Source organism: Cytobacillus sp. Bac17, assembly GCF_024519925.1.
In the GTDB taxonomy this organism is placed as follows: Bacteria; Bacillota; Bacilli; order Bacillales; family Cytobacillaceae; genus Cytobacillus; species Cytobacillus pseudoceanisediminis.
In genome coordinates this window covers 1-56,664 of the sequence record NZ_JALJRC010000002.1, presented here as the reverse complement: position 1 = coordinate 56,664, position 56,664 = coordinate 1, and the positions used below count along the sequence as shown (strand labels likewise).

64 protein-coding genes, 1 pseudogene and 1 riboswitch (1 of these 66 only partly in view) are annotated in these 56,664 nt (G+C 40.7%); of the genes and pseudogenes, 58 read left to right on the top strand and 7 right to left on the bottom strand.

Annotation, left to right across the window (positions count from 1 at the left end; all coding sequences use genetic code 11):
* The 4 genes from NR125_RS04595 to NR125_RS04580 all read left to right on the top strand — a co-directional run.
* Window positions 1-1,151, top strand: partial view of a hypothetical protein gene (locus NR125_RS04595; protein ID WP_071157037.1) — the 3' portion only. 115 nt of this gene lie to the left of the window's left edge; 1,151 of the gene's 1,266 nt are visible here — the last part of the coding sequence; the start codon falls outside the window, past its left edge; the stop codon is at window positions 1,149-1,151.
* Window positions 1,152-1,369: 218 nt separating this feature from the next.
* Entirely contained in the window at window positions 1,370-2,269 is a 900-nt protein-coding gene (locus NR125_RS04590) for a LysM peptidoglycan-binding domain-containing protein (RefSeq protein ID WP_071157039.1), read from the top strand.
* Between the two features lie 69 nt (window positions 2,270-2,338).
* Window positions 2,339-3,151 carry a histidinol-phosphatase gene (locus NR125_RS04585; protein WP_192907750.1) on the top strand — a complete coding sequence of 271 codons (813 nt, stop codon included), beginning with the start codon at window positions 2,339-2,341 and terminating at the stop codon, window positions 3,149-3,151.
* 152 nt (window positions 3,152-3,303) lie between these two features.
* Window positions 3,304-3,475: riboswitch (FMN riboswitch) on the top strand.
* A gap of 162 nt (window positions 3,476-3,637) precedes the next feature.
* On the top strand, window positions 3,638-4,222 hold the full coding sequence (locus tag NR125_RS04580) for an ECF transporter S component (protein ID WP_009332794.1): 585 nt from the start codon (window positions 3,638-3,640) through the stop codon (window positions 4,220-4,222).
* 145 nt (window positions 4,223-4,367) lie between these two features.
* Here NR125_RS04580 and NR125_RS04575 read toward each other — a convergent pair whose 3' ends face one another.
* On the bottom strand, window positions 4,368-4,616 hold the full coding sequence (locus NR125_RS04575) for a ferredoxin (RefSeq protein WP_009332793.1): 249 nt from the start codon (window positions 4,614-4,616) through the stop codon (window positions 4,368-4,370).
* A gap of 344 nt (window positions 4,617-4,960) precedes the next feature.
* On the opposite strand from NR125_RS04575, the gene NR125_RS04570 reads away from it, so the two are divergent.
* From NR125_RS04570 to NR125_RS04550, 5 genes and pseudogenes are all read left to right on the top strand, one after another.
* Window positions 4,961-5,935, top strand: a complete 975-nt coding sequence (locus NR125_RS04570; RefSeq protein WP_256814769.1) for a YpbB family protein — start codon at window positions 4,961-4,963, stop codon at window positions 5,933-5,935.
* Window positions 5,932-7,431, top strand: a complete 1,500-nt coding sequence (locus tag NR125_RS04565) for a RecQ family ATP-dependent DNA helicase (protein WP_019380367.1) — start codon at window positions 5,932-5,934, stop codon at window positions 7,429-7,431. The genes NR125_RS04570 and NR125_RS04565 overlap by 4 nt, the downstream gene beginning before the upstream one ends.
* A 6-nt stretch (window positions 7,432-7,437) precedes the next feature.
* Window positions 7,438-8,061, top strand: a complete 624-nt coding sequence (locus tag NR125_RS04560; RefSeq protein WP_019380368.1) for a CPBP family intramembrane glutamic endopeptidase — start codon at window positions 7,438-7,440, stop codon at window positions 8,059-8,061.
* 54 nt (window positions 8,062-8,115) lie between these two features.
* Window positions 8,116-8,850, top strand: coding sequence for a LysM peptidoglycan-binding domain-containing protein (locus tag NR125_RS04555; protein WP_071157048.1), 735 nt, complete (start codon window positions 8,116-8,118; stop codon window positions 8,848-8,850).
* 92 nt (window positions 8,851-8,942) lie between these two features.
* Window positions 8,943-9,401 (top strand): annotated as a pseudogene (locus NR125_RS04550) (YpbF family protein).
* 57 nt (window positions 9,402-9,458) lie between these two features.
* Here the strand turns inward: NR125_RS04550 and NR125_RS04545 are convergent.
* The 3 genes from NR125_RS04545 to NR125_RS04535 form a co-directional block, all read right to left on the bottom strand.
* Complete coding sequence (locus tag NR125_RS04545; protein ID WP_009332784.1) at window positions 9,459-10,028, bottom strand: manganese catalase family protein; 570 nt, start codon at window positions 10,026-10,028, stop codon at window positions 9,459-9,461.
* Between the two features lie 76 nt (window positions 10,029-10,104).
* Window positions 10,105-10,365 carry a spore coat protein CotJB gene (locus tag NR125_RS04540; protein WP_009332783.1) on the bottom strand — a complete coding sequence of 87 codons (261 nt, stop codon included), beginning with the start codon at window positions 10,363-10,365 and terminating at the stop codon, window positions 10,105-10,107.
* A gap of 2 nt (window positions 10,366-10,367) precedes the next feature.
* Complete coding sequence (locus NR125_RS04535; protein WP_019380371.1) at window positions 10,368-10,592, bottom strand: spore coat associated protein CotJA; 225 nt, start codon at window positions 10,590-10,592, stop codon at window positions 10,368-10,370.
* Between the two features lie 146 nt (window positions 10,593-10,738).
* On the opposite strand from NR125_RS04535, the gene NR125_RS04530 reads away from it, so the two are divergent.
* From NR125_RS04530 to NR125_RS04500, 7 genes are all read left to right on the top strand, one after another.
* On the top strand, window positions 10,739-11,371 hold the full coding sequence (locus NR125_RS04530; protein WP_019380372.1) for a CBS domain-containing protein: 633 nt from the start codon (window positions 10,739-10,741) through the stop codon (window positions 11,369-11,371).
* A gap of 59 nt (window positions 11,372-11,430) precedes the next feature.
* The gene (locus NR125_RS04525; RefSeq protein WP_009332780.1) at window positions 11,431-11,835 is read left to right on the top strand and encodes a hypothetical protein; all 405 of its coding nucleotides are present in this window, start codon (window positions 11,431-11,433) and stop codon (window positions 11,833-11,835) included.
* A gap of 28 nt (window positions 11,836-11,863) precedes the next feature.
* Complete coding sequence (locus NR125_RS04520; RefSeq protein ID WP_009332779.1) at window positions 11,864-12,634, top strand: metallophosphoesterase; 771 nt, start codon at window positions 11,864-11,866, stop codon at window positions 12,632-12,634.
* 71 nt (window positions 12,635-12,705) lie between these two features.
* Window positions 12,706-13,611 carry a MerR family transcriptional regulator gene (locus tag NR125_RS04515; protein ID WP_009332778.1) on the top strand — a complete coding sequence of 302 codons (906 nt, stop codon included), beginning with the start codon at window positions 12,706-12,708 and terminating at the stop codon, window positions 13,609-13,611.
* Between the two features lie 123 nt (window positions 13,612-13,734).
* Window positions 13,735-14,316 carry a genetic competence negative regulator gene (locus tag NR125_RS04510; RefSeq protein ID WP_009332777.1) on the top strand — a complete coding sequence of 194 codons (582 nt, stop codon included), beginning with the start codon at window positions 13,735-13,737 and terminating at the stop codon, window positions 14,314-14,316.
* 418 nt (window positions 14,317-14,734) lie between these two features.
* Window positions 14,735-16,009, top strand: a complete 1,275-nt coding sequence (locus tag NR125_RS04505) for a Glu/Leu/Phe/Val family dehydrogenase (RefSeq protein ID WP_009332776.1) — start codon at window positions 14,735-14,737, stop codon at window positions 16,007-16,009.
* Window positions 16,010-16,414: 405 nt separating this feature from the next.
* The gene (locus NR125_RS04500; protein WP_009332775.1) at window positions 16,415-17,389 is read left to right on the top strand and encodes a YpdA family putative bacillithiol disulfide reductase; all 975 of its coding nucleotides are present in this window, start codon (window positions 16,415-16,417) and stop codon (window positions 17,387-17,389) included.
* A gap of 31 nt (window positions 17,390-17,420) precedes the next feature.
* Here the strand turns inward: NR125_RS04500 and NR125_RS04495 are convergent, their stop codons facing one another.
* The gene (locus NR125_RS04495) at window positions 17,421-18,389 is read right to left on the bottom strand and encodes an asparaginase (RefSeq protein ID WP_009332774.1); all 969 of its coding nucleotides are present in this window, start codon (window positions 18,387-18,389) and stop codon (window positions 17,421-17,423) included.
* 132 nt (window positions 18,390-18,521) lie between these two features.
* Between NR125_RS04495 and prsW the strand changes: the two genes are divergently transcribed.
* From prsW to fni, 9 genes are all read left to right on the top strand, one after another.
* On the top strand, window positions 18,522-19,211 hold the full coding sequence (gene prsW / locus NR125_RS04490; RefSeq protein ID WP_009332773.1) for a glutamic-type intramembrane protease PrsW: 690 nt from the start codon (window positions 18,522-18,524) through the stop codon (window positions 19,209-19,211).
* 125 nt (window positions 19,212-19,336) lie between these two features.
* Complete coding sequence (gene sleB / locus NR125_RS04485) at window positions 19,337-20,176, top strand: spore cortex-lytic enzyme (protein WP_009332772.1); 840 nt, start codon at window positions 19,337-19,339, stop codon at window positions 20,174-20,176.
* A gap of 14 nt (window positions 20,177-20,190) precedes the next feature.
* Entirely contained in the window at window positions 20,191-21,540 is a 1,350-nt protein-coding gene (gene ypeB / locus NR125_RS04480) for a germination protein YpeB (protein WP_009332771.1), read from the top strand.
* A gap of 147 nt (window positions 21,541-21,687) precedes the next feature.
* Window positions 21,688-22,347 (top strand): flagellar brake protein, encoded by a 660-nt coding sequence (locus NR125_RS04475; RefSeq protein WP_009332770.1) that lies wholly within the window; start codon window positions 21,688-21,690, stop codon window positions 22,345-22,347.
* A 90-nt stretch (window positions 22,348-22,437) separates the two neighbouring features.
* A complete protein-coding gene (locus tag NR125_RS04470) occupies window positions 22,438-22,620 on the top strand; it encodes a YpfB family protein (RefSeq protein ID WP_009332769.1) in 183 nt (60 codons plus the stop codon).
* Window positions 22,621-22,810: 190 nt separating this feature from the next.
* Complete coding sequence (gene cmk, locus NR125_RS04465) at window positions 22,811-23,491, top strand: (d)CMP kinase (protein WP_026041598.1); 681 nt, start codon at window positions 22,811-22,813, stop codon at window positions 23,489-23,491.
* Window positions 23,488-24,069 carry a lysophospholipid acyltransferase family protein gene (locus NR125_RS04460; protein WP_009332767.1) on the top strand — a complete coding sequence of 194 codons (582 nt, stop codon included), beginning with the start codon at window positions 23,488-23,490 and terminating at the stop codon, window positions 24,067-24,069. Before cmk ends, NR125_RS04460 begins: the two co-directional genes overlap by 4 nt.
* A gap of 357 nt (window positions 24,070-24,426) precedes the next feature.
* Window positions 24,427-25,566 carry a 30S ribosomal protein S1 gene (gene rpsA, locus NR125_RS04455; RefSeq protein WP_009332766.1) on the top strand — a complete coding sequence of 380 codons (1,140 nt, stop codon included), beginning with the start codon at window positions 24,427-24,429 and terminating at the stop codon, window positions 25,564-25,566.
* A 12-nt stretch (window positions 25,567-25,578) separates the two neighbouring features.
* On the top strand, window positions 25,579-26,640 hold the full coding sequence (fni, locus tag NR125_RS04450; protein ID WP_009332765.1) for a type 2 isopentenyl-diphosphate Delta-isomerase: 1,062 nt from the start codon (window positions 25,579-25,581) through the stop codon (window positions 26,638-26,640).
* A gap of 22 nt (window positions 26,641-26,662) precedes the next feature.
* On the opposite strand, the gene NR125_RS04445 is transcribed toward fni, so the two are convergent.
* Window positions 26,663-26,845 (bottom strand): hypothetical protein, encoded by a 183-nt coding sequence (locus NR125_RS04445; protein ID WP_019380377.1) that lies wholly within the window; start codon window positions 26,843-26,845, stop codon window positions 26,663-26,665.
* A 175-nt stretch (window positions 26,846-27,020) separates the two neighbouring features.
* Window positions 27,021-27,164, bottom strand: coding sequence for a YpzI family protein (locus NR125_RS04440; protein WP_009332764.1), 144 nt, complete (start codon window positions 27,162-27,164; stop codon window positions 27,021-27,023).
* Window positions 27,165-27,311: 147 nt separating this feature from the next.
* Between NR125_RS04440 and NR125_RS04435 the strand changes: the two genes are divergently transcribed.
* From NR125_RS04435 to NR125_RS04275, 33 genes are all read left to right on the top strand, one after another.
* Window positions 27,312-27,920 carry a YphA family membrane protein gene (locus tag NR125_RS04435; protein ID WP_009332763.1) on the top strand — a complete coding sequence of 203 codons (609 nt, stop codon included), beginning with the start codon at window positions 27,312-27,314 and terminating at the stop codon, window positions 27,918-27,920.
* On the top strand, window positions 27,917-28,804 hold the full coding sequence (locus NR125_RS04430; RefSeq protein WP_009332762.1) for a YIEGIA family protein: 888 nt from the start codon (window positions 27,917-27,919) through the stop codon (window positions 28,802-28,804). Before NR125_RS04435 ends, NR125_RS04430 begins: the two co-directional genes overlap by 4 nt.
* 3 nt (window positions 28,805-28,807) lie before the next feature.
* Complete coding sequence (locus NR125_RS04425; protein WP_009332761.1) at window positions 28,808-28,993, top strand: capping complex subunit for YIEGIA; 186 nt, start codon at window positions 28,808-28,810, stop codon at window positions 28,991-28,993.
* A gap of 237 nt (window positions 28,994-29,230) precedes the next feature.
* Complete coding sequence (gene der / locus NR125_RS04420; protein WP_009332760.1) at window positions 29,231-30,541, top strand: ribosome biogenesis GTPase Der; 1,311 nt, start codon at window positions 29,231-29,233, stop codon at window positions 30,539-30,541.
* Between the two features lie 95 nt (window positions 30,542-30,636).
* Window positions 30,637-31,698: an NAD(P)H-dependent glycerol-3-phosphate dehydrogenase gene (locus NR125_RS04415; RefSeq protein ID WP_175502164.1), complete on the top strand. Its 1,062-nt coding sequence runs from the start codon at window positions 30,637-30,639 to the stop codon at window positions 31,696-31,698.
* Window positions 31,699-31,941: 243 nt separating this feature from the next.
* On the top strand, window positions 31,942-32,145 hold the full coding sequence (locus tag NR125_RS04410) for a DUF2768 domain-containing protein (protein ID WP_009332758.1): 204 nt from the start codon (window positions 31,942-31,944) through the stop codon (window positions 32,143-32,145).
* Between the two features lie 25 nt (window positions 32,146-32,170).
* The gene (locus NR125_RS04405; protein WP_009332757.1) at window positions 32,171-32,884 is read left to right on the top strand and encodes a hypothetical protein; all 714 of its coding nucleotides are present in this window, start codon (window positions 32,171-32,173) and stop codon (window positions 32,882-32,884) included.
* Window positions 32,885-33,233: 349 nt separating this feature from the next.
* Window positions 33,234-34,712, top strand: coding sequence for a stage IV sporulation protein A (gene spoIVA / locus NR125_RS04400; protein ID WP_019380383.1), 1,479 nt, complete (start codon window positions 33,234-33,236; stop codon window positions 34,710-34,712).
* Window positions 34,713-35,150: 438 nt separating this feature from the next.
* On the top strand, window positions 35,151-35,423 hold the full coding sequence (hbs, locus tag NR125_RS04395; RefSeq protein ID WP_009332755.1) for a non-specific DNA-binding protein Hbs: 273 nt from the start codon (window positions 35,151-35,153) through the stop codon (window positions 35,421-35,423).
* Window positions 35,424-35,640: 217 nt separating this feature from the next.
* Entirely contained in the window at window positions 35,641-36,207 is a 567-nt protein-coding gene (folE, locus tag NR125_RS04390; protein ID WP_009332754.1) for a GTP cyclohydrolase I FolE, read from the top strand.
* Window positions 36,208-36,327: 120 nt separating this feature from the next.
* A complete protein-coding gene (mtrB, locus tag NR125_RS04385) occupies window positions 36,328-36,564 on the top strand; it encodes a trp RNA-binding attenuation protein MtrB (RefSeq protein ID WP_009332753.1) in 237 nt (78 codons plus the stop codon).
* Between the two features lie 279 nt (window positions 36,565-36,843).
* Window positions 36,844-37,653, top strand: coding sequence for a heptaprenyl diphosphate synthase component 1 (locus NR125_RS04380; RefSeq protein ID WP_019380385.1), 810 nt, complete (start codon window positions 36,844-36,846; stop codon window positions 37,651-37,653).
* Window positions 37,654-37,656: 3 nt separating this feature from the next.
* Window positions 37,657-38,358, top strand: a complete 702-nt coding sequence (menG, locus tag NR125_RS04375; protein WP_009332751.1) for a demethylmenaquinone methyltransferase — start codon at window positions 37,657-37,659, stop codon at window positions 38,356-38,358.
* 83 nt (window positions 38,359-38,441) lie between these two features.
* Window positions 38,442-39,404 (top strand): heptaprenyl diphosphate synthase component II, encoded by a 963-nt coding sequence (gene hepT / locus NR125_RS04370; RefSeq protein ID WP_009332750.1) that lies wholly within the window; start codon window positions 38,442-38,444, stop codon window positions 39,402-39,404.
* Between the two features lie 167 nt (window positions 39,405-39,571).
* Window positions 39,572-40,018, top strand: coding sequence for a nucleoside-diphosphate kinase (gene ndk / locus NR125_RS04365; RefSeq protein ID WP_009332749.1), 447 nt, complete (start codon window positions 39,572-39,574; stop codon window positions 40,016-40,018).
* 121 nt (window positions 40,019-40,139) lie between these two features.
* A complete protein-coding gene (locus tag NR125_RS04360; RefSeq protein ID WP_009332748.1) occupies window positions 40,140-40,913 on the top strand; it encodes a CheR family methyltransferase in 774 nt (257 codons plus the stop codon).
* A 208-nt stretch (window positions 40,914-41,121) separates the two neighbouring features.
* Window positions 41,122-42,294, top strand: a complete 1,173-nt coding sequence (aroC, locus tag NR125_RS04355; protein WP_192907746.1) for a chorismate synthase — start codon at window positions 41,122-41,124, stop codon at window positions 42,292-42,294.
* A complete protein-coding gene (aroB, locus tag NR125_RS04350) occupies window positions 42,294-43,370 on the top strand; it encodes a 3-dehydroquinate synthase (protein ID WP_192907745.1) in 1,077 nt (358 codons plus the stop codon). Before aroC ends, aroB begins: the two co-directional genes overlap by 1 nt.
* A 64-nt stretch (window positions 43,371-43,434) precedes the next feature.
* Window positions 43,435-43,809: a chorismate mutase gene (gene aroH, locus NR125_RS04345; RefSeq protein WP_009332745.1), complete on the top strand. Its 375-nt coding sequence runs from the start codon at window positions 43,435-43,437 to the stop codon at window positions 43,807-43,809.
* A gap of 86 nt (window positions 43,810-43,895) precedes the next feature.
* Complete coding sequence (gene hisC, locus NR125_RS04340) at window positions 43,896-44,996, top strand: histidinol-phosphate transaminase (RefSeq protein ID WP_192907744.1); 1,101 nt, start codon at window positions 43,896-43,898, stop codon at window positions 44,994-44,996.
* Window positions 44,997-45,086: 90 nt separating this feature from the next.
* Window positions 45,087-46,193, top strand: a complete 1,107-nt coding sequence (locus tag NR125_RS04335; RefSeq protein ID WP_256814767.1) for a prephenate dehydrogenase — start codon at window positions 45,087-45,089, stop codon at window positions 46,191-46,193.
* Window positions 46,194-46,236: 43 nt separating this feature from the next.
* On the top strand, window positions 46,237-47,532 hold the full coding sequence (gene aroA / locus NR125_RS04330) for a 3-phosphoshikimate 1-carboxyvinyltransferase (protein ID WP_009332742.1): 1,296 nt from the start codon (window positions 46,237-46,239) through the stop codon (window positions 47,530-47,532).
* Between the two features lie 200 nt (window positions 47,533-47,732).
* Complete coding sequence (locus NR125_RS04325) at window positions 47,733-48,638, top strand: hypothetical protein (RefSeq protein ID WP_019380391.1); 906 nt, start codon at window positions 47,733-47,735, stop codon at window positions 48,636-48,638.
* A gap of 19 nt (window positions 48,639-48,657) precedes the next feature.
* Entirely contained in the window at window positions 48,658-49,920 is a 1,263-nt protein-coding gene (locus NR125_RS04320) for a tetratricopeptide repeat protein (protein ID WP_192907743.1), read from the top strand.
* A gap of 88 nt (window positions 49,921-50,008) precedes the next feature.
* Complete coding sequence (locus tag NR125_RS04315; RefSeq protein ID WP_009332739.1) at window positions 50,009-50,554, top strand: ReoY family proteolytic degradation factor; 546 nt, start codon at window positions 50,009-50,011, stop codon at window positions 50,552-50,554.
* A 124-nt stretch (window positions 50,555-50,678) separates the two neighbouring features.
* Window positions 50,679-51,143 carry a YpiF family protein gene (locus NR125_RS04310; RefSeq protein ID WP_009332738.1) on the top strand — a complete coding sequence of 155 codons (465 nt, stop codon included), beginning with the start codon at window positions 50,679-50,681 and terminating at the stop codon, window positions 51,141-51,143.
* 149 nt (window positions 51,144-51,292) lie between these two features.
* Window positions 51,293-51,799, top strand: a complete 507-nt coding sequence (locus tag NR125_RS04305) for a Rieske (2Fe-2S) protein (protein WP_009332737.1) — start codon at window positions 51,293-51,295, stop codon at window positions 51,797-51,799.
* Between the two features lie 3 nt (window positions 51,800-51,802).
* Window positions 51,803-52,477 carry a menaquinol-cytochrome c reductase cytochrome b subunit gene (gene qcrB, locus NR125_RS04300; protein WP_009332736.1) on the top strand — a complete coding sequence of 225 codons (675 nt, stop codon included), beginning with the start codon at window positions 51,803-51,805 and terminating at the stop codon, window positions 52,475-52,477.
* A 43-nt stretch (window positions 52,478-52,520) separates the two neighbouring features.
* A complete protein-coding gene (locus tag NR125_RS04295; RefSeq protein WP_009332735.1) occupies window positions 52,521-53,288 on the top strand; it encodes a menaquinol-cytochrome c reductase cytochrome b/c subunit in 768 nt (255 codons plus the stop codon).
* A 123-nt stretch (window positions 53,289-53,411) separates the two neighbouring features.
* The gene (lhaT, locus tag NR125_RS04290; RefSeq protein ID WP_009332734.1) at window positions 53,412-54,008 is read left to right on the top strand and encodes a lipoprotein heptaprenylglyceryl N-acetyltransferase LhaT; all 597 of its coding nucleotides are present in this window, start codon (window positions 53,412-53,414) and stop codon (window positions 54,006-54,008) included.
* A gap of 148 nt (window positions 54,009-54,156) precedes the next feature.
* On the top strand, window positions 54,157-54,933 hold the full coding sequence (ypjB, locus tag NR125_RS04285) for a sporulation protein YpjB (RefSeq protein WP_009332733.1): 777 nt from the start codon (window positions 54,157-54,159) through the stop codon (window positions 54,931-54,933).
* A 552-nt stretch (window positions 54,934-55,485) separates the two neighbouring features.
* Window positions 55,486-56,166: a zinc metallopeptidase gene (locus NR125_RS04280; protein ID WP_009332732.1), complete on the top strand. Its 681-nt coding sequence runs from the start codon at window positions 55,486-55,488 to the stop codon at window positions 56,164-56,166.
* 124 nt (window positions 56,167-56,290) lie between these two features.
* Window positions 56,291-56,623 (top strand): transposase, encoded by a 333-nt coding sequence (locus tag NR125_RS04275; protein WP_053432801.1) that lies wholly within the window; start codon window positions 56,291-56,293, stop codon window positions 56,621-56,623.
* Window positions 56,624-56,664: the final 41 nt, after the last annotated feature.

The following is a 56,664-nucleotide window of genomic DNA, read 5'->3' as shown; positions in this document are numbered from 1 at the left end:
GAAAGCAAAAAAACAAAACATGGATCCTGCCATCTATCGCAGCGGCTGCTGCATTGCTCCTGCTTTCTATCCTCGTCCCAAACCTTATGAGCTGGCAGGAGTCTGCCGATAAGCAGGTCGAATCGAAAGCGGACCAATCAACAACCTCATCTGAACAAATAACAAGTGAAAATAACACTTTTCTGGAAGCAAAAGAGGAAGACTCTGAATTAATTGCTCAAGAGAAAGGCTCAGAAGAACAGGACCAGGCAGAGCTGTCCACTGAGCCGGAAGCGGAAGTAAATGATGAGGAGATAAGCCAGAAGACGGTTGCATCAGAATCTAGCCCTACTGCCGTTTATGAAGAAGATTTGGCAGGGAAAGAGGTACTGACTTATGCGATTCCAGATAAGGCGGCACAAAATATTGTACCCGTCAGTGTTTTAGTTGATGAAAATCCTGCCAGAACGAAATTTGAATTATTTGAAGACACGATGGGCAGGCTGACCGAGGATGAATGGGGTTTAGATGATTACTATCCTCTGAAAGCAAATTTTGCCTATGATCAGGGAAATAAAATGTTAACTGTTGATGTGCCAGCGGATCATCCATATAGTGTGTCTTCCACGACAGAATTACTTTTAGAGAAGGTCTTGTCCAATATAATGAATAATCTTGATATAGAAAAGATTAACCTCATGACTGAAGGGGAAATCGGCATTGAATTTAGCCATTACGGATATACAGAGGAATTTATCCCGGAAAATAGCAATGGTAACTTAATTTATTATTTCTTATATCCAAATGGCGCAGATTCAACACCATTCCTGGTCCCGCTAAGAGAACAGCTCAACTCTATAAAAGATGCTCTAACAGCCATGAAGCAAAACCGGACTGAAAATAATTTACAGGCATCCATACCAGAAGACTTTGATTTTGAAACAGAAGAAATACAGGATGGCAAACTCTTAATCCGTTTTAATAATGAATCAGAAATAATTGATGATGAATCAACACTTCATGCGATTGAAGCAATACTTCTGACGGCAAAAGACTTTGATTTTGACACGGTTAAATTGGAAAATGCAGATGTTGATAAAATAGGCAATTTTGACCTTACTGAAGAATTAAAGGTACCAATAGCAGCGAATAAACGAGATTTGCCAAATTAGAGAGGCGGCCCATGCGGCTGCCTTTTCTTTTTTCAGAGATAAAAATCCCTCAGGTCTGCATAAAAACTATGCTGCTGGAAGTATACTAATAACTGTGCTTTTAAGAGCTTTATTATTAATTGTTCTAAAAGAGTACAAGCTGTCATAGGGTGAAAGAGAGTGCGGTCACTGAAAGGCACTCGTACGGATATTTCAGCTGACAACATAGGAGGAAAAGAATGAAGGATTACATAAGACGTTTCTTTATCGCAGGAATAATGGCTCTTTGTGTGAGTCTGTTATTTCTGGGAGGGAAGCATTCTAAAGCTGCCGAGCCAAAAATTCCGGAACTGACAGAGCATTGGGTATGGCCTGCAGATGGTGTAATTACAGACACGTTTGGGACAAGAGAAGGACAGCATAAAGGCATTGATATAGCTGGAGATTCCGGGTCTCCAGTTTATGCTGTTGACGCAGGAATTGTGTCCAGGTCTTATTATTCCCAAACATATGGAAATGTGATATTCATTAAACATAACAATCAATCTGAAACAGTATACGCCCATCTGGATAAACGCTTTTCTGCTGAAGGAGAAAGTGTTGGGCTGGGACAGAAAATCGGACTGATGGGAAGCACGGGTGACTCCTCAGGGGTGCATCTCCATTTTGAAATACATACGCAGGCATGGACAGCTGATAAAATAAATGCAGTTGACCCTTCTGTTGCATTTGGGATGGGAGAAGTTGGACAAGCTGTAAATGCAGTGATGAAAGATGAAAATGCGCGTGAAGTTTCAGCACGGCCATCTAATTTTGAGTCAGGGAAAATAAAAAATGGTTTCGAGGAAACTTACCATATAGTTAAAACAGGGGAAACATTATGGTCCATTGCTGCACACTATAATTTGCGGGCCGGGGAAATTGCGGATTTAAATAATATTAATCCTGATCACATTTTTTCAGGTCAAAAACTATTGATAAAACCCGTGAAATCTTTAGAATACACTGTTAAACAGGGAGATACTCTATCTTCTATAGCAAAAATGCATGATACAACGGCAGAAACAATCAAAAAATTAAATAATGCTGATTCAGATACAATAAAAATTGGACAAATTCTAATCATTCGCAAAAAATAGAATAGAAATGATTGCACCGCTTTACTCCCTTAAAGTATAATGGGTAAAAAAACTGGGGGAGTTTGAGAAATGCTTACAGACTATCATAATCATCTCGAAAATGGCACGTTGAGCCTCGATTATTTAATAAAATTCACAGATGCTGCAGCCCGGAAAGGCATTGAATCTTTTGGAATCTCAGAGCATGCATATCATTTCTATCAGACAGCAGACATCCTGCAGAATTCATGGGTAAACGAAAGGCGCTTTTATGATATGAAAGACTATGTGAATGTTTTTCATGAAGCGTGGAGCAATGACATAGATGTGAAGATGTCAATTGAAATGGACTACACGCCAGGCAAACACCGTGAAATGGCGAAGTTTATCAATAGTTATTCTTTTGACTATGTTATTGGATCCATTCATTGGGTTGGAGATTTCGGCATAGACCTGGCTGAATTTAGGAAAGAATGGGATAAAAGGGATTTATATGATGTATATCGTAAGTACTTTGATCAGGTGGTCACTCTGGCTCAGTCAAATTTATTTGATATTGTTGGCCATTTAGACCTCGTGAAAATTTTTAAATATGTTCCCCAGGACGAAGAATTCCTGCTGGAGCAATATGATCGTGCAGCCAATGCGCTGGCAGAATCCAAGACATGTGTTGAAATCAGCACGGCTGGTCTGCGAAAACCAGTGGGGGAACTATACCCGGACAAACGGCTTCTTCAGAAATGCTATGATAAAAATATCCCGATTGTTCTTTCGTCTGATGCACACTTTCCTGAACATGTAGGTGCAGATTTTGAAAAAGCAATTGATCTTGCAAGAGAAGTGGGGTATCAGTCCATCATGACATTCTCAAAAGGAGAAAGAAAGGAAATTCCGCTTGGATAATATAAAGGATGGCATATTGCCGTCTTTTTTTGTTATATCGATAAAAATCTGTAAGGCTCTAGGTTAGAGAGATTCTCTATATCTGTCAGGTAAACATATCCCTTCACAGAATAACTTTTTTTCAGTATAATTAATTTGTATAAATAAATACGGTCTATCTTCGGGGCAGGGTGAAATTCCCGACCGGCGGTGATGGGTCATTCTTGACTCTAAGCCCGCGAGCCTGAAAGCAGAGTTTTTGAAGAGAAACCTTTGCGGTTAATTTGGGCAGGATTTGGTGCGATTCCAAAGCCGACAGTACAGTCTGGATGGGAGAAGATGGAGGTTCTGCAGACGTTCAAAAAATGCAGGTTTTGAACGTTATTAAGCGTGCCTTTGCAACTCTCCCTCAAGTTATATTAGCTTGAGGGTTATTTATTGCGAAGACATTTGCTTAGCTGAACCTTTCTTCTTTAGGAGAGATAGTCCTTAAAAGGAGAGAGGAACATGAAAAAACTTAATATCAAAACCATGGTTGCCATCGGAATGCTGAGCAGCATTTCTTACGTATTAATGCTTCTCAATTTTCCAATCCCGCCGTTTCCGCAATTTCTGATGATTGACTTCAGTGATATTCCTGCATTAATCGCTGCGTTAATTTTTGGGCCGGCAGCAGGGATTTTGGTGGAACTTATTAAGAATATTCTTGACTACTTCATGACAGGGAGTGCAACAGGAGTACCTGTTGGGCATATTGCAAACTTTGCCGCAGGCATTTTGTTCGTCCTGCCGACTTACTATATGTACAGCAAGCTGAAAACAAAAAAGGGCATGACGTTTGGACTTGTTATCGGCACAATGGTTATGGCTGTCATAATGAGTGTGCTTAATTACCTTGTAATACTGCCGGCATATACTTTCTTCCTTAACTTCCCTGCAATGTCAGCACCTGAAATGAGAACTATGATTGTGACAGGGATTTTGCCATTCAATATTATAAAAGGTTTAATCATTTCATTTGTTTTCATGCTTATTTTTACACGCATGAGAACTTGGGTGGAGAAGCAGGCTGTTATAAAAAGCGCAGCTTAATAATATATAAGTTTAAAGCAGCGGCAAATGTGCCGCTGCTTTTTCTATTCACTCCATTTAATCTTGTTAAATGTTAACATAAAAAACTCCCTTTCATGATGAAAGGGAGCAGCAGCTTAACAAAGGGTAAAGTATGGTTGAAGGATTATTCGTATTTAAGCGGATCGCCATCAAAAGCATCATCAGCTACTTTAATTGAATCGGTTGGGCAGCCTTCAAATGCATCCATCATATCATCAACTAATACATCAGGAATTTCAACGATACCCTGGTTATCATCAAGGGTAACGAAAGCGATGCCTTCATCATCATAATCATAAATGTCCGGTGCAGCTGCGCCGCAAGCTCCACATGCAATGCATGTTTCTTTGTCAACAATTGTATACTTTGCCATGAAAAAAACCTCCCAAGATTTAAACAATTAATCGTCCATCAAGATGATGGTAACACATTCCTCACATCTATTGTAAAACTGAATGTTCAACTTTTCAATAGAAAATGTATTGAGAATGCTTATCACACAAGGGTTTAGGCATAATTTACCCTGTGAATAAATAATTAAAACGGCCTGCCGATTTCTTTCATGATAAAATGGAAGAAGGGCAACAAGCTTCTTAAAACAAGAAAAAAATCTTTGGCCGTAAGGTGAAAAAAATGGAAAGATCTTATTTAAAAACTATAATAATGTACTGTATTAAAGAATTACAGGGACAAAGAACTATATATTCTATTTTACATTTGCTCAATGGAAAAAAATCTTCCCAAACCATTCAGGATGCTCATTTATTTCAGCTAACCCCGCTTTTTAGAACATTTGGAAGTTTAAGCCGGGATGTTCTGGATCAACTTGCACAAGAAATTGTAAGCAAAAGCTGGATGACTCCAACTGATGAAAAGCATTACATTTTGACTTCAGATGGTAAGGAAGAGCTGGAAAGGTCTCTTTTAGAATGTCCAATACCGTCTTCATTAAACGGATGGCTGTATCATAGTGCAGGTGACCTGTTTTGGGAGAGGATTACTCTTTTAATCCAGGTTATATCACATTTAAATAATAACAATGTAAAATACCTTCCTATTCAAAGAAAAAGAGATGTTCACGAATGGCTGAAATACTTTTTGAGAACATCTGGATTCGCCCGCAATGAAGTAGGAAGTGTGCTAAACAGGGAACTTTGCCAGTGCCTTGAAAGACTAAGTGATATTAATCCTGCTGTACTGACATTGAGGCTGACAGGCTATAACCGTATTGGCCTCACTGCTGTTCAGACTTCAGAACAGCTGGGAATCAGTCATGATTATTATCACCATCAGTTCCTTGGAGCCATTCATCATATCCTTGCAAGCGTAAGAGAAAATCCTGACGAATATCCGCTTATCGATAAATTAGTGAGCGGGACAGGAAATGAAGTTCAGCTAACGTTGTCTGCTCAAAAAACATATACACTGCTAAAACAGGGACTGGATTTGGATGTGATCGCAAAAACAAGAAACTTGAAAAAAAGCACAATTGAGGATCATGTTGTGGAGGTAGCGTTAAATGACAGCGGTTTTAATATCACAAGTTATGTTTCAGAAAAGAAGCAGAAATTGATTCTTCAAGCAGCGAACAGTGCTGATTCATTGCAATTAAAGCAAATACGTCAAATGGTGCCGGAATCCGATTATTTTGAAATCAGATTAGTCATGGCAAAGCTTGGAGAGGGACAATGAGATTAGAAGCGCTATTACAGAGCAAATTTGGATTTTCTGCCTTTAGACCTGGACAAAAGGAGATCATTGAATCTGTGCTTTCAGGGAGAAATACTGTTGCCATGCTGCCTACAGGTACAGGTAAATCCCTATGTTATCAGCTGCCGGGATATATGATTGAAGGTCAGGTGATTATTATATCTCCTTTGCTGTCCCTTATGCAGGATCAGGCTGAACACCTTATGATGAATGGGGAAAAAAAGGTGATTGCATTCAATTCCTTTTTAACCCGCGGAGAAAAAAAACAGGCATTGATTCATCTGAATCAATATAAGTTTATCTTTATTTCACCCGAAATGCTTTATTATGAGTCAGTACTATCACAGTTGAAGAAATTGCGCATTGCTTTATTTGTTGTGGATGAAGCTCATTGTATTTCCCAATGGGGGTATGATTTCAGACCCGATTATTTAAAGCTGGGGGAAGTCAGGAAAATTATAGGGAACCCGGTTACTCTGGCATTAACAGCTACAGCTACCGCTGAAGTTAAAGCAGATATAAAAAAGTCACTTGGCATACTGGACTGCAGCGAATTTATATACTCCGTTGACCGTCCTAATATTGCATTATCTGTAGAAAGGTTAGAGAATTTCCGTGAAAAAACAGAGAGACTTGTGGAGCTTGCTGAAATCCTTCAGGGCCCTGGAATTATTTATTTTTCCAGCAAAAAAATGGCGGAACAGTCAGCTGAGCTGCTTAGGGACAAAGGAGCCAAAAGAGTGATGGCTTACCATGGGGGAATGGACCAGGAAAGCCGTATCCTTGTGCAGCAGCAGTTTATTCATGGGCAGCTCGATCTTATTTGTGCTACAAGCGCCTTTGGCATGGGGATTAATAAAGATAATATCAGGTATGTAATACACTTTCATATGCCTCTTCAGATTGAATCCTATTTGCAGGAAATTGGCCGGGCAGGGAGAGATGGAAATCAAAGTATAGCCATTATGCTCTATGCACCGGGTGATGAGCAGCTTCCCATACAGCTTGCAGAAAGTGAATTGCCTGACAAAGCACAAATTGATTGGATTAAGGAATGGATAGAAGAAAACCCAAATGCGATCCAGAATATTGGTCCTTTTGAAGAGCAAATTAAGCAGCGTTCCGGTTTGACCGATGTTCAGTGGCGAATTTTTAATGATTTTTTTGAAAAGAAAAGCAAATCTGGACTCGATTACAGAAGGATTCTGCAGGAGATGAAGGAGTATTATGAAGGCAGAATCAAACTGAAAAGGGATAGCATTGAGGAAGTATATAAGTGGATCTACAAGAAGACATGCCGGAGAGAGAGTATACTTTCCTGCTTTGATGAGGAAAAAAATGCCTCAGTCCCATCCTGCTGCGATATTTGCGGTTTGCAATTGGAAAATTTCTTAAGGAATACAAATTCAGATAATCAGGAAAGCCCGCTGTATGATTGGAAAAATCATCTGGAATACCTCCTGATTCCAAGTGAGTGAACCAAAATGAGGAAAAGATACGCGGACATTATTAAGGAATTGACTGACAAGGAACTATTATTCCATCTTTATCTTACTCAGGTGCTTATTTTATCCATTTCTTTGATACTAAGTATTATATTGTTTAATAGTTTTGGGGAGTTCCAAGCTCTTTTTGAATTCAATGATATAAACATTTTTGTAATTGGAGCGGCGGCAGGAGCTGCAGTTGTCCTGATTGATATCGTGTTGATGAAGGTTCTCCCTGAAGTGCTGTATGATGATGGAGGATTAAATGAGAAAATCTTTCAGAATCGCAGTTTTATCCATATTGCTTTTATTGCGGCTGTGGTGGCGTTTAGTGAAGAACTTCTATTCAGGGGAGTCATTCAGACCCATTTCGGCCTTGCTATTTCCAGTCTTATTTTTGCGCTTGTTCATTATCGATATCTTTTTAATTGGTTTTTGTTTGTAAATATTATTACATTAAGCTTTTTAATAGGTTATATTTATCATATAACCAATAATTTGCTTGTTACGATTGTTATGCATTTTCTGATTGACTTTCTTCTTGGTATTCTTATTCGAAAACGTTACCTGAAAAAAACTATAAGGAAAGCTGAAGAGGACAATTCAATTAACGATCATTAACAGCAGCACACAAAATATACTTCTTATGATTTTTATTACAGGAAGGGATGAAACATGAATAAAGAAGACCCTTATAGAGATCAAGCTGAAAGACTCCGTAAGAAGATTGACCGAAAACAGGAAGCGGAATATAGCGGGCAAAAATCCGCTTTGCCGCCACGGAGCCGTGTTCACCAGGAAAAAAGGAAAAAGAGTAAATGGAAGGTTAAATACCCAGTTATTCGCCTGCTTGCTTTATTTTTTATCCTTTTGCCCATCACCATTTTCAGTATATATCAATATGTAAGTAGTGATAAAAGCATTAATGCCGGGTTAAATGCAGAAAATGAAGAAACCGGTTCTGAAACGGTCGTTTTTGCCACAAATGATGAAGGGGAAGGGACAACCATAGAAGTAAGAGAAGAGCCGGAATCCCAGGAACCTGAGAAACCTGAAAAAGCTGAGGGCGTTCAAGTAAAAGAAGATGCCAAAGTCCAGCAGGAAAAAGAGGCCTCTCAAACGACTGATAAAGAAGATAAAGGATCTGAATCCAATTCCAAAAAGCAAGCCCAGCAAACAGCACCTGAAAGTACAGACTCTTCCAAAACTGCCGGGAAACAGGAACAGGAAGAATTAAAAACGGAAGGCAAAGTTGTTTACCATACGGTCAAACCAAAGGAAACAATTTTTAGAATTGCCATGACCTATTATAAATCCCAGTCGGGAATTGAAAAAATAAAGCAAGCCAACAATTTGCCGTCGAATGAAATACAAACGGGCCAGGTATTAAAGATTCCGCTTGAGCAATAGAAGGAGCGGAAACAGGTAAGGCAGCGGCCTCTCTTTCTTAGTCATATAATAATGGACAGGCTCATACATTATTGAGAAAGGGAGGGAGAGTATTGGAATCGCCAATTAGAATGCTTGACGAACGTACAGATCAGGCTACCAGAAAAATGCTTGAGAAAGTGGTAGAGAGAAAGCAAAAATTTGATCGATTCAAGTCCTGGCATTTACTTGCCATGTGGGCAACTGTTTTTATTTCTTTTTTATTCTTTTTATATATTTATAAAAGTGTTATGCAGCCTTACTCTTACTCGTTTGCTTCCATGTTTTCGGCTTTTGTCAATCAGTCAGCTAATTTCTATTTGCTCGTTTTTTCTGTTGGCCTATATGGGCTTATGAACCTTCTGAGGGAAAAAAGAGAAAAAGCAGAAAAAGAATATCATGCTCTAAGGTGTGAAATAATAGATAAGAGCAAAGACCTTTGGAAAAAAGAAGATAAATGAAAAAACCGCCATACTGTTTTCGAAATGATGAAAAAAAATTATGATATAAATCTTTATCATGAGAATAAATGACAGTGCAGTTAATGGAAAAAGAAGCAGCTTGCCTGCTTCTTTTTTGTTAAGTATCTTTTAAAAGAATTTCTTCTTATCCCGTTCTTCCTTAAGAATTTCCACGGCTTCTCTAAAGCGCTGTGAATGAACAATCTCTCGTTCTCTTAAAAACCGGAGTCCGTCATTTAAATCCGTGTCATCACTCATATTAATGATCCACTGATAGGTTGCTCTGGCTTTCTCTTCTGCTGCGATATCTTCGTATAAATCTGCAATTGGGTCTCCCTTTGCCTGGATATAAGTAGCTGTCCAAGGAACACCTGCAGCATTATGGTAAAACAGTGCGTTATCATGGTCAGCATAATGATCACCGAGACCAGCGGCTTTCATTTGATCAGGCGTAGCGTCCTTCGTTAATTTGTATACCATTGTTGCGATCATTTCCAGGTGGGCAAACTCCTCTGTTCCAATATCTGTAAGTAGCCCGATGACCTTATCAGGTATAGAATAACGCTGGTTCAAATATCTTAGGGCAGCAGCAAGTTCTCCGTCAGCCCCCCCATATTGTTCAATTAGAAACTTTGCCAGTTTGGGGTTGCATGTGCTTACCCTTACCGGATATTGCAGCTTCTTTTCATAAACCCACATTCTTTCTCAGCTCCTTTCAAATATCCAGATATATTCCTATTTAGCGCCTTCATATAAGAAGGCGCCGGGAAAAAATTTATACTTGCCAAGGCCACGGTGCATCATCCCAATTCCAAGGCTGGCCGGAATAGCTGTGTCCAAATTGCATTAATGGACCATACTTGCTCTCAATGGCATTTCTCAGTTTTTTTCGTTCCTTTGCATAGTGATTGAATTGCTTAATGGCTTCAGAATCATTGTTATGAGTGTCAAGGTATAGAGTCAGTTCAACAAGGACAAAATCCACAGCCTGGAGCTGTTCAAGAAGCTGATAGTAATCTGCCGGCAATTGTTTCATGGCTATTGTCCCTCCCTGGCTTTTTCATAGGGACTGTACCATGGATCATAGAAAGCCTTCCAAAGCGTTCCTGCTCTTAAAGCCTCCATTGGCGTAAATTGTTCAAGCCCTGGCGGCTGAAATCCCATATATAGATTTGGAGGAGTGGAATAAGTTTTGACCTTTATAGGAGTGCAAGGGTCAAATGGGCTTACATAAGGGTGCCAGGTTTTACGGAGTGTATTCATCATAATCCCTCCTTTTTATGCGTCATTGAAACTTATGAAAAGTGCAGTGTTTTTATGATTGTTTACTCTAATAAAAAGAAGGGAAAGTTGAGGTGATGGCGAAATTAAATGTTAGGTCTAATTAATATTACTCTGAGGTGATGGCAATGTTTGTGAAAAGTATCATGATCCCCAAACATACCTGTTATACAATCGGACAGGATGCACCATTGAAAGAAGCTCTGGCTCTGCTGGAGGACCATCAGATTGACGGGCTTCCTGTATTGGATGGCGAACAATATGCCGGCATAATTACGAGATATGGAATATATGAGAACTTCTTTTTGTCAGGTAATTCAAAGGAGGGTTTCCTGGAAGGAACACTGGTCAAGGATATTGCCACACATCAGGAGCAATATTTAAAAGGAAATGAGATTTTTGAAAAAACGCTTCTGGATTTAAAGGATTTCCCTTTACTTGCAGTTTTGGGCGATAATCGAAAATTTCTGGGCATTGTTACACGCTTTGATGTTCTCGCTCAATTCCAATCGGCCTTCGGAACCAATAAATCCGGTGTCAGGATTGCGTTTACTTCGGTAGAAGCGGAAGGGCGAATTGCACGTTTAGCCGAAATCGCCCATTATTTCCATGAACACATCATTTCCCTTGTTACCTTTGATGAAACAGACAAGCTGGTCCGCCGCATCGTGATGAAGGTTGAAAAAAATAATAATATGGATAAGTTCATCAGCCGGCTTGAAAAATCCGGTTTCCGTGTTTTGGACATAACTGAGGACTAGAGTAAATATAGTCAACAAAATAAATCCTTCTCATACACTTTGTATGGGAGGGATTTATTTTGTTTTTTATTTTGCTGAAGCTATTTACAGGCTTTATTAGCGGCATATTATTTATTAAATTTTTTCCGGTGTCTATTCCAATGGGCATCTCGGATATGATTGTCATTTTTGTACTGGAGCCGGCGGGCTTCGTCATGGGAATGATTTTTTTCCTTATCGCTTTTATAGCCAACGCAGAGATCATCAGAAGTATTATCGAGTGGACTGCCAGGCTTTTAAAAAATATGAGGTCATTAAAACATATGGATGCTTTATTTGGGCCTGTGCTGAGTTTATTGCTAATTGGAGGCTTTTTTGTTTTGTCAGTCCTTTCGCCATGGGAAGCATTTGCCCTTTTCTGTTTTTCAGTAATTTATGGTATTATTTCTTTAGATTTCAAGAAAATCAATCTTGCCGAAGACTGATCGAAGGCGATTGATGGCAGGAGGATTTATGATATACCTAATAGCTTTGGCCATAATTGGCGGTGCGTGTTTACTAATGTATATGTTTAGTGAGGCATTTGCAGATAGAATTATATATAAAGAGCTTTCTTTTCCTGAGTTTCCGGAAAGCTTCGGTGAAGTAAAGCTTTTTTTTATTTCGGATATTCATAAGAGGACGGTGTCAGAATCGATAATCGGGGAGGTTAAAGAAAAGAAGCCTGATCTGGTCATCATCGGCGGCGATCTCTTGGAAAAAGGAGTCCCTTTTGAAAGAGTAAAGAAGAACCTTTTGGGATTAAAGGAATGCGGGCCCGTCTATTTCGTTTGGGGGAATAATGACTATGAAGCGGATTACCACGAGCTAGATGCTCTGCTTCTCGAATGCGGAGTAAAAATTCTAGATAATACTGCCCTTTCCTTTGAATCAAATGAAGGAGAACGTTTTATTTTGATGGGAACAGATGATCTAAGCAAGGATAGGGATCGGCTCGACCTTGCACTTAAGGATGCAGGCTCAGGGGGGTTTCAGGTGCTGGTCAGCCATGATCCAAGAATCATTAACAGTATAACAAAAGAACAAAATATTCACCTGGTGTTAAGTGGACACACACATGGCGGGCAAATTCGCATTTTCGGGTTTGGTCCTTATGAGAAGGGCCGGATAAAAGTGCTGCCGCAAACAACTATTCTGATCAGCAACGGCTATGGTACGACCGGTGTGCCATTGAGGCTGGGGGCAAAGCCGGAAACTCATTTCATTACAATTAATAAGGGCTGAAAATAAAACACACCCAGATTTTACAGTTCCACCGGCGGTTTTTATAATTAGTAATGAATGGAGGGCTGGGTATGGCAACTGAAGAAGGAAAGTATAATATTAAGGCTGTATCTAAGATGCTCGGCATTCAGCCAGGAACGTTAAGAGCATGGGAGAGACGGTATCAAATTGTTGCTCCAAAGAGAAATGAATCTGGCCATAGGCTTTATACAGAGGAACATATCAAAGTGTTAAAATGGCTGATCAGGAAAGTGGATCAGGGTTTTTCCATAAGTCAGGCTGTTTCCCTTCTGGAAAATAAGGAACTGAATGCCGAGCCGCTTCAGATGGATAAGGAAGGTGATCGGTCTGGTGCCCTCGCCAATGAGCTGCTTGAAGCTCTCCTTCAGTTTAATGAAACAAAAGCACATGATTTAATTAATCAGGCTTTCAGTTTTTATACAATAGATAAAGTTCTTATTGATATATTAGGTTCACTTCTTGTAAAAATCGGGCATCAATGGGAAGAGGGGAAAATAACAAGTGCACATGAGCATTTTGCCTCATCTATATTAAGATCCAGAATTGGGATGATTCTGCATTCTTTTCCGCATAACGGAGTTCTGCCAAAGGTGATAGCAGTCTGCGGACCAGGTGAAGCTCACGAATTAGGGCTATTAATTTTTACTTTATTTTTGCGCAGAAGAGGATTTGAAGTCGTTTACCTTGGGACAAGCATCGCTGAAGAAGATATCGAAACTGTGATTGAGATAGTTAAACCAAAGTTTATATTCTTATCCTGTACGATGAAGTCCAACGTACCAGAAACCCTAAAACTGTCAGAGAGCCTTGCAGAGACTTATGGGAATTTGCATGTAGGCATTGGGGGATTCGGGATTGATACCCTCAGTAATGAAGAAAAAACGAAGTATGAACAGTTAATTCCCGGCAGTTCCACAAATGAATGGGAAGAATGGATTAGAAAACGGCTCCAATAAGATAAGATCTGGCGGTAAATTGCCGGGTCTTTTCTTTTTAGCCATACAAAATAAGACGACTCACAAACTGCGCAATGTTTCATACACTAAATCAAAGAGTTGGTTCAGGTCAGGGGGCTTATTATGCGCTTAGAACGTTTGAATTATAATAAAATCAAAATCTTTCTCACATTAGATGATTTAAATGATAGAGGACTGACTAAGGAAGATGTCTGGAAGGATTCACTTAAATGGCATCAGCTTTTTCATGAGATGCTGGAAGAGGCAAGTGAAGAATTTGGTGTAGATATTCAAGGTTCAGTTGCTGTGGAGATATTCTCCATGCAGTCTCAGGGAATGGTTATGATCGTTACAATGGAGGAGCAGATGGATGATGAAGAGCTCCTTGAGGATGGTTTTATTGAAATGCAAGTAACTGTTGAGGGCAGTGAAGATATATTATTCGAGTTCCAGGATTTTGAAGATGTAATTCAAATGGCTGCAGAGCTGAATCGTGTACAGATTGAGGAAGGAAGCCTTTATTCTTATAAAGAGAAGTATTATTATCATGTTACTGATATAGCGGCAGAAAACGTTCATAGAGTAATTGCCATACTAGCTGAGTACGGTGATTCAGCCTTTACCAGCATACATGTTATTCAGGAATATGGGAAAGTACTTATCGAGTCCCAAGCAGTAAAAGAGCTGGTAAAATACTTTTCATAAGGCTGAAAAGAGGGAAATCCTCTTTCTTTTTTTTGAACATAGGCAATCTTCCCCGCACAGATTATCAGGGAGGATGATTACAGCGAAATACAGTGATTTTGGATTAAATGGTCATGAACTATATAAAAATTGGGTAAAACAAGTATAGTCAATCAAATGCAATAATAGCATAAAAATGGAAAAGTTTTTAACTAAACAGTAAAGAGGGAAATGGATGTTTCCTTTAGGTTAAAACGGGAAAACGGGTACTAGGAGTAAACAGAAAATTCCCTTTAATACCAGGGCTGAGAGCGGTTTCATGAAAATATTAAAAAATGAGGAAAAGTACATTATTCTTCTTGCATAAATTAGGCAAAGGTGTATACTAATCCATGGAAGCGGACAACTAATGAAAGTGATTTTTCTAGGAGGTTTACAAATGGTAGCCGAGAAAGGTACTGATTCAAATAAAGCTGAAAAATTGGACGTCTTAAGGTCGACTCAAACTGTCATACATAAGGCTTTAGGGAAGCTGGGATATTCTGATGAGGTCTATGAGCTTCTAAAAGAGCCAATTCGCATGATGACAGTGAAAATCCCTGTACGGATGGATGACGGAACAGTAAAAGTCTTTACTGGCTACCGGGCCCAGCATAATGATGCTGTTGGTCCTACTAAAGGCGGTATTCGTTTTCACCCGAATGTAACTGAAAAGGAAGTAAAGGCACTGTCAATCTGGATGAGCTTAAAATGCGGAATTGTGGATCTTCCATATGGCGGAGGTAAAGGCGGAATCGTTTGCGACCCTCGCGATATGTCCTTCGGTGAGTTAGAGCGGCTAAGCCGCGGTTATGTACGGGCAATCAGTCAAATTGTGGGACCGACTAAGGATATTCCTGCACCTGATGTATTTACCAATTCGCAGATCATGGCATGGATGATGGATGAATACAGCCGGATTGATGAATTTAACTCTCCAGGCTTCATTACAGGTAAACCACTTGTACTAGGCGGTTCACATGGACGGGAATCAGCAACAGCTAAAGGGGTTACAATTTGCATACGCGAAGCTGCAAAGAAAAAAGGCATTAATCTGGAAGGTGCAAGAGTAGTTGTTCAGGGATTCGGTAATGCTGGAAGTTTCCTCTCAAAGTTTATGCATGATGCTGGTGCAAAGGTTGTTGGCATTTCAGATGCTTATGGCGGTTTATATGATCCAGACGGTCTTGATATCGATTACCTCTTGGATCGCCGTGATAGCTTTGGCACTGTGACAAAGTTGTTTAATGATACAATTACAAATAAAGAGCTGCTTGAACTTGATTGCGATATTCTGGTTCCTGCGGCCATCGAAAATCAGATAACAGAAGAAAATGCACATAATATAAGAGCGAGCATTGTAGTGGAGGCGGCTAACGGCCCAACTACTTTGGAAGCAACACGAATTCTTTCCGAGCGCGGAATTCTGCTTGTGCCTGACGTGCTGGCCTCGGCTGGAGGAGTAACGGTTTCATACTTCGAATGGGTGCAAAATAACCAGGGATATTACTGGACCGAAGAAGAAGTAGAAGAAAAGCTTGAGAAGGTAATGGTTAAGTCATTTGATAATATTTATCAGACGTCCCAAACCCGCCGTGTGGATATGCGCCTGGCTGCTTATATGGTTGGTGTGAGAAAAATGGCGGAAGCTTCAAGATTCCGCGGATGGATTTAATTATAAATCCCATTGGTGAAAGTAAGACATTTGAATAATCATAAAAAATCTCCTATCATAAACTGATGGGAGATTTTTCAGTTGTTTTCAGTAAAGGTTGTTGCTTTTTATCTTCAAACTAAGTTTACCTGTTGAGTTGATCTTCGCTGTGGGCACTTTATCCACGGAATTCATCCGCATTTCCTTCGTGGGGGGTTATTTCTAGGACGCTTATTCAGTATCCTGCAGGAGGTTAGGGAAGTGAGAGACCCCGCAGGCGGAAGCGAGGAGGCTCTCATCTCTCCGCGCGGAAAGCAAGTGCCCCATGCTGATTTGAACGCGCATATTATAGGCTAAAACAATTATTTGTAAGAAAAACAGCAACATGAAACTTTTTTCATGGGTATTGATTAAGGAGTGAGAATCTTGAATATAGACGCTATTATTGTTGGCGGAGGACCATGCGGATTGGCAGCTGCCATAGCCCTTCAGGAAGCTGGGAGAAACCCGCTTGTTATCGAAAAAGGCAATATTGTAAACGCAATTTACCACTATCCAACACACCAAACCTTCTTCAGCACGAGCGAAAAGCTCGAAATCGGCGGGGTACCCTTTATAACAGAAAATTATAAGCCTAAGAGAAACCAGGCACTAACTTATTACCGGGAAGTTGTAAAAAGAAAAGGGATCAAGGTAAATGCCTTTGAAAAAGTTCTCAAAGTAATTAAAAATCCATCTGATGTATTTGAAGTACAAACAGATAAGGGCATTTATACCGCCAATTACGTAGTAATTGCTACAGGCTATTACGACCATCCAAATTACATGGGAGTTCCAGGGGAGGATCTGCCAAAGGTGTTTCACTATTTCAAAGAAGCCCATCCTTATTTTGATAAAGACGTAACGGTAATTGGCGGGAAAAACTCAAGCGTCGATGCTGCGATCGAACTGGTTAAAGCAGGAGCCAGAGTTACGGTGATCTATCGCGGAACAGAATATTCACCCAGCATAAAGCCATGGATTCTCCCTGAGTTTGAGTCCTTAGTCAGAAACGGCGTCATCAAAATGGAATTTAATGCACATGTGAAAGAAATCAGTGAAAATAAGCTGACCTACATGGCAGGTGGCCAGCATTTTGACATTGAGAACGACTTTGTATTTGCCATGACCGGCTACCATCCTGACCATGAATTTTTAAGGGGTATGGGAATTCAAATAAATGAAGAAACGGGCCGCCCTCAATTTAATCCTGAAACGATGGAAACGAATGTCCCTGGAATATTTATTGCGGGTGTAATAGCTGCCGGGAATAATGCCAACGAAATTTTTATTGAAAATGGCAGATTCCATGGCGGACAAATAGCAAAAGCTATAATTGAAAAAGGCAATAACAAAGGCTGATCACAAGTGATTAGCCTTTGTTATTGCCAATTTATATTTGGAAAATCTCTTCGATATTTTGCTGGGTTTCCAGTCCGATAAGCAGTTTAATTCTTGCTTTTTGCCCGTTTAGTCCATTTGAGAAAATAACACCCATGTCCTTTAGATGCTTTCCGCCTCCGTCATAGCCATACACATCTTGTGCAATTCCATTGAAACATCGGGAAACCAATACAATCGGAATGTTCTTTTCTGTAAGAGCCTTAATGCCTTCAATTGTGGCTGGAGGCAAATTACCTTGTCCAAGTGCTTCAATCACAACTCCGTCAAAATCTAAATCACCTATCGCATAAAGCAAAGAAGAATCCATTCCGGCAAATGCTTTAATAAGTGTGACTTTTTTAACAATAGCATTAAAAGGATAATATTCTCTATTTGTGGGCGTGTTGTGGAATAATACACCTCTCTTTGTGACTATTCCGATTGGTCCATACTGCGGGCTTTGGAAAGTAGATACATTGCTTGTGTGTGTCTTTGTCACATTTTCCGCAGTATGAATTTCATCATTTAGAACAACCAGAACCCCTTTGTTTTTTGCTTCTTCACATGAAGCCACGCGAATGGAGGAAATTAGGTTGTAAAGTCCGTCAGAGCCGATTTCATTACTTGATCTCATTGCACCAGTAACAACGATGGGAAGAGATGTTTTAACAGTCAGATCCAAGAAATAGGCTGTCTCTTCTAATGTATCTGTTCCATGGGTAATGACTACGCCGCTAATTTTTTCTTTTGCCAGGTTTTTTTCAATGATTTCCTTCAATTTAAGCATTTCTCTAGGTGTTATATGCGGTGAAGGGAGATGAAAAGGCTCTTCAACCAGTAATTCTGCAAGGGAAAGCAGTTCCTTTGTTTTTTCAGTTAATGGATTATTATCTGTTGGCTTTACAGCACCAGTTGCTGCATCCTCACTCATTGAAATGGTGCCTCCAGTGTGTATAACAAGTATCTTTTTTTTCTCCATGTTAATCCCCCAATTCTAGCTTTGACTCAAAATATGATGTGAAATATTTTGTTTTCCAATATTTGAATAATCATTTTAATTCTTTCTATATCATGATACGATTAAGAAAACAGATTGAAAAGAGGGCAGCTCATGCTGGGAATATTATCCGCTGGCATCGCGCCGGGGTTGGCATTATTAAGCTATTTTTATTTAAAAGATCAATATGAGTCTGAACCCATATCAATGGTTTTTAAAACTTTTTTGTTTGGTGCTTTGCTCGTATTCCCTATCATGTTCATCCAGTATGTTTTAGAGACTGAAGGGGTGCTGCAGTCTAGTTTGATGGATGCATTTCTGTCATCAAGTCTGCTGGAAGAATTCTTTAAATGGTTTATATTATTTTATACTATTTATCAGCATATAACATTTGATGAACCATATGATGGAATTGTGTATGGTGCTTCTGTATCACTTGGCTTTGCCACTGCAGAAAATATCTTCTATCTCGTCGCACTCGGTGTGGAACACGCTCTTGGAAGGGCCTTGCTTCCGGTTTCCAGTCATGCTCTCTTTGGTGTTATCATGGGCTATTATATAGGAAAAGGAAAATTCTCGGCAACCTCGACAAAAAAATGGATAGCCTTTTCGCTCTTTATACCTTTTCTCCTTCACGGTATTTACGACTATATCCTGATCTCCTTAAAACATTGGATTTTTATCATGTTCCCATTTATGATCTTCCTTTGGTGGCTGGGCTTAAGAAAAGTCAAAAAAGCAAGGGCACATAGTCTAAACCACATGAATAATCAATTTGATTTACAGAAAACTCTCCATTCTTGATGGAGGGTTTTTTATTTTGCCGAAAATAAACCAAAAGTAAAAAGACTCAAGTTATTGAATAAAAAGCCAAGGACTACAAAAAATAGGGTCAATGAAAAAAGATTGACTTTTGGAGGTTAAAATCCATGAAAAAGAATTTTTTGGCAGGAAAGGTTTTACTCATAATCTCCCTTTGTATTCTAGGAATTCCTTTTAGCGGGAATATGGACAAAGCTAATGCCTTTTCGAACCAGGTTATCCAGCACGGAGCAGTGGGAAATGATGTAATCGAGCTTCAGTCCCGCCTGCAGTATTTAGGATTCTACAATGGGAAAATCGATGGAGTTTTTGGGTGGGGAACCTATTGGGCACTCAGGAATTTTCAATATGAATTCGGCCTTCCGATAGATGGGCTTGCTGGCCAGGAAACAAAAAATAAGCTCGTAAAAGCATCCAAGTATAATGAACAGTATGTGAAAGAACAAATTAATAAGGGCAATAAATTTACCCATTACGGCGGGGTGGACACTGAAAAGCAGACTAAGCCTCAGCAAGGTGGATCTTCCGGGGGAACGGCACAGCAGCAGGAAGCTCCTAAACAGCCGACTGCTGCAAATGTGCCTAACGGATTCTCAGATAATGATATCCAGTTAATGGCCAATGCGGTTTATGGAGAATCAAGAGGAGAGCCGTATACAGGCCAGGTGGCAGTTGCCGCAGTTATCTTAAACCGTGTAGAAAGTGCATCATTTCCGAACACTGTATCTGGCGTTATTTTTGAGCCGCGTGCTTTTACCGCCGTGGCCGATGGACAGATATGGTTAACGCCGAATGAAACTGCAAAAAAGGCCGTCCTTGATGCCATTAATGGATGGGATCCAACAGGCGAGGCACTGTATTACTTTAACCCGGATACAGCAACAAGCGGATGGATTTGGACACGGCCGCAAATCAAGCAGATTGGAAAACATATATTCTGTAAATAGAGGGGTGAATGATCATGCTTAGAGGAATTCTCATAGGCGTACTTGCACTGGGTGTTGCCGGTACAGCGTTTTGGGGTTATCAGGAACACCGGGAGAAAAATGCAATCCTAATTAATGCCGAAAATAATTATCAAAGGGCATTTCATGATTTAACTTACCAAATTGACCTATTGCATGACAAAATCGGAACAACCTTAGCAATGAATTCGAGAGCTTCACTATCACCTGAATTGGCAGAAGTGTGGAGATTGACTTCAGAAGCCCACTCAGATGTTGGCCAGCTGCCTCTCTCACTTCTTCCTTTCAATAAAACAGAAGAGTTTCTATCCAATATTGGAGATTTCAGTTATCGGACAGCAGTAAGGGATTTGGAGAAGGAACCTTTATCGGATAAAGAATATCAAGCGCTAAAGCAGCTCTATAAACAGTCGGCTGATGTTCAGCAGGATTTGCGCAAAGTTCAGCATATGGTGCTTGAAAAGAACTTACGGTGGATGGATGTAGAAATGGCGCTCGCTTCCAATGGGGAAGCTGCAGATAATACAATCATAGATGGATTTAAGACAGTGGAAAAAACGGTTGAAGGCTATGGAGAGACAGACTTTGGACCGGCATTTGTAAATATGCAGAGGAAGGATGAAAATTACAAATATCTTAAAGGTAAAGAAATAACAGAAGAAGAAGCTGCACGAATAGGTCAGCAATATGCAAAGTTGGGGAAAAATGTAAATATAAGAGTGACTGAAAACGGCAAAGGATCTGATTACGGGTTCTATAGTGTCAGTATTCAAAATAAGAAAACAAAAGAAGAAGCAAACATGGATATCACTAAGAAAGGCGGGTATCCTATCTGGTTCATACTGGATCGGGAAGTGGCGAAACAAAAAGTAAGCCTTAATGAAGCAAGCAATAATGCGATTAAATTTCTGAAAGAAAATGGCTTCAAGGACCTTGATTTATTCGAGAGTGCTCAGTATGACAATTTAGGCGTATTTACCTTCGTATCCAATCAGGATGGCGTAAGAATTTATCCGGACTCCATTCGTGTGAAAGTTGCGCTTGATAATGGCAGTATGGCAGCCTTTTCTGCTGAGGATTATTTAAAAGCTCATCACCAGAGAGAAATTCCTGAGCCTGCAATTACTGCAGAAGAGGCGAGAGCCAAGGTGAATCCACAGCTTAAAGTCATGGAAGACAGACGGGCAATCATCATTAATGATTTAAAACAGGAAGTTTCCTGTTATGAAATTCTAGGCACATTGGGTGAAGATACCTACAGAATCTATATAAACGCAGAAACAGGACAAGAAGAAAAAGTAGAAAAGCTAAAAAATGCTGAGCCAGTATTTGAAGATGTACTGTAGAGAAAGCCGTATAGGCTTTCTTTTTTTGCTTTAGGAAGCACTTGGGTCTTTTTGCCTAAGTTTTTTAAAAATGCTATTGCGGGAATCTTTTATACCGGTCATAATTAAATGACAAGTTTATCCTTTTAATAAGGGAAGTGTGTCAGTGTGATAAATATTGGAGAGACAGTGCTGCTCGAATTAACATACTCGGAAAAATCCGAGAAATATAAATGCAAGCTTGTTGAAAGAGAAGGAAATAATCTATATATTGATTATCCGATAGTACAGGAAACAAATAAAACTGCTTTCCTGCTCGATGGGACTCAGCTGAAGGCAACCTTTTTGGCTGAAGATGGGACGGTATATCTTTTCGAAAGCGAGGTTATGGGAAGAGTTAAGTTGAAAATCCCGATGATTGTTTTATCATATCCGGGGGACGAACATTTGGTAAAAATTCAGCGGCGTCAGTTTGTCCGGGTTGAAACACCCGTTGATGTTGCTATCCACCCGGAAAGTAATGAGTTTAGTCCTTTTGTATCCGTTACGGATGATATTAGTGCTGGCGGGGCTGCAATCATCGCACAAACAGGCAGCTCTTTAATAGCGAATATGCAAATACTCACTTATTTCGTATTAACTATGCAAAACGGCGACAATTATTATTTACGGCTTAAAAGTAAGGTAATCAGAGTTTCTGAACCTCAAAATGGAAAATCGCTTATTTCTGTTCAGTTTTTGGAGGTAAGCCCCCAGGATAGACAATTGCTCCTGCGATTTTGTTTCGATAGGCAACTGGCAATGAAGAAAAAAGGCCTGGAAATATAAATAAAGGAATATTTTTTATATTCATCTCTCATAATAGATGGTGAAGTCTATTGGCTTATTCTTATTTTACCAGTTGGAGAGATGGCATTAATGAAAACGGTGGAGAGGATTATTCTAAAGTTAATTATTGTGCAATTTGTTTTCTTGCTGTTCACTCAATTTTTCTTTCATCATATGGATGCTTTTCCGGAATTAAAGCAGCTGACTCAGTATGAGGGTGTTACAGATCAGAATTTCACTGAGCTGCTTGAAACGTTCAGGGAAAATTATTAGCAGGCAGGCGCCTGCTTATTTTTTGTCCCGGCAGTCGGGAAAATCGATCATTTATAAGCCTTTCAGGGGCTATTTTTTAATATTTGCAAGACTTAAAAAACAGCTTCATTATGCACTGATGCAGACTTATTATGTTAAAATAAAGCTGAATGAACCTGGGAAAGAAGCGGCCAGGGGTACAGGAGGAACTATGAGCAAACGTATATCAATTGCAATTGACGGCCCAGCTGCTGCAGGGAAAAGTACAGTAGCAAAGATTGTGGCAGAAAAATTATCTTACATATATATTGATACTGGTGCCATGTATCGCGCCTTGACTTATAAAGCTATTCAGAAGAATGCAAGTCTTGAAGATGAAGCTTCTCTTATGGAGATTCTAAACAATACAGTTATTGAACTGCAGCCAGGCGAAAAAGGGCAATTAATTTATCTGGACGGGCTGGATGTGACAAATGAAATCAGGACTTCTGAAGTGACAAATTCTGTTTCTATAGTCTCCATGCATAAGCTAGTTAGAGAAGAAATGGTATTGCGCCAGCAAAGCTTTGCTTTAAATGGAGGAGTTGTAATGGATGGCCGGGATATCGGAACCCATGTCCTGCCCCATGCAGAAGTAAAGATTTTTCTTTTAGCCTCTGTCGATGAAAGAGCTGTAAGGCGACATAACGAAAATATCCAGAAGGGATATCCATCTGATCTTGAAAAACTGAAGGAAGAAATTTCCTTAAGGGACAAGCTGGACTCTGAGCGCGAAGTAGCTCCCTTAAAGAAAGCAGATGATGCAAAGGAGATTGATACAACTTCTTTGTCAATTGGTCAGGTAGTCGATAAGATAATGGATCTGGCTATTGAAAGGATTGGTTCAAAGTGAATCTCTATTCTTTTGCTAAAGCAGCAGTCTATGGAGTTCTAAAACCCATATACAGATTTGAAGTAATTGGGAAGGAGAACTTTCCTGCTGAAGGGGGCGTCCTTTTATGCTCCAATCATATAGATAATCTCGATCCTCCGGTGGTCGGCATTAATGCTCCAAGGCCAGTTTATTTTATGGCCAAGGAAGAGCTTTTTAATGTACCGGTTCTGGGGAAAATTCTTCCCGATCTCAACGCATTTCCTGTCAAGAGAGGAATGAGTGACAGAGAGGCATTGAGAAAAGGGCTTGGAATATTAAAAGAAGGAAAGGTTTTAGGGCTGTTTCCAGAGGGTACTAGAAGTAAAACGGGGCAGCTGGGGAAAGGACTGGCAGGTGCAGGTTTTTTTGCTCTCAGGTCAGAAGCGAATGTCGTTCCCTGCGCCATTATTGGCCCCTATAAAGCTTTTTCAAGATTAAAAGTTGTATATGGTAAACCAATTGATATGAAAGAGCTAAGGGAAAGAAAGGCCTCGGCAGAGGAAACCACTGAATTGATTATGTCAGAAATACGTAAATTAATAGAAGATTATTCATAGACCTTCTTGCTTGACAAAAAACTTCTTTTGTAAGAAGTTAGTAAAAAGGCATTTTTTAAAAAGGCGAAAATATTCGAAAAATAAGGCTGTCCTTTACTTTGAACTTCAAGAATTGTCTAGCGCAAGCAGCCTAACCCTTCGAGGTCACAAGTCTTGTTCTTGTCGGGGGTGGGCAAGGCGTTTACGCTTTTCTTATGAGGGCAGAAAGAGACATTCAACAACAGTTGAAAAATAGCCTGCAAAATAAATAGCCATTCGAGTATTTCTGCTGCTGACACAGGGTTCTTGCCTGGATGGCAGGCAGTTGAATACAGATTAAAAATTTGAAAGCAGCCATTGGATTAAGGAGGAATACATATGTCAGAGGAAATGAATCAAGTAGAAGTTAAAAATTTTGAGGTGGGTGACAAGGTAAAAGGCCAAGTTACCAAAGTGGAAGAAAAGCAAGTCATTGTTGACCTTGCTGACAGCAAATTGGATGGGATTATCCCAATCAGCGAGCTTTCAAGCCTTCATATTGAAAAAGCAAGCGATGCGGTTTCAGAAGGAGATGAGCTCGAGCTTGAAGTTTTAAAAGTGGAGGAAGAAGCCCTTATTCTTTCTAAACGAAAAGTGGATGCCGGGAAATCCTGGGAAACCCTTGAAAAGAAATTCAATGATGGTGAAGTTTTTGAAGCAGAAATAAAAGATGTTGTTAAAGGCGGCTTAGTAGTAGACTTGGGTGTGCGCGGATTTGTTCCTGCTTCCCTGGTTGAAGCTCACTTTGTTGAGGACTTTACTGATTATAAAGGCAAAACGATGACATTTAAAATTGTAGAGCTTGATAAAGATAAAAATCGCCTGATTCTTTCTCACCGCGCTGTAATAGAGGAAGAAAAAGGAAAACAGAAACACCAAGTGCTTGAATCCCTTCAGGCAGGTCAGGTTTTAGATGGAACAGTTCAAAGAATTACTGACTTTGGAGCATTTGTTGATATTGGCGGGATCGATGGTCTTGTTCATATTTCCCAGCTTTCTTATGAGCATGTAGAGAAGCCTTCAGATGTTGTGGAAGAAGGCCAAAAAGTGAAAGTGAAAGTATTAAGTGTAGACCGGGATAATGAACGCATTTCACTTTCCATTAAGGAGACTTTGCCAGGGCCATGGGATAATATCAGTGAAAAGGCTCCTAAAGGAAGCACTCTTGAAGGAACAGTAAAAAGACTGGTGTCATATGGAGCATTTGTTGAAGTTTTCCCAGGAGTGGAAGGCCTTGTCCATATTTCTCAAATTGCGCATAAGCATATTGGAACTCCTCACGAAGTATTGAGCGAAGGACAGGAAATAAAAGTAAAGGTTCTTGATGTGAACGAACAGGACCAGCGCCTGTCATTGAGCATCAAAGATCTTCTTGAAAAAGAACAGGAAGAAGTGACTGACTATGAACTTCCTGAAGAAAATAAAGGCTTCTCTCTTGGTGATATGATAGGCGACCAGCTAAAGAATTTAAAAAAGTAATGGTGATAAATTTTGTCTAGATCAAAACGTAAATGGGATCATATCCAGCATGCTTTGGCAACGGGCCAAAACAGCAATACCGGTTTAGAGGATATTGCATTTATTCATCAAAGTCTTCCTGATGCGTTTCTTGATCAGGCTGATTTAGGCACTTCAATTGGCGAACTTTCATTAAGTTCGCCAATTTTTATAAATGCCATGACAGGAGGCGGAGGAGAAAGAACGGTTCAAATTAACCGGGATCTCGCCCTGGCTGCCAGATCAACAGGCCTTGCTATGGCAGTAGGGTCTCAAATGTCTGCACTGAAGGATCCAAGTGAAGCAGAATCCTACAGGGTTGTCAGGAGAGAAAACCCCTATGGAATTATTATTGGCAACTTAGGCAGCGAAGCTACAATCGATCAGGCAAAAGCAGCGGTTGATATGATAGAAGCAGATGCTTTGCAAATTCACTTAAATGTAGTCCAGGAATTGACCATGCCTGAAGGTGACCGTGATTTTCGGGGGGCCCTAAAAAGAATTGAACATATCGTCTCCCATTCAGAAGTTCCAGTAGTTGTAAAAGAAGTGGGGTTTGGCATGAATAAAGAAACAGTATCAATGCTTGCATCAGCCGGTGTTACAGCAATCGATATCGGCGGATTTGGCGGAACGAATTTCTCCCGCATAGAAAATGCAAGAAGAGAAAGACTGTTAACGTTTTTTAATGAGTGGGGAATTCCGACAGCAGTTTCCATTGCAGAAGCTGTATCTTTGGAAAAAGATATTGCTGTCATAGCTTCTGGGGGGATCCAGTCAAGCCATGAAATAGCTAAGGCAATTGCTCTTGGTGCAGGAGCTGCAGGGATGGCGGGATACTTTTTGAAAGTGCTCATGAAAGAAGGACTTGAAGCACTCATTGAAGAGATTAACAATATGCATACCGAATTGAAAGTGCTCATGACGGCCTTGGGGGCAGCAAACATCGCCCAGCTTCAGCAGTCTCCAATTATCATAACTGGAGGGACCCATCATTGGCTGAATGAACGTGGCATTGATACAAAGGCATATTCCCAGCGGATCATCCCAAAGTAAAGCTCTCGTCAAATGACGAGAGCTATTTTTTGCTTTCAGAGGCGTGTATATTAGATTTTTGAACATCGATAACTGTCTGGGTCCACAAGGAACGCTTCGACAGCATGACCATAGCACGATTAAAAGCATTAGCTTTTATGAGGAGCGCCTCCACCCTCGAGGTCACAAGTTTGTCCGGTTTCGGCTCCGGACGAAAGCTAACCATTCCATTCCAGAAGGAAAGAACACCTTCCTGCAGGGCTAATCTTGTGCTTGGTGCCCCCAAGGAAAGGAGGGCTTTGTCAGCATAATCATCGCACGATCAAATGCGCCAGCTTTTGAGAGAATGTGGCGTTTTTAGTCTGTGTTCCTTTGTGAGCAAAGTGCTTGCACTTTTCTTTTTAACTGTATTTTGAATCATTCAAAGATCTGGCTTCTTCGGGGCTCTGCATCTTGGCAGCTCCAGCATAATGAAGTGCCTGGTCGCGATCGGATTCCACTTTTCCGCTATTTTTAAGTTTTTTTTCCTGTCTGTCTTTACCCATATTAAACACCTCCATGTTATTAAGATGAAATGAGTGCAAAAGAATTATGCAAAAAGATAGCTTTGATTCCAAAGGAATTATCCTTTTGAACTTGCAGGGTTATTTTACATATGAAAAAGCCATAATGGAAATGATAGGAGGTAGAGGATGGAAGGATTAATTTTCTATTGGATTTCCTGGATGGTTTGGATTATGGCGACTTTTTTTATGGATCGAAATAATAAATACAGGTTTCTATTATCTGCCTGGATTTTATTCTTCATTATGCTGTCACCCTGGACACTTAAAATCTTCAATGTTGAAACTGGTATTGGTGGCCTTTTTCTGCTTGTATCTTTATATATTTTTGCTGGGAGATTAAAAAAACTGAGTAAACTTTATTTCCTTTTTTGTGCTTTCATCCTGATGATGGCATATGTCACATTTCATCTGTTTGAACTGTTTGATCCGGTTTGGGTAATATTCTCACGAAATTGGATGCTGTCAGTCCTTCTTGTTTATTTGGCAGTTCTCCTGCAAAAAAACAGAATGCTCAGACTGCCGTTAATATTGCTCGGGAGCATCCAGGGAGAAGTTCTTTATGCGCTCATACTTAATCAATTTTCCTTTCCGTACACTATTGGATCATTGGCCTTTCTGGATATCATGGCAATCTCTGTTTCCATATCGGCCGTATGGATTGCAGTGCAATGGGCCGTCAAATATATTGAAGCCAACTTTAAACATTTCGAAAGGGAGAAACAAAAATTATCATGAGCGAATATACGTACCCGATACTTTTTGGTCTGGCAGCCGGAACTTTGACCCGTATTTATATGCTGCGGACCGATTACCGGCAATACCCTACATACTTACATGGAAAAATTATACACGTTGCATTGGGATTCATTGCTGCTGGCCTGGGAACGGTGGCTATCCCTTCAATTATGGAGGAAGAATTCACAGCCATTACCTTCCTGACCCTTGCTGCATCCCAGTTTAGGGAAGTCAGAAACATGGAGAGAAACACGCTTACTGAACTGGACAGCTACGAAATGGTTCCCAGAGGCAAAACGTATATAGAAGGCGTGGCGATCGCCTTCGAAAGCAGAAATTATCTTGTGATTTTCACATCTTTATTAAGTACGCTTGGCTATCTGCTATTTAATATATGGGGAGGGCTTGCGGCAGCCATTCTGGCCGTACTTATTTCAAAGAAATTAATGTCAGGGGGAAGGCTGAAGGAAATCGTTGAAGTTGAGTTTGTAGAGCCGCGATTTGATGGAGCGGGCTTGTATGTTGACAATATTTATATCATGAATATAGGTTTGCCCGAAAGACAAGAGGAAGTGCTGCGATATGGGATGGGATTTATTTTAAAACCTAAAAATTTTAATGCCCGCTCCACTATTGCGAATCTTGGGCAGAGACAGGCTATATTGCATGATGTTTCTACTGCTTTGGGTGTTTACCGGGATTCCGGAACTCCTGCGCTTGTTCCGCTTGCGAAAAGGGACCTTGATGATGGGCGTGTGGGGGTTTTTGTATTGCCGCAGGAAAAGAATATCAATAAAGCCATAAAAATCATCGAAGCGGTTCCGACACTCGAAAACGCGATTAGGATGCCTACTGAACGGCAAACGAATGGGAAAGGAAGTTAGCGTATGGTGCTTGAAAAATTCATACTGGCTGCAATTACAACAAATCCAGCCAAGATACCCTCAGGAACCGCCGTATTTCATTGTGAAGATAAAAAAGAAATGGAAATCATCGCAGCCAATCTCGAAGCTATTCTTGACGGTATTGCCCATGCTTTAACAGATGAACTATATGTAATTGTTAAGCATTAATGCAGCTTCCAAGTTTTTCATTGCTAGGAAGGTTTCTCTTTGTTAAAATATCTAAGTTAGACCCTTCTATCTTTGAGAAGGGTTTATTTTATAAATGTACAGCTGTTTGGATGGTTTTAACATCAATGTAGTGTTATTGTGGACAGCCATCTGTATGCTAACTCAAGGTAAAGGCATTTCTGGAACATAGATGGGATGTTTAAACAATTTAAATAAAGAATTGAAAGGGTGATGTTCATGGCAAAACCAGTGGTGGCTATTGTCGGGCGTCCTAACGTTGGGAAATCAACGATATTTAACAGAATTGTAGGAGAACGGATATCCATTGTCGAAGATATTCCGGGAGTGACAAGGGACAGGATTTATAGTTCGGCAGAATGGCTGACTCATGATTTTAATATTATTGACACAGGCGGAATTGATATTGGAGACGAGCCATTTTTAGAGCAAATTCGGCTTCAGGCAGAAATTGCGATTGATGAAGCAGATGTCATCATTTTTCTTGTAAACGGGCGAGAGGGTGTTACCTCTGCAGACGAGGAAGTTGCCAAAATTTTATATAAAGCCAAAAAGCCTGTAGTTCTTGGGGTAAATAAAATCGATAACCCTGAGATGCGGGATTTAGTCTATGACTTTTATGCACTTGGCTTTGGTGAACCATTTCCTATTTCAGGTTCTCATGGGCTTGGTCTTGGAGACTTGCTTGATGAAGCAGCCAAGCATTTCCCGAAACATGGCCAAACTGAATATGGAGAAGATGTCATTAAGTTTTCTTTAATTGGGCGCCCGAATGTCGGGAAATCCTCCCTTGTAAACGCAATGCTTGGTGAAGAACGGGTCATTGTCAGCAATATCGCAGGCACCACAAGAGATGCTATCGACTCGAAGGTGAAAGTTGACGGACAGGAATATGTCATCATCGATACTGCAGGAATGCGAAAAAAAGGGAAAGTCTATGAAACAACAGAAAAATACAGTGTACTGAGAGCTTTGCGGGCAATCGAACGTTCCGATGTTGTCCTAGTGGTCATCGATGGGGAAGAAGGAATCATCGAGCAGGACAAGCGCATTGCCGGTTATGCTCATGAAGCAGGCAGAGCTGTTGTTATTGTAGTCAATAAGTGGGATGCAGTTGAAAAAGATGAGAGAACAATGAAGGCATTTGAACAAAATATCCGTGAGCATTTTCAATTCCTTGATTATGCACCAATTGTTTTCCTTTCAGCTAAAACGAAAAAGCGTATTCATACTCTTATCCCGATGATTAATACAGCCAGTGAAAACCATGCTTTGCGTGTTGAAACAAGCGTCCTCAATGATGTCGTTATGGATGCTGTTGCGATGAATCCAACACCTACAGACAAAGGAAGACGCCTAAGAATTTATTATACAACACAGGTTGCTGTGAAGCCGCCGACATTTGTTGTGTTTGTTAATGATCCTGAACTTCTTCATTTTTCATATGAACGTTTCCTCGAAAACAGAATTAGAGACGCTTTTGGTTTTGAAGGCACACCTATTAAGATATTTGCAAGGGAAAGAAAATAATGCGATGATGCCAGCCGGAAAGCTTTAATGTTGTCTGGCAGGCAGAATCGGATGAATTTTTGATGCATCCAAATACATTAAAAGGCAGTGATCAAATGGAGCGGAAAAAAGAAAGTGTAGCTGTAGCAGGTGCTGGCAGCTGGGGTACTGCCCTGGCGATGGTGCTTGCGGATAATGGGCATGACGTCAGACTGTGGGGCCATAATCCTGATCAGATAGAGGAAATTAATAAGCACCATACTAATCAAAAATATTTATCAGGGATACATCTGCCTGCAGAAATAAGGGGATACACGTCGCTTGAAGAGGCTTTAACAGGAACAGACACTTTGATTTTGGCAGTACCGACAAAGGCTATTCGTGAAGTAGTCGGCAAGATCAAGGGAATTAGAAAAGAGCCTCTAACCATTGTACACGTAAGTAAAGGCATTGAACCTGATTCACTTCTCCGGATTTCTGAAATGATTGAAGAAGAAATGCCTGGAAATCTTCTGGATAGTGTAGTGGTACTCTCTGGCCCAAGCCATGCAGAAGAAGTTAGTCTGCGGCATCCAACTACTGTTACGGTATCATCAAAAAATATGGTTGCTGCCGAAAAAATCCAGGATTTGTTTATCAATAACAATTTCAGAGTATATACAAACCCGGATATCATTGGAGTGGAAATTGGCGGGGCTTTAAAAAATATTATTGCGCTTGCAGCTGGAATTACAGATGGCTTAGGCTATGGAGACAATGCAAAGGCAGCCCTGATAACCAGAGGCCTTGCTGAAATTGCGCGTCTCGGTATGAAGATGGGGGCAAGCCCGCTTACTTTCTCCGGTTTAGCGGGAATCGGTGATTTGATCGTTACATGCACTTCTGTTCATTCACGCAATTGGCGAGCAGGCAACCTTCTTGGAAAGGGCCATAATCTGCAGGAAGTCCTTGATAATATGGGGATGGTCGTAGAGGGAGTCAGGACAACAAAGGCAGCACATCAGCTGGCTCAAAAATATGACGTGAAAATGCCGATTACTACTGTCCTGTATGATGTTCTTTTTAATAATGTAAATGCGAAGGATGCTGTTGATCTTCTGATGGCAAGAGGAAAAACACATGAGATGGAAGATCTTGCAAACGTTTTGGAAGATCAAAGCGGGAATAAAAAGGACTGAAATGTTTATTAATTGAAAAATATAGGCATTAGATGATGCGAGACAGCAGGTTCCTGCATACAATGCAACGAAGCAAACTAGTGTAATGAACAGGGTGCTGGGTTATTTAGTCAAATGGCTGAGGTAAAGAATTGCCCCTTCTTTGCCTCAGTTTTTTTGTGTTTAATTTTTTCGTAATGAAAAGCTTTTAGATTTATTCAATTAGTATGTTATAATACATTTCGGAAAAGGGAGTTGATTTGTATGTCGCCGGCTTTAATGAAAATGTGGATATCCCTTGCTTCTATGGGATTTATGTTTTTATCTATAATATTAATTTATCTTAGCCGCTACAAGCTGAAAGCTGGAGTTTTTAAGATTATAACAGCCATTGTTGCCTACTTTTTAATGATAATAAGCGGGATTATTATAGTGATTGTCGTGTTCAGCGGTCCGACAAGCAGCTAGCACTTTTACATAAAGGGTTGATTAAATGAAAAAAGCTTTTAATATATTTTTGCTCTTGTTGAGCGGTGCTTTGATTCTGACGGGCTGTATGTATCCTGAAGAGAAATTATCACAAAATCAGATAGCCTATAAGGATCAGCTTCAGTCTGTCCAGTCGGCAGTGGACCAATATCGGGAAGCAAATGGAGGCCTTTTGCCGATCAAAACCAAGGATCAGACGACCCCTATATATCAAAAATATCCAATTGATTTTAAGAAAATTGCCCCCGAATATATGGCAGAGCCGCCTGGGAATGCCTTTGAATCCGGCGGAGTTTTTCAATATGTAATCGTTGATGCAGAAACAGATCCCAAAGTGAAGATTTTTGATTTAAGAATTGCTGAAACTATAAGGGATATTAACCTGAGGGTTAAGGCACATGGGTTCCCGCCATATAAAGAGCAGATAGCAGAAAATGTCTTTACGATGGATTTCAAAAAATTAGGGTTTAAGGAAGAACCTAAAGCCCTCAGTCCATACAGCGGCCAGAGCCTCCCGTATGTTGTTACCGGCAATGCAGAGGTATACGTGGATTATCGGGCTGATTTATATCAGGCATTGGAGAATAAGGAAAACAAGCCTAAACCTGGAGAAGATATTAGAGATCTTCTTGTAGAGGATTCTGATTTTGTTCCCGCCTATTCCCTGCCTTACACAATCGATCCCGTCACAAATGATCCAATCTTTTTGGTGAAATAGTCATAACCCTTCTCCTGCAAAATATATTGTAGGAGAAGGGTTATTTTTTTATATACTTTTATAGCCACTCTTCAACTATTGACTATAAGCATAAAGGTAAAGGAATAAAGAGTAAGGGGAGTTTGAAAATAAAAAAGGAAATTTGGAATGGTAAGCTGTCCATTTCAGACTGTCATTGATTTGGAGATTTCCAGCTGGGCTGGCAGGTGCAATGCACATTCCTGATAGGGGGTAAAAATTTTAAAAAACTGTCATAACAATGTAGGACAACATCATACACATATAATGTCCAAACATAATAGATAGGATAATATTATCCCATTAACTCAAGATTTCAGGAGGGGATCACTTGGAAAAGGTTGATATTTTTAAAGATATTGCCGAAAGAACTGGCGGCGATATATATTTTGGAGTAGTTGGCGCAGTTCGCACCGGCAAATCTACATTTATAAAAAAGTTTATGGAACTAGTTGTTCTGCCAAATATGGAGAATGAAGCAGAACGTGCCCGCACACAGGATGAGCTTCCTCAAAGTGCTGCCGGCAAGACGATTATGACAACAGAACCGAAATTTGTCCCTAACCAGGCTGCTACAGTGCATGTTGCAGAAGGGCTGGATGTAAATATCAGGCTTGTGGACTGTGTGGGATATACAGTACCGGGGGCGAAGGGCTATGAAGACGAAAACGGCCCGAGAATGATCAATACACCTTGGTATGAAGAGCCGATTCCTTTTCATGAAGCTGCTGAAATAGGAACTAGAAAGGTAATTCAGGAGCATTCGACTATCGGAGTAGTGGTTACAACTGACGGAACAATTGGAGAGATCCCGCGTGCGAATTACCTGGAAGCCGAAGAAAGGGTTATTGAAGAGTTAAAGGAAGTTGGCAAGCCATTTATCATGATCATTAACAGTGTCCAGCCTCATCATCCGAATACGGATGCCCTGAGAAATGATCTCGCTGAAAAATACGATATCCCTGTCCTGGCCATGAGTGTTGAGGGCATGAGGGAATCAGATGTACTAAACGTTATGCGTGAAGCTCTTTATGAGTTCCCGGTACTGGAGGTCAATGTAAACCTTCCGAGCTGGGTAATGGTGCTGCATGAAGATCACTGGCTTCGTGAAAGCTATCAGGAAGCTGTTAAAGAAACGGTTAAGGATATAAAGAGGCTAAGAGATGTCGACCGAGTGGTCCATCAATTCAGCGACTTTGAATTCATTGACCGGGCAGGCCTCGCAGGTATTGAAATGGGGCAGGGAGTAGCCGAAATTGACTTATATGCGCCAGATGATCTTTATGATGAGGTACTTAAAGAGATAGTGGGTGTTGAAATCCGCGGAAAAGACCACTTGCTTGAGCTGATGCAGGAATTTGCTCATGCCAAAGCAGAGTATGATCAAATTTCCGATGCGTTGAGAATGGTGAAGCAAACCGGCTACGGCATTGCTGCTCCTTCGCTGGCTGATATGAGCCTCGATGAACCGGAAATTACACGCCATGGTTCCCGCTTTGGTGTAAGGCTAAAAGCCGTTGCCCCATCCATTCATATGATTAAAGTGGATGTAGAATCTGAATTCTCACCTATCATCGGAACAGAAAAGCAAAGTGAAGAACTTGTCCGCTATCTGATGCAGGACTTTGAAGACGATCCGCTTTCAATTTGGAACTCCGACATCTTTGGACGCAGCCTAAGTTCCATCGTAAGAGAAGGAATTCAGGCCAAACTCTCCCTAATGCCTGAAAATGCAAGATACAAACTGAAAGAAACATTAGAAAGAATCATCAACGAAGGCTCTGGCGGATTAATAGCGATTATTCTTTAATGAAGGCTCCTTTTGGAGTCTTTTTTTACGTTTATTCTAATTTAAAGGAAATGTTTGAAAAATTCACTGCTTAATTTGCAATTGATTTTCTAAAAATAATGTTTTAAAAAGCGCCGTAAGGGTAATAAGAACAGGTCAACTTATTACAAATATGTTGCAAAGAAGAAAAGATTCCCATTAAATCATGAAATATTCTTGATAACAGCATTTGATTGTGATAATCTTTTAACAGAATTACCGTTATGGCGGCCGAAACCCTTATATTTAAAGGGTTTATAATGATTTTTGGATTGAAAAATTTCAATTTATCATTTATTATAGGGCTTGTTATACAAAAAAAACGCCATAACGTATAGAATTCAGTAATTTTGTTTACAAATGTATGTAAGGAATCTTATTTTACTGGGTTTTATCCATATTTGGGAGGAGGTGAAAGGCATGAACAAAACAGAACTAATTAACGCAGTTGCTGAAGCTGGCGAACTTTCTAAAAAAGACGCGACTAAAGCAGTTGATGCTGTTTTCGATACAATCCTTGATGCTTTGAAAAATGGTGATAAGGTACAACTAATCGGTTTCGGAAACTTTGAAGTTCGCGAGCGTGCAGCCCGTAAAGGACGCAACCCGCAAACTGGCGAAGAAATCGAAATCGCTGCAAGCAAAGTTCCTGCTTTCAAACCAGGTAAAGCGCTTAAAGATGCAGTTAAATAATCTACATACAAGTGCTTAAAGCTTATGCTTGAGCTAAAAACCGCGAATAATCGCGGTTTTTTCTTTTTTATCCGATCTGAAATCACCCTGCCACAGGGGAAAGAGCTGTATATTTAAATTAGAGAAAGACACGGAAGTTTCAGTTTTGCCTGAATGAAAGGGTTATGCTAATATGAACATATTATTACCACAGTGTTAATACATAGGAGGCATAATTATGGCAGAAGTGAATCGTGCCCAGATAGAGGATGCGGTGCGTTTAATATTAGAAGCTATCGGAGAAGACCCGAATCGTGAAGGACTTCTTGATACGCCTAAGCGAGTCGCAAAAATGTATGAAGAAGTTTTTATGGGGCTTAACCAGGATCCTAAAGAATACTTTGAAACAGTATTTGGCGAAGATCATGAAGAACTTGTTTTAGTTAAAGATATTCCATTCTACTCTATGTGTGAACATCATCTTGTACCTTTCTTTGGTGTTGCTCATGTAGCTTACATCCCAAGGGGCGGCAGAGTAACAGGTTTAAGCAAACTTGCCAGAGCAGTGGAGGCGGTTGCCAAGCGTCCTCAGCTTCAGGAACGCATTACATCTACTGTGGCAAATTCCATTCTGGAAAAGCTTGAGCCCCATGGTGTAATGGTCGTTGTGGAAGCGGAACATATGTGCATGACAATGCGCGGAGTTAAAAAGCCTGGTTCAAAAACGGTGACATCAGCAGTAAGAGGTGTGTTTGCAGAGGATGCAAGAGCACGGGCTGAAGTGCTTTCGCTTATTAAACAATAATAATGAGAACTCTGTAATGAAGGAGTTCAGGCTATAAAAAGGTCAAAGGCTGAAAGATAAAACTTTTAGCCTTTTTTTGTAAGTAATTATCATGAACATATGAAGCAAAGGATGGTTTAAATGGAAAAGAAAAGTCCCTCAGCAAATGAATATATTGTGATAAAAGCCAAAGAAGACGGTGTTAATGTCATAGGGTTAACAAGAGGCTCTGATACAAGATTCCATCATTCAGAAAAACTTGATCAGGGAGAAGTAATGATTGCACAATTTACCGAGCATACATCCGCGATTAAGATCCGGGGGAATGCAAGAATAATGACAAGCTATGGGGAACTTGAAAGTGAAGCTAAGAAATAACCTTCCCTTTGAAAAGAAGGATAGGATATTTTCACAAGAGAATGTCCTGACATGTTCCTGTAATTTATGATATAATTGTTTCTGCTTGATTATTTCTCTTGAATACAAGATACCGGGTAAAAGGCTTTTTTTTGCCCGTTTTACTTTAATAGTAACCAATGAATTGGCTAAAATAGATAAGATGTGTAAGGCAATTTGTGCCGTTCTCTTTGTCGCAGTATTTACATGGAGAAAGCGCGCGGCTGAAAAAGAAAACTAAGGGGAAACAAGGGTGATGGCATGCATGATGTGAAGATTAAATTAGCAGATATAAAAGAACAGATTGAGAAAAAAGTTAACCACCCTTATCTGCTCAGGTATATTGATTCTCCTGTTATTGATGAAGACAAGCTTCTGCTTCTGATCTCTTTCCTGAATGATGTGGAAATACCTGACACAAAAGCAGAAAAATATGCAGTTACTGCAATGCTTATCCAAATCGCCCTTGATACCCATGAACTTGTTAAGAACGATGAATCTGAAGACAAAGGTCTTAAGCATAGACAGCTCACTGTCCTTGCAGGTGTTTATTACAGCGGTTTATATTACAAGATTCTCGCAGCTTTTGATGATATTAAAATGATCAGGGCCTTCGCAGATGGGATTAAAGATGTAAATGAGCATAAAATTTCGCTATATCAGAAGTCTCCTGATGCAGTTGACAGCCTGATGAATTCAGTCAAAAAAGTTGAGGCGTCCCTATTTGAAAAACTGGCTGATGCATTCAGCAAGGCAGCTTGGAAAGAGGTAATATCCAATCTTTTATTCATCAAGCGATTGATTGCAGAGAAGCAGCAGTTCATTAAGGAAGGAACCTCAGTTGTTTTTGAAGCCCTGAAAAAGCTGACTTTCCCAAAAGTGAAAGACATGTCTGCTGAGCAGCGGAGATATCTGATTCTCATTTGTGATAGATATATTGATTTTTCAAGGAATATAGTTGATCAATCCCTGAGGAAATTCCCTCTTGCAAATGAATTATTAGAGCAGCGTATTCACTGCATTTTTAATAATAGTCAGTCTGTGGCTAAAACTTTTGTGGAAGAAGGATAAAATATGCAGCAATCAAAAGAAGAACGTGTTCATAGCGTATTTGAAAAGATTTATGGCAACTACGATAAAATGAATTCAGTTATCAGCTTTCAGCAGCATTTAAGATGGCGCAAAGATACAATGAAAAAGATGAATGTTCAAAAGGGTTCAAAGGCTCTTGATGTTTGCTGCGGTACTGCCGATTGGTCCATTGCGCTTGCTGAAGCCGTAGGTGAAAACGGTAAAGTTGTAGGTTTGGATTTCAGTAAAAATATGCTTAAAATCGGTGAGGAAAAAATTAAGGATCGGAAACTGAAGCAAGTCGAGCTTGTGCATGGAAATGCAATGGAACTTCCTTTTGCGGACAATTCCTTCGATTATGTTACAATCGGTTTCGGTCTTCGCAATGTTCCGGATTATCTGCAGGTATTAAAAGAAATGCACCGTGTTGCAAAGCCTGGCGGTATAGCAGTGTGTCTGGAGACTTCTCAGCCAACTCTGTTTGGATACAAGCAGGCTTATTATTTCTACTTCCGTTTTATCATGCCTATGTTTGGCAAGCTTTTTGCCAAAAGTTTTAATGAATATTCCTGGCTGCAGGAATCAGCCAGAGACTTTCCTGGGATGAAAGAACTTGCAGGAATGTTCGAAGAAGCAGGCTTTAAGAACGTCACATTCAAGCCTTATAGCGGCGGTGTGGCTGCAGTACACATTGGAACGAAATAAAAAATAATAACTTGTTCTGTATGTTTCTCATTGAACGATAGAGAATAGATCAGACGGGATCGATAAGCTGGGTGAGTAAGCAAATGAAATTGAAAATGATGTATTCATTTTTAAATTCAGATTTAACTGTTATAGAGAACGAGCTTGAGGAGACGATTAAAGCTGAGTCTCCTCTATTGCATCAGGCTTCCCTGCATCTGCTGCAGGCCGGGGGGAAAAGAATCCGGCCAGTTTTTGTTTTGCTTGCTGCAAAGTTCGGAGAATATGATATTGATAAAATTAAAAACGTAGCGGTATCACTGGAGCTTATCCATATGGCGTCGCTTGTCCATGATGATGTTATTGATGATGCAGAGCTGCGCCGGGGGCAGCCTACCATTAAAGCAAAGTGGGATAATAAGATTGCCATGTATACCGGTGATTATATTTTCGCACGCGCTTTGGAACTAATAACCAATATAAAAAATCCGCATGCTCACAAAATTCTCTCCCATACCCTAGTGGAACTTTGCATAGGAGAAATTGAGCAAATTAAAGATAAGTATAACTATGATCAGAATATAAGGACATATTTCCGGAGAATTAAAAGGAAAACAGCCATGCTTATTGCGGTGAGCTGTCAGCTTGGCGGCATTGCAGCTAATGTGGAGGAAGATATACATAAAAAGCTCTTTAAATTCGGCTATTTTGTGGGAATGTCCTATCAAATCATTGACGATGTCCTGGATTTTGTCGGTACAGAAAAAGAACTTGGCAAGCCGGCGGGAGGAGATCTCCACCAGGGTAACATTACGCTCCCTGCTTTATTTGCAATGGAGGACAGCATCATCTGCGATCAAATCAGCAGAGTCCACGAAGGAACTGAACGAAGTGATATTGAGAAGATAATTGCTTTGGTCAAAGACTCCGGTGCAGTTGAAAAATCTCTGCAAATTAGTGATAAATATCTGCAGAAAGCCTTGGGGGTTCTCGAAGAGCTGCCTCCTTCCAGGTCAAAGAAAGCTTTGCGGGATATTGCAAAATTTATAGGCAAAAGAAAATTTTAATCCGCCAATTAATTGCCAGCACTTTTACAGGTGCCGGCAATTTTGTTTAGGAGGAAATTATTAAGTAAAAGCGCTTTCAGATTTCTGTTGCTAAATTTTCAAAACAATGTTAATATTTTCGTGGATTAACATAAATCACTATACATAAAGTTTTAGGAGTGGAATCAATGGAAAGAACATTTTTAATGGTTAAACCAGACGGAGTACAGCGCAATCTAATCGGGGAAATCGTTTCCCGTTTCGAAAAGAAAGGCTTTCAGCTTGTTGGCGGCAAGCTAATGAGCATCAGCAAGGAACTTGCTGAAGAGCATTATGGAGAGCATAAAGAGCGTCCATTTTTCGGAGAACTTGTTGACTTTATTACATCCGGACCAGTATTCGCAATGGTTTGGGAAGGTGAAAATGTTATCGCTACAGCTCGTCAGATGATGGGTTCAACAAATCCTAAAGATGCTGCTCCTGGAACAATCAGAGGAGATTTCGGCATTACAGTTGGGAAAAATGTAATCCATGGATCAGATTCACCTGCAAGTGCAGAACGTGAGATCGGCCTTTTCTTCAAAGAGGAAGAAAAAGTGGAATACAAAAAACTAATGAATGAATGGATTAACTAATATTCAAAAAAAGTACTTGTCCCTGACAAGTGCTTTTTTTGTAACCGAATTCATTTTTACGGCTGGGCGGGCATAGATAGAAGTCAAAAAGCTCACCAATTAGTATAAGAGGGGAAAAGGAATGGCTAACGATTATCAGGATTTTATTCTAAATATTAAAAGAAAAACAGGAATCGATCTATCTCTGTACAAAGAAGCACAAATGAAAAGAAGGCTCATTTCATTGTATGAGAAAAAAGGCTTTAATTCATTTGGAGATTTTTTTAATGGCATAGTCAAGGATAGAGAACTCCTGAATGATTTTTTGGACAGGATGACGATAAATGTTTCCGAATTTTACCGTAATGCACAGAGATGGGAGGTGCTCGAAAAAAAAATCCTGCCGGGATTATTAGAGCAGAATAGGAATTTGAAAATCTGGAGCGCAGCATGCTCCACTGGTGAAGAGCCTTATACAATTGCCATGATTTTATCAAAAATGCTGCCGCTATCCCAAATAAAGATTACTGCAACAGATATTGATGAAAATGCCCTGGCGAGGGCCCGGATGGGTGTATACCCTGAGCGTTCGCTTAATGAGGTTCCTGAAACCATGAGACAGAAGTTCTTTGGGCGTGAAGGAAGTTTATTTAAAATATCCGAGGATATAAAAAAGACGGTAATTTTTAAAAAGCAAAATCTCCTTGCAGACGATTTTGGCGGGCCGTTCGATTTAATTGTATGCAGGAACGTTCTTATTTATTTTACAGAGGAAGCAAAGGATCAGCTTTATCATAAATTCAGCAGCGCATTAAGAAAAGATGGCATATTCTTTGTTGGGAGTACTGAACAGATTTTTAACTCAGGCCGCTATCACTTGGAATCTGCTGAAACCTTTTTTTATAGAAAAGAATAAAAAAACTAACCGCATAGGGGATGATTTTCTGACATCCTCTTTCTTTTGTTTTTCTCCGTTTTGTAGTAAATATCTATTCGTGTTAAAATGGCTCCATTCATAAGAAGAAATAAAATATTATAGGAATTTTCAATTTTATCTATTCTTATATTTATCATTATGTTATATTGATACATAATCCTTTAATGAGTTGAAGGGGGAAAGAGTTTTGAGATATCTTACATCTGGTGAATCTCACGGACCACAGCTGACCACTATAATTGAAGGGCTGCCTGCAGGAATGCCGCTGATTGATTCAGATATAAATGAAGAACTTGCCAGACGCCAGAAAGGCTATGGCAGAGGCAGAAGGATGCAAATTGAAAAGGATACTGTTCAAATAACAGCGGGGATCAGGCATGGATATACATTAGGATCGCCGGTGGCACTTGTGGTTGAGAATAATGATTGGAAGCATTGGACAAAGATTATGGGCCAGGACCCTCTAAGTCCTGAGGATGAGGGTGAAGTGAAGAGAAAAATATCGCGTCCCCGTCCAGGCCATGCTGACTTAAATGGAGCACTTAAATATGGGCACAGGGATATGAGGAATGTGCTGGAGCGATCTTCAGCCAGGGAAACGACAGTGAGGGTGGCAGCCGGTGCAGCTGCCAAAAAACTGCTCTCTGAATTGGGGATTGAAGTTGCAGCCCATGTTATTGAAATTGGCCGGGTTGTTTCAAGCAAAAGAGATTATTCTTCACTAAAAGAGTTAAAGGAAATCACAGAAGAATCTCCTGTTCGCTGTCTGGATCAGAATGCCGGCCAAAAAATGATGGATGCCATTGATTCCGCGAAAGAAAATGGGGATTCCATTGGCGGAGTAGTAGAAGTTATTGTTGAAGGCATGCCTCCGGGTGTCGGAAGTTATGTACACTATGACCGCAAGCTCGATTCAAAGCTTGCAGGGGCAATGGTGAGCATTAATGCGTTTAAAGGTGTTGAGTTTGGCATTGGCTTTGAGGCTGCAAGGAAGCCTGGAAGTGAAGTTCATGATGAGATCACATGGGATCCAGAAAAAGGCTATTATCGGAAAACGAACCGGCTTGGCGGCTTAGAAGGGGGCATGACAACGGGTATGCCTATTGTTGTCAGAGGAGTGATGAAACCAATTCCTACCCTCTATAAGCCTCTTCAAAGTGTCGATATTGAAACAAAGGAACCCTTCTCAGCAAGCATAGAGCGTTCTGACAGCTGTGCAGTACCTGCAGCTGCAGTCGTTGCAGAAAATGTAATTGCCTGGGAATTGGCTTCAGCTATTGTGGATCAATTTTATTCTGACCGTTTCGAAGCATTAAAAGCTTCGGTTGAGCAGCAAAGAAAATTTGCGAGGGAGTTTTAATGAATAGTATTTCAATCAAAACCCCCGGGAGGACCTATCCAGTTTATATAGGGTCAGGAGCAATTGAGGGATTGGGATCATATATTAAAGATACTTTTCCGGCTCTGACCAATTTAATGATAATCACAGATGAAACGGTCCGGGCCATACATCTGCCTGTGCTGGAAACAGCACTTAAGGGTTTAGATGCAAAAGTCTGCACAGTGCCAAGCGGGGAGAGAGCAAAGACATTTGAAGTTTACTATCAATGCTTGTCATTTGCTTTGGAACATAAACTTGACCGAAAATCTCTTATTCTGGCGTTTGGCGGGGGGGCTGTCGGAGATTTGGGAGGTTTCATGGCTGCCACATTTATGAGGGGGATACCCTTCATTCAGATTCCTACTACCATTTTGGCGCATGATAGCGCCGTTGGGGGGAAAGTGGCCATCAACCATCCTTCAGGAAAAAATATGGTGGGATCCTTTTATCAGCCTCAAGCTGTATTTTATGATTTGAATTTTCTTGATTCCCTTCCTCCAAAAGAGGTGCGCTCAGGGTTTGCAGAAGTAATAAAGCATAGCTTGATACATGATATGAACTTTTATTTGAGTCTTAAAGACAACATCCGCTCGCTTGAAGGGCTTCCTTCTGATGAATTAAGCGGAATGCTTACAAAGGGGATAGAAATCAAAGGCATGATTGTTGCTGAGGACGAAAAGGAAGCTGGTGTTCGCGCATTCTTGAATTTCGGCCATACCTTGGGTCATGCAATCGAAGCAGAAAAAGGCTATGGAGAATGGACACATGGAGAATCTGTTGCAGTAGGAATGCTATTCGCACTCCAATTAAGCAATAAAATGCTTGATCTGCGTTTTGATGTTAACGAATTCCGGTGCTGGCTTGATCAGCTTGGCTACCAAACGGATCTCCCGGAAGATTTATCACATTCAAAACTGCTGGAACGGATGAAGCAGGATAAAAAATCAGAAGGCCAGAATGTCCGCTTTGTTCTTTTGAAAGAAGTGGGCAGTCCCGTTATACACCAGGTTTCTGATGATTTTATTCTGCAGGAGCTCGCAGTATTTTTAAAATAAACAAGGAAGACTTTATTACTAAGAGATAAAAAGGCTGGTGAATCAGCTTTGGGAGGTGCTGCAAGTGATTCGAGGGGTGAGGGGAGCCGTCACCGTAGATAAGAATAGTGAATCTGAGATATTAGAGGCAACTGAGATGCTGATCAGACAAATGATTCAGGAGAATAAGATTAATTCTGAGGATGTTGCTTCTGTATTCATATCCGTTACGGAAGAATTAACAGCAGCCTTTCCCGCAAAGGCAATGCGTTCAATAGAGGGCTGGACCTATGTTCCTGTCATGTGCATGAGGGAAATACCTGTTGAAGGGTCACTTCGTAATTGTATTAGGGTAATGATGCATGTGAATATAGATGTCCCTCAGGAGAATATCTGCCATATATATTTGCGTGAAGCCATCCAGCTCCGGCCAGATCTAAAGACCACAGACTCTCCTTAATGGAGAGTTTTGTGATAATATAGGAGCAAATCAAACAATGCTTTAATACGATAATAAGTAAAAGTGATAAAAAGAGGTGGATTTGAATGAAATGGAAGGAACAGCTATTGAATTTAACTCCTTACCAGCCGGGAAAATCAATTGATCAAGTAAAAAAGGAATACGGTCTGGATAAAATAGTTAAGCTTGCTTCAAATGAAAATCCGTTTGGATGCTCTGAAAAAGTTCTTTTTACTATGAATCAGTCGACATCATTTTTTGCGCTGTATCCCGATGGCTATGCTTCTGAACTGCGGACTGCTCTGGCTGGACACTTAAGCATACAGGAAGATCAGCTGATTTTTGGAAACGGATCGGATGAAATTATTCAAATGATTTCCAGAGCTTTATTAAGCCCGGAAACAAATACTGTTATGGCTGCGCCAACATTCCCTCAATATAGGCATAATGCTGTAGTAGAAGGGGCCGAGATCAGGGAAATTCCATTAGTTGATGGGGGACATGATCTTGATGGAATGCTGGCTGCAATTGATGAAAATACAGCTGTAGTATGGGTTTGCAGTCCAAACAATCCGACAGGAAACTATGTTAATGAATCTTCATTGCTTTCCTTTCTGCAAAAGGTGCCTCGTGATGTATTGATAGTCCTTGATGAAGCTTATTATGAATATGTTATTGCTGAGGATTACTACAATGCATTGGATTTGATCCGGAAATTCGAAAATTTGATTGTCCTTCGTACATTTTCGAAAATTTATGGCTTAGCAAGCCTTCGGGTAGGCTATGGAATTGCAGATCCTCAAACTATCAAAGCTCTTGAGCCGGTTAGGGAGCCGTTCAATGTAAACAAGTTTGCTCAGGCTGCAGCAACTGCAGCCATAGGGGATCAGAACTTTATCGAAGAGTGCAGACAGAAAAATCGGGAAGGGCTGGAACAATTCTATGCTTTCTGTGAAGCACATGGACTGGAATACTACCCTTCACAGGGAAATTTCATTTTAATCAACTTTAATGCAGATTCAAATGAAGTGTTTCAATTTTTGCTTGAAAAAGGGTATATCGTCCGCTCCGGCAAAGCACTTGGCTTCCAGGGATATGTCCGTGTCACAGTAGGTTCCAAGGAACAGAATGATGGTGTGCTTGCCGCCATGGATCAATACCTTGCAAAGCAGGCTGCAGCATTGTAGGCAATATGGGTTCTTGGTATTAATACTTTTTGATATCCATTCAGAGGCATATAGATGCCTCTGAATTATTTTTAATAAGGCGGTGAGAGGATGAGAGGGAAAATCTTTATTATCGGCCTTGGTTTGATCGGCGGTTCTTTGGCATTATCGATAAAAAGAAGCCATAGTGAAAGCATGATCATCGGCTTTGATGTAAATAAAGAGCAGGGACGCCTTGCTGAAATGCTTGGGGTCGCAGATGGAATTTCTTCTACAATTGAGGATGGAGCAAGGGACGCCGATTTAATTTTAATAGCTGCACCTGTGCAGGAGACACAAAAAATTATACATATATTAAAAGAGTGTGAATTAAAAAACACGGTCATCATCTCGGATGCAGGCAGCACTAAAAAGGAAATTGTCAGCTGCGCTAAGGTACTGAAGGAAAAAGGAATTACGTTTATCGGAGGCCACCCAATGGCTGGCTCTCATAAGAGCGGTGTTACTGCAGCAAAAGCATTGCTTTTTGAAAATGCCTTTTATCTGCTCACTCCTGAAGAGCACGTTTCCACGGCAGAGGTTGAAAGGTTAAAAGAATGGCTCACAGGGACGAAAGCAAAATTTCTAATCTTATCGCCTGAAGAACATGATTATATAACTGGTATTGTGAGCCATTTTCCGCACATGGTGGCTGCTTCTCTAGTGCATCAGGCAGAAAAAACAAGCCGTTCACAAAAGCTGATTCCAAGACTGGCTGCCGGCGGATTCAGGGATATTACCAGGATTGCCTCCAGCAGCCCTGCAATGTGGAGAGATATCCTGCTTCAGAATAAAGAAGTGCTTCTTAAGTTAATGGAGGATTGGCAGGAGGAAATGGAGAATGTTAAATCAATCCTCAGGCAAGAAAACAGTGAGGGCATTTTTGAGTATTTCCTCCGTGCAAAATTGTTCAGGGATGAACTGCCGCAAAAAGAAAAAGGCGCAATTCCGGCATTTTATGATCTCTTCGTCGATGTGCCGGACTACCCAGGTGTCATTTCAGAAATAACTGGATATTTAGCTAAGGAAGAAATCAGCATTACGAATATCAGAATTCTGGAAACAAGAGAAGAAATTTATGGAGTTTTGGTTATCAGCTTTCAAACTGAAGAGGACCGGGAACGGGCCATTAATTGCTTAGAACAATATACAAGCTATGAAACAACCATCGGTCTATAGTTCAGCAGGGAAGACCTTTATAAACCAGCAAAGGGTGATTAATATGATTCCGGCAAATTTAAGGACAAATCTTAAGGGATTAAGCGGAGAAATTGCGGTACCAGGTGATAAATCCATATCTCATCGATCTGTGATGTTTGGATCAATTGCAAAGGGAAAGACTGTTGTAACCAATTTCCTGCTTGGTGAGGACTGCTTAAGTACGATAGCCTGCTTTAGAAAGCTGGGTGTATCTATTGAACAGGAAGGCAATAAAGTCACAATTATGGGGAAGGGGATGGATGGATTACATGAACCCGAAGCTATTCTGGATGTTGGCAATTCCGGTACAACCATTCGCCTTATGATGGGAATCCTGGCTGGCCGTCCATTCCATTCAGTCCTTGTCGGGGATGAATCAATTGCAAAAAGGCCAATGACAAGAGTTACCGCACCGCTTAGTTTATTTGGGGCGAAGATTTATGGCAGGAAGAATGGTGAATTTACCCCTTTATCAGTAATTGGCGGACCGTTGGCCGGGGCAGCATACGAGCTTCCTGTAGCGAGCGCACAGGTAAAATCCTCGCTGCTCTTTGCCGGCCTGCAGGCCAGTGGGGAAACAGTCATTATTGAACCTATGAAGACGCGTGATCATACCGAAAGAATGATTAAGCAATTTGGCGGGGAAGTTGCAGCAGATGGGCATACCATTCGGATTAAAGGCGGTCAAACGCTAACAGGGACGGAAATCCATGTTCCAGGCGATATATCTTCTGCTGCCTTCTTCCTGGCTGCAGGAGCCATTGTGCCTAACAGTGAGATTAAACTGAAAAACGTCGGGCTCAATCCTACAAGAACCGGCATCATTGAGGTATTGCAGCAGATGGGTGCAAATATTAGCATTGAGCCATATGAAAATGGCTTAGCCGAGCCCGCAGGAGATATTACCATTAGAACATCCACTCTTAAAGGAACCGTTATCGAAGGGGCGCTCATTCCCCGGCTTATCGATGAAATTCCTATTATAGCCCTGCTCGCAACACAGGCAGAGGGAGAAACAGTTATCAAGGATGCAGAAGAACTTAAAGTCAAGGAAACGAATCGCATTGATACGGTTGTCAAGGAACTGTCAAAGCTTGGAGCCGATATTACTGCTACGGAAGATGGAATGGTGATCAAAGGGAGGTCATCCCTTTCTGGAGGTACTGTTTCAAGCCATGGGGACCATCGAATCGGCATGATGCTTGCAGTTGCCGCTGCCATTTCAAAGGGGGAAGTTCAGCTTCAACAGAAAGAAGCTATTTCTGTATCCTATCCGTCGTTTTTTGAGCATTTTGAAAGCCTGATTTCGGAGACGTAAGAAAAGCTGTAAGCGCCTTGCACGCCCCGGCACATCGAGGAGGCAGGCTGCTTGCGCTGATAGTTATCAAACTTCGGAATTTTGGACATTCTTGTCATTTAAAAAAGAGCTGATTTCCTGCAGCTCTTTTTCTATTGAATCAGTCATATTTGCGAGAAAAATTCATAGCTTGTCATAAGACCGTTTTAGAGGGTGGTTTTATGACTTATATTATTGAGAATGCAAATATTTTAAAGGAAGACAAGCTGATAAAAACATCACTGCTGATCAAGAATAATGAGATTTCACTGATGCAGGCAGAAATGAAAAGGTTTCAGTTTGCCAGAATGGATGCCGCTGCATTTATTATGGCTGCAGGATTTGTGGTTCTGGATACATCTATACCGCTGGAAAAGCCTTTTATTGAACTCAAAGAGTATTATATAAGGGAGTTCCTATTAAAAGGCTGTACAGCCTTCCTAACAGCCGCACCTGTAAAGCATGAATATTCCATGAAGAGTGACCTGAAATGCTTTAAGGCAAGTTTGTTAAGCAGTCCAATCGATTATATTATTGGTGTTAAGATTCCTGTCCGTCTCCTCACACCTTCATTTATTAGAAGATGCAAGAGGGAAAGGGTTCCTGTTGTTTTTGTTGAAATACAGGATGCAAAGGAGCTTGAAGCTGTACCATGGGGGTGGCTGCGGGAAGCCATGTTTCCTTATAATTGCCCGCTTTCCCCAATCTTTGCAAGCAGGAATGAAAAGGAGAAAAGCAGAATTAATACATTATGGAAAAAAATGATGCAGGAGCAGAAAATCCCTTCCATGCCAAATGAGCTGAATGAACACGAACCGCTATCCCGGTCAGTCCTTTCCAAAGCAGGAATTTACCCGTTAAAAGGAAATATCCATCAGGGTGGTGAAATCAGCTATAATTTATATGAAAAACCTGCAGAAGGTCTTACCGTTGAAGAATCACAGCTGTTTCATTATCATAGAGATAAACTTGCTGTTTCTGTACTGAGGGGGAAAGTGATACGAGCCGGGCAAGAAGTGGTTTTCCGTTCAGGGTCAGGCGAGCATGTTAATATCAGTACGCCAGCTTACTTTAAAATAGCCGATTAGCATTCGAAAGGAATTTAGTATGGATAAAGTAAATAAAATCATTACTCTTTTAGAAAACGGTCATCACGAAGAAGCATTGGAGAGCTATCAGCTAATACTGCTGGATGGTTCACATGAAGAAAGGTTCCTGCTGGCAGAAGAACTGTTCCAGTATGGGTTCCTTGAAGAATCAAAAGCATTATATGAACGTCTTCTGGAAGCATATCCGGAAGAAGGGGAACTGCTCGTTCTGTTAGCTGAAACACATATTGATCTGGGAAATGAAGAGGAAGCCATCCTCGTCCTTGAAAGAATAAATGAGCATGATCCAAGCTTTCCGCAGTCGCTTCTTCTATTAGCAGACCTTTATCAAATGGATGGTCTATTCGAAGTCAGCGAACAAAAGCTGCTGAAAGCAAAAGAAATATTACCTGAAGAAGTAATTGTAGATTTTGCTTTGGGAGAACTTTATGCAGAGCAGGGAAGATTCCTGGAAGCAAAGCGGATTTACGAAAATGTTCTCGGTAAAGAGGAAGTCATTGCGGGGATAAATGTAAATCAGAGAATGGCGGATATTCTCAGCGCAGGAGGAGCATTTGAAGAAGCCCTTCCATTTTACGAAAAAGCGCTTGCTGATAAACTGGAGATTAATACCCTTTTCAGCTATGCTTTTACAGCGCTGCAAGCGGGCTTTAACCGTACAGCAATTGAAAAGTTGACAGAACTGAAGGATCTGGACCCCGAGTATCATTCACTGTATTTATATCTTGCCCAGGCATATGAGAGGGAGGAAGAGGCTGGAAAAGGCCTTGAAGCGGTAAAGGAAGGCATTAAACTGGACGAATTTAATAAAGAACTATTTTTCTATGGCGGTAAGCTTGCCCTGAAAAATGGCAATGAAAAAGAAGCTGAAGATATGTTCAGACAGGCTCTTGCACTGGATCCCGAATATGTCCAGGCAGCCATTTATTTAAATAGACTGCTTCTGCAGCAGGAAAGATATGAAGATGTAATCGAGATCACTGATATTTTGAACGAGCTTGAAGAGCCGCAGCTTATATGGGATTCAGCTGTTGCCTTTCAGCATACTGAAGAATATTCAGAGGCATTAAACAAATACCAGCTTGCATATACTTTCTTTAAACAGCAGCCTGATTTTCTTTCAGATTACGGATATTTTTTAGCAGAGGAAGGAAAAAGGGAAGAGGCTGCCGAAATTTTTAATACATTAATCAAACTGGAGCCAGGCAATGAAGAGTACCTCGATGTTCTGGAAAGACTCACTGATGATTTTCTTGATTAAATAAGGCAGCTGTTTTTTTAGCGTATGGTGCCCTTATTGTAATTTCAGTTAGGCCAAATTTGTCTGTAAGCAGAGGAGGGAATCAAAAATGGCGACCCCTGTATCTGTCAACGAGAAGAAAGATTTTATCCGCTGGTTTTTAAACCATTATCAGCTCAAAAGAAGAGAATGCGTATGGATTCTCAATTATTTGATGAGCCATGACCAGCTTATGGAGAAGGTGCATTTTGTGGAACAGGCACAGTATTGTCCAAGAGGCCTGATCATGTCCGCCCACTGTGTGGATGAAGTTCCTTTCCGTTTTTATAAAGAGAATGTAATGACTACAGATGCGGAGAAGTCCTTCCATGATATCCGCTTAAACAGGGATGAAGAGATTTACATTCAGCTTAATTTCCATGCTTCCAACAAGGCCCATCAGTATGCAGCTGTCATGGAGGAAAATCCCTTTATGCCTAAAACACTTCAGATTAATGAAAAGGACCGGCTGATCGCGGAAAGGTTCCTGACAGAAAGCCTGGAGAAGTTCAGAAGAGAAAAACTCCTTGAGCTGATTGATGAAGCACTGGATAAGCAGGATAAAAAAGCTTTTAACATTTTGACTCAGCAGCTGAATAAATTAGAAACAACCTAAGCCTTGCTTTTATAAAAGCAGGGCTCTTATTTTTGTCTGCGCCCTATAGCGTAATCTGATTTGAAGCACTCTAAGCATTAATGATATATTAAGGGAGGCAAATATATGTAATGGAGTGAATGATATGAAATGGGTATCACAGGATATCGAAATGTTCCTTAAAGAAAAGCAATATGTAGACACTGCAGTTCTGCCGCTCCTTCCAGTATCATTTGGTGATGATATCAAACAGTCTGTAGCCATGACAGAATTTATATCGCTTCTAAGTGTCCAGCTTGAACGGCAATTCAGAGGCCGTCTGATCATGCTTCCTGGCTATGCCTATCTGAAATCAGCAGGGGAAGAAAGCCTGCTCAGCGGCTTGGGTGAATGGGAAGCAGAATTGAAGGCACAGGGATTTAAGCACATATTCCTTCTAACTTCAGATAGCATGTGGAAATCCCTTGAAGACCGCTTGGAAGGAGGTTTGATTTGGCTGCCATCCCTGCCTCTTGAGCATATGGATGAAAACTATCGAAATTCCATTCTGGATGACCAGGTGAAGCAGCTGTTGAATTTATTCGTGCAAAAGTGGCAAAATGGTGAATAGTGTGAATGTTGAGCCGCTCTATTTACATGTTTCGCCAAAGGATTATATTGACCTTACATAAAGATTGATATATCATTGTTATGTCCTAGTTTTATATTGTGTTGAATTTTGTCCGTTGGACTTAACTTCATAATAGAGGGGGGAAAAGTATGAGCAAAAATCGAGTTTCTAGACGTCAATTCCTAAACTATACACTTACTGGTGTAGGCGGTTTCATGGCAGCTGGCATGCTGATGCCGATGGTCCGTTTTGCGGTCGATCCTGTATTGCAGGCAGCTGGTGAGAGTGATTTTATCCCAACAAAGCAAAAAGTGGCTGAAATTACTGAAACGCCAACAAGGGTTGATTACACATTTGAACAGCAGGATGCTTGGTACACATCCGAAGTTACCGGCACTGCTTGGGTTTATAAGGATGAAAAAGGTGAAATTGTAGCATTGTCTCCAGTATGTAAGCATTTAGGGTGCGTAGTCGACTGGAATACTGACAAATCAAACCCTGATCATTTCTACTGCCCTTGCCATGGCGGCCTTTATACAAAGGATGGGACAAACGTTCCAGGTACACCGCCGGTTGCAGCGCTGGATGTATTTCCTTACACAGAAAAAGACGGCTTTTTGTATTTAGGCAAGGCTGAACCGCGAAAGGAGGCGTAATAATTGTTAAACAAAATTTATGATTGGGTAGATGAACGTTTAGATATTACGCCGATCTGGCGGGATATTGCTGACCACGAAGTTCCAGAGCATGTAAACCCTGCACATCATTTCTCTGCATTCGTTTACTGTTTTGGCGGTCTGACGTTTTTTGTAACTGTAATTCAGATTTTATCCGGTATGTTCCTGACAATGTATTATGTTCCGGATATTAAAAATGCATGGGAATCCGTGTATTATCTTCAGAACCATGTTGCATTTGGACAGATTGTCCGCGGAATGCACCACTGGGGAGCAAGTTTGGTAATCGTAATGATGTTCCTACATACGTTACGTGTTTTTTTCCAGGGAGCTTATAAGAAGCCCCGTGAATTAAACTGGATTGTCGGAGTGCTCATTTTCTTCATTATGCTTGCACTTGGACTGACAGGTTACTTATTGCCTTGGGATATGAAAGCCCTTTTCGCTACAAAAGTAACAATCCAGATCGTAGAATCAACTCCGCTGATTGGAGAATATCTGAAAATACTTATTGCCGGACATTCTGATATTGTCGGCGCTCAGACGATCACCCGATTCTTTGCCATCCATGTATTCTTCTTACCGGCTGCACTATTCGGGTTAATGGCTGCCCACTTTATTATGATTCGTAAACAGGGTATTTCAGGACCGTTGTAAGAAATAATTTTTTGATCATTGCAAAAGGAGGGGAAATCGCCCAATGCATCGTGGTAAAGGTATGAAATTCGTAGGTGACTCTCGTGTTCCTGCAGAACGCAAACCGAATATCCCGAAAGACTATTCGGAATATCCAGGAAAAACAGAAGCATTCTGGCCAAACTTCCTGTTAAAGGAATGGATGGTAGGGGCTGTATTCCTTATCGGTTTCCTATGCTTGACAATTGCGCATGAGCCACCATTAGAAAAAATTGCTGATCCTAGTGATACAGCTTATATCCCGCTGCCAGACTGGTACTTCCTGTTCTTGTACCAGCTTCTGAAATACAGCTATGCTTCAGGACCTTATAATGCAATCGGTGCTTTCATTATACCGGGTCTTGCATTTGGAGCTTTGCTGCTTGCGCCATTCATTGACCGCGGACCTGAACGCCGCCCATCCAAGCGTCCTTTAGCAACTGGCTTCATGCTATTGGCTCTTGCCGGCATCACTTTCCTGACTTGGGAGTCTGTTGCACACCATGACTGGGAAGCTGCTGCACAGCAAGGTAAGATTGTAGCTGAAGTAGAATTTGATAAAGAGGACGAAGGCTACAAGATTTTTGAAGCGAACGGCTGTATTTCCTGCCATGGAGGAGATCTTCAGGGTGGAGCAGGTTCACCTGCACTTGTTGATACTGGATTAACACCTGAAGAAGTTGCTGACATTGCTAAAAACGGTAAAGGCGCCATGCCTCCGGGAATGTTCAAAGGCACTGATGAAGAACTTCAAAAGCTTGCTGAGTTTATTTCTGGCCTTGAAAGCAAATAATTTGTAAAGAAGCTGGCACTGCCAGCTTCTTTTTTATGCACAAAAATTGTTCGTTTTTTTTTACAGGCATTTGGTGTGGTAAAATAATGAAATAATCGTGTACATAGAGAAGGAGAACAAAATATGAAATGGATCTATCCTTTATTAGGCAGCAGAGCTATGCTGATACTGCTACTGGTCATTAACACGGCAGGCACTATCTATGGGTATGTATGGTATAAGTGGCAGCTTGTCGATACACCGCCGATTTTTTTGCCTTTCGTACCGGACAGTCCTACAGCGAGCCTGTTTTTTATGTTTGTGCTTATCGCCTTTCTATTGGGCAAAAATTGGCCGCTGTTTGAAGCGCTAGCTATTGTAACCCTTATTAAATACGGAATATGGGCTGTGGTTATGAATTTGCTCGTTTTTCAGGTGACAGGTGAATTGGATCCTGTAGCGCTCATGCTGATCTTCTCGCATGGTGCAATGGCAGTCCAGGGTGTTTTGTATGCACCATTCTACCGTTTTAAACTATGGCATCTAGTTTTAACAGCAATTTGGACTCTTCATAATGATGTAATTGATTATGTCTTTTTCATGCTGCCGCGCTATCCTATTTTAAATCTTTACACACCGCAAATTGGCTACTTTACATTTTGGCTCAGTATTTTTTCATTAGGAACCGCTTATTACTTCGTCTTAAGAAAGAATCGGTTTAGTCTGGATATAGTGAAATAGTGCTCCGATTGTCCTAATCCAAACCATTGAGTGATTTGGTTCCTCGTTTGTTTGAAAGAAATATCCTGGCTGGCTGAATTAATTTCTGGTCTAACCTTGTCCCTCTTTTCATATTTATCTAATAGTAATTTGAGGGGGGACAAGTTTAATGAGGCGAAAAGTAATCGCATTCTTATTCATTATTATGTTATTGCCTGGAATGGTGTCTGCGGATAAGACAACACAAATAGATAAATTAGATCAATTATCTAATGAAGCCTTACAGATGGTTAAGCTTCATAGGTATGAGGATGCCAAGAAGCTTTTGGAGTATTTTTCCGAGCAATTTGTTGCTGTGAATGGCAAGGAAAGGCCATTTACAATGGACGAACTCCGGATTATTACAGTCTCTCATGATGATGCTGTACAAGCTGCTGTCAATACATCAATGAGCCATGAAGAACGGCTGAATCATGCAACAAAGTTCCGCCTGGTTATGGATGCAATCTCCTCAAAGTATCAGCCTTTGTGGACAGAAATGGAGAAGCCGATTATGACTGTATTTGGAGAAGTTAAGGAAGCGGCATACAGAGGCAATAACGAGAACTTTCATTCACATTTGAATTCCTTTTTGTCTTTATATGAGGTTATTTATCCCAGTTTAAAAATTGATGTTGATGCCGAAAAGGTACAAAAACTGAACGCACGCATTAATTTTATCGATCATTATCGGCCGCAGGTGCTTTCTCAGCAGGCAAGTCAGCAGGAGCTGGCGGCATTGGAAAATGATCTGCAGACAATCTTTGATGAAATGACAGAAGATGAAACGGACCCATCCCTTTGGTGGGTAATCATTTCAACCGGGAGTATTATCATCATTACATTATCTTACGTAGGCTGGAGAAAATATAAGGGAGACAGGGCAAGACAAAAAAACAGATCGTGATAAGAAAAGAGGAAGCGCCTTGCCCACAAAGGAACGCAGACTAAGAACGCCACGTCCTCCTAAAAGCTTCGCTTTCGGTCGTGCGATGTTTTTGCTGACGAAGCCTACATTGTCCTGTGTGCCTCAAGCACAAGACGAGCCTCATGAAAAGGTGTTCTTTGCCTTTTTGGGGGGAGTCCCCGAAATGTGGAGTCCCTAGGAGCCGCAACTAGACAAACCGAAAAGTGGAGGCGACTGCCCAGGGACGACAGGCATAAGATGGTTCCTGTAGAAGGTGTTTTTCCTTCAGGAAGGAAACGGCTTATGACCCCGAGTCCCTAGGAGCCGTAACTAGACAAGCTTGTGACCTCCAGGTGGTAGGTGCTGTAGCTAGACAGTCCTCGAAGTTCAAAAATTTCTACACCCTTATTTTTGAACAAAAAGAATAATTGAGCGCCTTTTCCGGTTTGCAATAAAGGAAAATGGGAAAAAGATAATTAGAACTACTCATATGCTGGAGAGAAAAGCCAGCGGTTAAAATTCAACATGATCAGCTTGATGGGGGGTAACAAAATGGGAGGATATCTCATTTATTTTGCAATAATTATTCTTGTTCCGCTCTGGGCACAAATGAAAGTTAAGGGAGCTTACAGCAAATATTCAAAAATTCCTTCATCCACACAAATGAGAGGTGCTGAAGTAGCCAGAAGAATCCTGGATGAAAATGGCCTATATAACGTTGGCGTGGAAGAGACCAGGGGACATTTAACGGATCATTATGATCCGCGTTCTAAAACTGTCAGGCTATCAGCAACAAATTATCATGGCCATTCAGTGGCAGCAGCTGCCATTGCGGCCCATGAGGTTGGCCATGCAATTCAGGATAATCAGGATTACGTTTTTCTGCGTTTTCGCCATGCGCTTGTGCCTGTTGCAAATCTTGGTTCAAACTTCTCCTGGATTCTGATCATGATCGGTTTTTTTGCAGGATTGAGCGGAATGGTGCTGCTGGGAATTATCTTTATGGCAGCTGCAGTGGTATTCCAGGTTATCACTCTTCCTGTGGAGTTCAATGCTTCTAATCGTGCGATGGATCAGGTAGTGTCCCTCGGAATTATCAGAAACGATGAAGAACGGGAAACAAAAAAAGTTTTGAATGCAGCTGCATTGACATATGTGGCGGCAGCAGCTGTTGCTGTGCTGGAATTGCTGCGTTTAATCCTTATTTACACAGGTATGACAAGATCCGAGTAAGAAAAGCTGCTAGATAGTTATCTTAAAAAAGCCGGCTAGTGTTAATGTCCCCTTTAAGTAGACATTCAAAAAAACCTTCATGTTATCATGGAGGAAAGAATGCTACTTGGAGGGGATTTTTTCTATGGCAAAGAAAGGACAAACTTTTAATAGCTATTCGGAGGAGTTTAAACATAATGCCGTCATGAGATACGTGAATGGGTCTAAGAGTTATAAAGTATTGGCAGAAGAATTGGGAATTCGTCACTGCAGCCAGCTTAAAGTGTGGGTTAAGAAATGGAAAGATGGAGTCCCTTTTGATGAGCGTAAAGGAGTCTCTAACCCTTTAAAAGGCAGGCCTAGGACTAAATTTAAATCGGTTGAAGAGGAAAGAGATTATTTAAAAGCACAGGTTGAATTTCTAAAAAAGCAGTATCCAAATCTGGTAAAGGAGGAGGAAACATACCCAGAAGAATAAAATATGAACTGGTTGATGAGTTAAGGGGGACCTATCCGGTC

Bases quoted from the DNA above. Each gene is read 5' to 3' on its own strand.
- NR125_RS04425 (WP_009332761.1), top strand. From the start codon at position 28,808: ATGGTGCTTGAAAAATTCATACTGGCTGCAATTACAACAAATCCAGCC.
- hbs (WP_009332755.1), top strand. From the start codon at position 35,151: ATGAACAAAACAGAACTAATTAACGCAGTTGCTGAAGCTGGCGAACTT.
- menG (WP_009332751.1), top strand. From the start codon at position 37,657: ATGCAGCAATCAAAAGAAGAACGTGTTCATAGCGTATTTGAAAAGATT.
- NR125_RS04415 (WP_175502164.1), top strand. From the start codon at position 30,637: ATGGAGCGGAAAAAAGAAAGTGTAGCTGTAGCAGGTGCTGGCAGCTGG.
- NR125_RS04325 (WP_019380391.1), top strand. From the start codon at position 47,733: ATGACTTATATTATTGAGAATGCAAATATTTTAAAGGAAGACAAGCTG.
- NR125_RS04435 (WP_009332763.1), top strand. From the start codon at position 27,312: ATGGAAGGATTAATTTTCTATTGGATTTCCTGGATGGTTTGGATTATG.
- sleB (WP_009332772.1), top strand. From the start codon at position 19,337: ATGAAAAAGAATTTTTTGGCAGGAAAGGTTTTACTCATAATCTCCCTT.
- NR125_RS04520 (WP_009332779.1), top strand. From the start codon at position 11,864: ATGATATACCTAATAGCTTTGGCCATAATTGGCGGTGCGTGTTTACTA.
- NR125_RS04445 (WP_019380377.1), bottom strand. From the start codon at position 26,845: ATGGTTAGCTTTCGTCCGGAGCCGAAACCGGACAAACTTGTGACCTCG.
- NR125_RS04560 (WP_019380368.1), top strand. From the start codon at position 7,438: ATGAGGAAAAGATACGCGGACATTATTAAGGAATTGACTGACAAGGAA.
- NR125_RS04535 (WP_019380371.1), bottom strand. From the start codon at position 10,592: ATGAATACACTCCGTAAAACCTGGCACCCTTATGTAAGCCCATTTGAC.
- ypeB (WP_009332771.1), top strand. From the start codon at position 20,191: ATGCTTAGAGGAATTCTCATAGGCGTACTTGCACTGGGTGTTGCCGGT.
- prsW (WP_009332773.1), top strand. From the start codon at position 18,522: ATGCTGGGAATATTATCCGCTGGCATCGCGCCGGGGTTGGCATTATTA.
- ndk (WP_009332749.1), top strand. From the start codon at position 39,572: ATGGAAAGAACATTTTTAATGGTTAAACCAGACGGAGTACAGCGCAAT.
- NR125_RS04575 (WP_009332793.1), bottom strand. From the start codon at position 4,616: ATGGCAAAGTATACAATTGTTGACAAAGAAACATGCATTGCATGTGGA.
- NR125_RS04440 (WP_009332764.1), bottom strand. From the start codon at position 27,164: ATGGGTAAAGACAGACAGGAAAAAAAACTTAAAAATAGCGGAAAAGTG.
- folE (WP_009332754.1), top strand. From the start codon at position 35,641: ATGGCAGAAGTGAATCGTGCCCAGATAGAGGATGCGGTGCGTTTAATA.
- NR125_RS04590 (WP_071157039.1), top strand. From the start codon at position 1,370: ATGAAGGATTACATAAGACGTTTCTTTATCGCAGGAATAATGGCTCTT.
- der (WP_009332760.1), top strand. From the start codon at position 29,231: ATGGCAAAACCAGTGGTGGCTATTGTCGGGCGTCCTAACGTTGGGAAA.
- NR125_RS04555 (WP_071157048.1), top strand. From the start codon at position 8,116: ATGAATAAAGAAGACCCTTATAGAGATCAAGCTGAAAGACTCCGTAAG.
- NR125_RS04585 (WP_192907750.1), top strand. From the start codon at position 2,339: ATGCTTACAGACTATCATAATCATCTCGAAAATGGCACGTTGAGCCTC.
- NR125_RS04305 (WP_009332737.1), top strand. From the start codon at position 51,293: ATGAGCAAAAATCGAGTTTCTAGACGTCAATTCCTAAACTATACACTT.
- NR125_RS04470 (WP_009332769.1), top strand. From the start codon at position 22,438: ATGAAAACGGTGGAGAGGATTATTCTAAAGTTAATTATTGTGCAATTT.
- NR125_RS04565 (WP_019380367.1), top strand. From the start codon at position 5,932: ATGAGATTAGAAGCGCTATTACAGAGCAAATTTGGATTTTCTGCCTTT.
- NR125_RS04360 (WP_009332748.1), top strand. From the start codon at position 40,140: ATGGCTAACGATTATCAGGATTTTATTCTAAATATTAAAAGAAAAACA.
- NR125_RS04320 (WP_192907743.1), top strand. From the start codon at position 48,658: ATGGATAAAGTAAATAAAATCATTACTCTTTTAGAAAACGGTCATCAC.
- lhaT (WP_009332734.1), top strand. From the start codon at position 53,412: ATGAAATGGATCTATCCTTTATTAGGCAGCAGAGCTATGCTGATACTG.
- hepT (WP_009332750.1), top strand. From the start codon at position 38,442: ATGAAATTGAAAATGATGTATTCATTTTTAAATTCAGATTTAACTGTT.
- NR125_RS04380 (WP_019380385.1), top strand. From the start codon at position 36,844: ATGCATGATGTGAAGATTAAATTAGCAGATATAAAAGAACAGATTGAG.
- NR125_RS04275 (WP_053432801.1), top strand. From the start codon at position 56,291: ATGGCAAAGAAAGGACAAACTTTTAATAGCTATTCGGAGGAGTTTAAA.
- mtrB (WP_009332753.1), top strand. From the start codon at position 36,328: ATGGAAAAGAAAAGTCCCTCAGCAAATGAATATATTGTGATAAAAGCC.
- NR125_RS04295 (WP_009332735.1), top strand. From the start codon at position 52,521: ATGCATCGTGGTAAAGGTATGAAATTCGTAGGTGACTCTCGTGTTCCT.
- cmk (WP_026041598.1), top strand. From the start codon at position 22,811: ATGAGCAAACGTATATCAATTGCAATTGACGGCCCAGCTGCTGCAGGG.
- NR125_RS04530 (WP_019380372.1), top strand. From the start codon at position 10,739: ATGTTTGTGAAAAGTATCATGATCCCCAAACATACCTGTTATACAATC.
- NR125_RS04335 (WP_256814767.1), top strand. From the start codon at position 45,087: ATGAGAGGGAAAATCTTTATTATCGGCCTTGGTTTGATCGGCGGTTCT.
- hisC (WP_192907744.1), top strand. From the start codon at position 43,896: ATGAAATGGAAGGAACAGCTATTGAATTTAACTCCTTACCAGCCGGGA.
- aroB (WP_192907745.1), top strand. From the start codon at position 42,294: ATGAATAGTATTTCAATCAAAACCCCCGGGAGGACCTATCCAGTTTAT.
- NR125_RS04315 (WP_009332739.1), top strand. From the start codon at position 50,009: ATGGCGACCCCTGTATCTGTCAACGAGAAGAAAGATTTTATCCGCTGG.
- aroA (WP_009332742.1), top strand. From the start codon at position 46,237: ATGATTCCGGCAAATTTAAGGACAAATCTTAAGGGATTAAGCGGAGAA.
- NR125_RS04545 (WP_009332784.1), bottom strand. From the start codon at position 10,028: ATGTGGGTTTATGAAAAGAAGCTGCAATATCCGGTAAGGGTAAGCACA.
- rpsA (WP_009332766.1), top strand. From the start codon at position 24,427: ATGTCAGAGGAAATGAATCAAGTAGAAGTTAAAAATTTTGAGGTGGGT.
- NR125_RS04505 (WP_009332776.1), top strand. From the start codon at position 14,735: ATGGTAGCCGAGAAAGGTACTGATTCAAATAAAGCTGAAAAATTGGAC.
- ypjB (WP_009332733.1), top strand. From the start codon at position 54,157: ATGAGGCGAAAAGTAATCGCATTCTTATTCATTATTATGTTATTGCCT.
- NR125_RS04405 (WP_009332757.1), top strand. From the start codon at position 32,171: ATGAAAAAAGCTTTTAATATATTTTTGCTCTTGTTGAGCGGTGCTTTG.
- NR125_RS04580 (WP_009332794.1), top strand. From the start codon at position 3,638: ATGAAAAAACTTAATATCAAAACCATGGTTGCCATCGGAATGCTGAGC.
- NR125_RS04430 (WP_009332762.1), top strand. From the start codon at position 27,917: ATGAGCGAATATACGTACCCGATACTTTTTGGTCTGGCAGCCGGAACT.
- NR125_RS04510 (WP_009332777.1), top strand. From the start codon at position 13,735: ATGCGCTTAGAACGTTTGAATTATAATAAAATCAAAATCTTTCTCACA.
- NR125_RS04540 (WP_009332783.1), bottom strand. From the start codon at position 10,365: ATGAAACAATTGCCGGCAGATTACTATCAGCTTCTTGAACAGCTCCAG.
- NR125_RS04410 (WP_009332758.1), top strand. From the start codon at position 31,942: ATGTCGCCGGCTTTAATGAAAATGTGGATATCCCTTGCTTCTATGGGA.
- NR125_RS04495 (WP_009332774.1), bottom strand. From the start codon at position 18,389: ATGGAGAAAAAAAAGATACTTGTTATACACACTGGAGGCACCATTTCA.
- NR125_RS04515 (WP_009332778.1), top strand. From the start codon at position 12,706: ATGGCAACTGAAGAAGGAAAGTATAATATTAAGGCTGTATCTAAGATG.
- NR125_RS04310 (WP_009332738.1), top strand. From the start codon at position 50,679: ATGAAATGGGTATCACAGGATATCGAAATGTTCCTTAAAGAAAAGCAA.
- NR125_RS04280 (WP_009332732.1), top strand. From the start codon at position 55,486: ATGGGAGGATATCTCATTTATTTTGCAATAATTATTCTTGTTCCGCTC.